The 56823-nt window shown below is 67.6% G+C and carries 52 protein-coding genes (2 of these 52 cut by a window edge); 33 read left to right on the top strand and 19 right to left on the bottom strand.

Annotated features, from left to right (window positions below; all coding sequences use genetic code 11):
* The 4 genes from V6M51_RS12525 to V6M51_RS12510 all read left to right on the top strand — a co-directional run.
* On the top strand, positions 1-211 hold the end of the coding sequence (locus V6M51_RS12525; RefSeq protein ID WP_332767611.1) for a family 20 glycosylhydrolase. It extends 2081 nt beyond the left edge of the window; only the last 211 of its 2292 coding nucleotides appear in the window; the start codon falls outside the window, past its left edge; the stop codon is at positions 209-211.
* A 19-nt stretch (positions 212-230) separates the two neighbouring features.
* Positions 231-2702 carry a phosphoenolpyruvate--protein phosphotransferase gene (gene ptsP / locus V6M51_RS12520; RefSeq protein WP_332767897.1) on the top strand — a complete coding sequence of 824 codons (2472 nt, stop codon included), beginning with the start codon at positions 231-233 and terminating at the stop codon, positions 2700-2702.
* 1 nt (position 2703) lies between these two features.
* Positions 2704-4401, top strand: a complete 1698-nt coding sequence (gene nagE, locus V6M51_RS12515) for an N-acetylglucosamine-specific PTS transporter subunit IIBC (protein ID WP_332767609.1) — start codon at positions 2704-2706, stop codon at positions 4399-4401.
* Between the two features lie 140 nt (positions 4402-4541).
* Complete coding sequence (locus V6M51_RS12510) at positions 4542-5432, top strand: PEPxxWA-CTERM sorting domain-containing protein (protein WP_332767607.1); 891 nt, start codon at positions 4542-4544, stop codon at positions 5430-5432.
* A gap of 34 nt (positions 5433-5466) precedes the next feature.
* Here the strand turns inward: V6M51_RS12510 and V6M51_RS12505 are convergent, their stop codons facing one another.
* Positions 5467-6618 carry an alpha/beta hydrolase family protein gene (locus V6M51_RS12505; RefSeq protein WP_332767606.1) on the bottom strand — a complete coding sequence of 384 codons (1152 nt, stop codon included), beginning with the start codon at positions 6616-6618 and terminating at the stop codon, positions 5467-5469.
* Between the two features lie 89 nt (positions 6619-6707).
* Here V6M51_RS12505 and V6M51_RS12500 point away from each other — a divergent pair, with 89 nt between their 5' ends.
* The 7 genes from V6M51_RS12500 to V6M51_RS12470 all read left to right on the top strand — a co-directional run bounded on the left by V6M51_RS12500 (position 6708) and on the right by V6M51_RS12470 (position 12666).
* Entirely contained in the window at positions 6708-7352 is a 645-nt protein-coding gene (locus V6M51_RS12500; protein ID WP_332767604.1) for a TetR/AcrR family transcriptional regulator, read from the top strand.
* A gap of 18 nt (positions 7353-7370) precedes the next feature.
* Positions 7371-8060, top strand: a complete 690-nt coding sequence (locus V6M51_RS12495; protein WP_332767603.1) for a VOC family protein — start codon at positions 7371-7373, stop codon at positions 8058-8060.
* Positions 8061-8113: 53 nt separating this feature from the next.
* Positions 8114-8794 carry a spermidine synthase gene (locus tag V6M51_RS12490; RefSeq protein WP_332767601.1) on the top strand — a complete coding sequence of 227 codons (681 nt, stop codon included), beginning with the start codon at positions 8114-8116 and terminating at the stop codon, positions 8792-8794.
* Between the two features lie 47 nt (positions 8795-8841).
* The gene (locus V6M51_RS12485; protein WP_332767599.1) at positions 8842-9039 is read left to right on the top strand and encodes a hypothetical protein; all 198 of its coding nucleotides are present in this window, start codon (positions 8842-8844) and stop codon (positions 9037-9039) included.
* Between the two features lie 116 nt (positions 9040-9155).
* The gene (locus V6M51_RS12480; RefSeq protein ID WP_332767597.1) at positions 9156-11516 is read left to right on the top strand and encodes a transketolase; all 2361 of its coding nucleotides are present in this window, start codon (positions 9156-9158) and stop codon (positions 11514-11516) included.
* Positions 11513-12013 carry a gluconokinase gene (locus V6M51_RS12475; protein ID WP_332767595.1) on the top strand — a complete coding sequence of 167 codons (501 nt, stop codon included), beginning with the start codon at positions 11513-11515 and terminating at the stop codon, positions 12011-12013. The genes V6M51_RS12480 and V6M51_RS12475 overlap by 4 nt, the downstream gene beginning before the upstream one ends.
* 140 nt (positions 12014-12153) lie before the next feature.
* Entirely contained in the window at positions 12154-12666 is a 513-nt protein-coding gene (locus V6M51_RS12470; protein WP_332767593.1) for a hypothetical protein, read from the top strand.
* On the opposite strand, the gene tauD is transcribed toward V6M51_RS12470, so the two are convergent.
* Positions 12647-13552 carry a taurine dioxygenase gene (tauD, locus tag V6M51_RS12465; protein ID WP_332767592.1) on the bottom strand — a complete coding sequence of 302 codons (906 nt, stop codon included), beginning with the start codon at positions 13550-13552 and terminating at the stop codon, positions 12647-12649. The genes V6M51_RS12470 and tauD overlap by 20 nt on opposite strands.
* A gap of 35 nt (positions 13553-13587) precedes the next feature.
* Here tauD and V6M51_RS12460 point away from each other — a divergent pair, with 35 nt between their 5' ends.
* Entirely contained in the window at positions 13588-14022 is a 435-nt protein-coding gene (locus tag V6M51_RS12460; protein ID WP_332767590.1) for an NIPSNAP family protein, read from the top strand.
* A gap of 116 nt (positions 14023-14138) precedes the next feature.
* Here V6M51_RS12460 and V6M51_RS12455 read toward each other — a convergent pair whose 3' ends face one another.
* On the bottom strand, positions 14139-14735 hold the full coding sequence (locus V6M51_RS12455) for a mobile mystery protein B (protein ID WP_332767588.1): 597 nt from the start codon (positions 14733-14735) through the stop codon (positions 14139-14141).
* Positions 14732-15199: a mobile mystery protein A gene (locus tag V6M51_RS12450; protein WP_332767587.1), complete on the bottom strand. Its 468-nt coding sequence runs from the start codon at positions 15197-15199 to the stop codon at positions 14732-14734. The genes V6M51_RS12455 and V6M51_RS12450 overlap by 4 nt, the downstream gene beginning before the upstream one ends.
* Before the next feature lie 298 nt (positions 15200-15497).
* On the opposite strand from V6M51_RS12450, the gene V6M51_RS12445 reads away from it, so the two are divergent.
* Both V6M51_RS12445 and V6M51_RS12440 read left to right on the top strand, forming a co-directional pair.
* Positions 15498-16028, top strand: coding sequence for a hypothetical protein (locus tag V6M51_RS12445; RefSeq protein ID WP_332767585.1), 531 nt, complete (start codon positions 15498-15500; stop codon positions 16026-16028).
* Positions 16025-17056 (top strand): relaxase/mobilization nuclease domain-containing protein, encoded by a 1032-nt coding sequence (locus V6M51_RS12440; protein WP_332767583.1) that lies wholly within the window; start codon positions 16025-16027, stop codon positions 17054-17056. The genes V6M51_RS12445 and V6M51_RS12440 overlap by 4 nt, the downstream gene beginning before the upstream one ends.
* Before the next feature lie 70 nt (positions 17057-17126).
* Here V6M51_RS12440 and V6M51_RS12435 read toward each other — a convergent pair whose 3' ends face one another.
* Positions 17127-18443: a type IV secretory system conjugative DNA transfer family protein gene (locus V6M51_RS12435; RefSeq protein ID WP_332767581.1), complete on the bottom strand. Its 1317-nt coding sequence runs from the start codon at positions 18441-18443 to the stop codon at positions 17127-17129.
* On the opposite strand from V6M51_RS12435, the gene V6M51_RS12430 reads away from it, so the two are divergent.
* Complete coding sequence (locus V6M51_RS12430) at positions 18406-18657, top strand: helix-turn-helix domain-containing protein (protein WP_332767580.1); 252 nt, start codon at positions 18406-18408, stop codon at positions 18655-18657. The two genes, V6M51_RS12435 and V6M51_RS12430, sit on opposite strands and share 38 nt — an antisense overlap.
* A gap of 174 nt (positions 18658-18831) precedes the next feature.
* On the opposite strand, the gene V6M51_RS12425 is transcribed toward V6M51_RS12430, so the two are convergent.
* The 4 genes from V6M51_RS12425 to V6M51_RS12410 all read right to left on the bottom strand — a co-directional run bounded on the left by V6M51_RS12425 (position 18832) and on the right by V6M51_RS12410 (position 23369).
* A complete protein-coding gene (locus V6M51_RS12425) occupies positions 18832-20106 on the bottom strand; it encodes an MFS transporter (protein ID WP_332767579.1) in 1275 nt (424 codons plus the stop codon).
* Between the two features lie 223 nt (positions 20107-20329).
* Entirely contained in the window at positions 20330-21034 is a 705-nt protein-coding gene (locus V6M51_RS12420) for a GntR family transcriptional regulator (RefSeq protein WP_332767577.1), read from the bottom strand.
* Positions 21035-21135: 101 nt separating this feature from the next.
* The gene (locus V6M51_RS12415) at positions 21136-21345 is read right to left on the bottom strand and encodes a YbdD/YjiX family protein (RefSeq protein ID WP_332767576.1); all 210 of its coding nucleotides are present in this window, start codon (positions 21343-21345) and stop codon (positions 21136-21138) included.
* The gene (locus V6M51_RS12410; RefSeq protein WP_332767575.1) at positions 21342-23369 is read right to left on the bottom strand and encodes a carbon starvation CstA family protein; all 2028 of its coding nucleotides are present in this window, start codon (positions 23367-23369) and stop codon (positions 21342-21344) included. The genes V6M51_RS12415 and V6M51_RS12410 overlap by 4 nt, the downstream gene beginning before the upstream one ends.
* Positions 23370-23713: 344 nt before the next feature.
* On the opposite strand from V6M51_RS12410, the gene V6M51_RS12405 reads away from it, so the two are divergent.
* From V6M51_RS12405 to V6M51_RS12385, 5 genes are all read left to right on the top strand, one after another.
* Positions 23714-25843 (top strand): TonB-dependent receptor, encoded by a 2130-nt coding sequence (locus tag V6M51_RS12405; protein ID WP_332767573.1) that lies wholly within the window; start codon positions 23714-23716, stop codon positions 25841-25843.
* Between the two features lie 52 nt (positions 25844-25895).
* A complete protein-coding gene (locus V6M51_RS12400; protein ID WP_332767571.1) occupies positions 25896-27086 on the top strand; it encodes a fumarylacetoacetate hydrolase family protein in 1191 nt (396 codons plus the stop codon).
* Between the two features lie 31 nt (positions 27087-27117).
* On the top strand, positions 27118-28710 hold the full coding sequence (locus tag V6M51_RS12395) for an AMP-binding protein (protein WP_332767569.1): 1593 nt from the start codon (positions 27118-27120) through the stop codon (positions 28708-28710).
* A gap of 96 nt (positions 28711-28806) precedes the next feature.
* Positions 28807-28968: a type II toxin-antitoxin system RelE/ParE family toxin gene (locus tag V6M51_RS12390; RefSeq protein ID WP_332767896.1), complete on the top strand. Its 162-nt coding sequence runs from the start codon at positions 28807-28809 to the stop codon at positions 28966-28968.
* 362 nt (positions 28969-29330) lie between these two features.
* Positions 29331-30470 (top strand): acyltransferase family protein, encoded by a 1140-nt coding sequence (locus V6M51_RS12385; protein ID WP_332767567.1) that lies wholly within the window; start codon positions 29331-29333, stop codon positions 30468-30470.
* A gap of 104 nt (positions 30471-30574) precedes the next feature.
* Here V6M51_RS12385 and V6M51_RS12380 read toward each other — a convergent pair whose 3' ends face one another.
* Positions 30575-30994, bottom strand: coding sequence for a DUF805 domain-containing protein (locus V6M51_RS12380; protein WP_332767565.1), 420 nt, complete (start codon positions 30992-30994; stop codon positions 30575-30577).
* A gap of 489 nt (positions 30995-31483) precedes the next feature.
* On the opposite strand from V6M51_RS12380, the gene V6M51_RS12375 reads away from it, so the two are divergent.
* The 5 genes from V6M51_RS12375 (at position 31484) to V6M51_RS12355 (ending at position 37609) form a co-directional block, all read left to right on the top strand.
* Positions 31484-32161: an XRE family transcriptional regulator gene (locus V6M51_RS12375; protein ID WP_332767564.1), complete on the top strand. Its 678-nt coding sequence runs from the start codon at positions 31484-31486 to the stop codon at positions 32159-32161.
* 94 nt (positions 32162-32255) lie between these two features.
* Positions 32256-33716: a recombinase family protein gene (locus V6M51_RS12370; RefSeq protein ID WP_332767563.1), complete on the top strand. Its 1461-nt coding sequence runs from the start codon at positions 32256-32258 to the stop codon at positions 33714-33716.
* 100 nt (positions 33717-33816) lie between these two features.
* A complete protein-coding gene (locus V6M51_RS12365; RefSeq protein ID WP_332767561.1) occupies positions 33817-34101 on the top strand; it encodes a hypothetical protein in 285 nt (94 codons plus the stop codon).
* 72 nt (positions 34102-34173) lie between these two features.
* Positions 34174-35373, top strand: coding sequence for an MFS transporter (locus tag V6M51_RS12360; protein WP_332767560.1), 1200 nt, complete (start codon positions 34174-34176; stop codon positions 35371-35373).
* Between the two features lie 538 nt (positions 35374-35911).
* Complete coding sequence (locus V6M51_RS12355; protein WP_332767558.1) at positions 35912-37609, top strand: glycosyltransferase family 4 protein; 1698 nt, start codon at positions 35912-35914, stop codon at positions 37607-37609.
* Positions 37610-37651: 42 nt separating this feature from the next.
* On the opposite strand, the gene V6M51_RS12350 is transcribed toward V6M51_RS12355, so the two are convergent.
* From V6M51_RS12350 to V6M51_RS12335, 4 genes are all read right to left on the bottom strand, one after another.
* A complete protein-coding gene (locus tag V6M51_RS12350) occupies positions 37652-38812 on the bottom strand; it encodes a glycosyltransferase family 4 protein (protein ID WP_332767556.1) in 1161 nt (386 codons plus the stop codon).
* 74 nt (positions 38813-38886) lie between these two features.
* Positions 38887-40764 carry a hypothetical protein gene (locus V6M51_RS12345; RefSeq protein ID WP_332767555.1) on the bottom strand — a complete coding sequence of 626 codons (1878 nt, stop codon included), beginning with the start codon at positions 40762-40764 and terminating at the stop codon, positions 38887-38889.
* Between the two features lie 29 nt (positions 40765-40793).
* Complete coding sequence (locus tag V6M51_RS12340) at positions 40794-41549, bottom strand: ABC transporter ATP-binding protein (protein WP_332767553.1); 756 nt, start codon at positions 41547-41549, stop codon at positions 40794-40796.
* Positions 41546-42379: an ABC transporter permease gene (locus tag V6M51_RS12335; protein WP_332767551.1), complete on the bottom strand. Its 834-nt coding sequence runs from the start codon at positions 42377-42379 to the stop codon at positions 41546-41548. Before V6M51_RS12335 ends, V6M51_RS12340 begins: the two co-directional genes overlap by 4 nt.
* A gap of 270 nt (positions 42380-42649) precedes the next feature.
* Between V6M51_RS12335 and V6M51_RS12330 the strand changes: the two genes are divergently transcribed.
* Complete coding sequence (locus V6M51_RS12330) at positions 42650-42967, top strand: type II toxin-antitoxin system RelE/ParE family toxin (protein ID WP_332767549.1); 318 nt, start codon at positions 42650-42652, stop codon at positions 42965-42967.
* Complete coding sequence (locus V6M51_RS12325) at positions 42964-43353, top strand: helix-turn-helix domain-containing protein (protein WP_332767547.1); 390 nt, start codon at positions 42964-42966, stop codon at positions 43351-43353. Before V6M51_RS12330 ends, V6M51_RS12325 begins: the two co-directional genes overlap by 4 nt.
* Positions 43354-43602: 249 nt before the next feature.
* Here the strand turns inward: V6M51_RS12325 and V6M51_RS12320 are convergent, their stop codons facing one another.
* Both V6M51_RS12320 and V6M51_RS12315 read right to left on the bottom strand, forming a co-directional pair.
* Positions 43603-44328, bottom strand: coding sequence for a class I SAM-dependent methyltransferase (locus V6M51_RS12320; RefSeq protein WP_332767546.1), 726 nt, complete (start codon positions 44326-44328; stop codon positions 43603-43605).
* Between the two features lie 27 nt (positions 44329-44355).
* Positions 44356-45411 carry a GHMP family kinase ATP-binding protein gene (locus tag V6M51_RS12315; RefSeq protein ID WP_332767544.1) on the bottom strand — a complete coding sequence of 352 codons (1056 nt, stop codon included), beginning with the start codon at positions 45409-45411 and terminating at the stop codon, positions 44356-44358.
* Positions 45412-45513: 102 nt separating this feature from the next.
* Here V6M51_RS12315 and V6M51_RS12310 point away from each other — a divergent pair, with 102 nt between their 5' ends.
* From V6M51_RS12310 to V6M51_RS12295, 4 genes are all read left to right on the top strand, one after another.
* Positions 45514-46560: a glycosyltransferase family 2 protein gene (locus V6M51_RS12310; protein ID WP_332767542.1), complete on the top strand. Its 1047-nt coding sequence runs from the start codon at positions 45514-45516 to the stop codon at positions 46558-46560.
* A 7-nt stretch (positions 46561-46567) separates the two neighbouring features.
* A complete protein-coding gene (locus V6M51_RS12305; protein ID WP_332767540.1) occupies positions 46568-46930 on the top strand; it encodes an EamA family transporter in 363 nt (120 codons plus the stop codon).
* Between the two features lie 138 nt (positions 46931-47068).
* Positions 47069-48328: a hypothetical protein gene (locus V6M51_RS12300; protein WP_332767539.1), complete on the top strand. Its 1260-nt coding sequence runs from the start codon at positions 47069-47071 to the stop codon at positions 48326-48328.
* 16 nt (positions 48329-48344) lie between these two features.
* Positions 48345-49076, top strand: coding sequence for a hypothetical protein (locus V6M51_RS12295; protein ID WP_332767537.1), 732 nt, complete (start codon positions 48345-48347; stop codon positions 49074-49076).
* Here the strand turns inward: V6M51_RS12295 and V6M51_RS12290 are convergent.
* Genes V6M51_RS12290 through V6M51_RS12280 form a run of 3 tightly spaced genes read right to left on the bottom strand, consistent with a single transcriptional unit; the run spans position 49073 to position 54448 of the window.
* Positions 49073-50203 (bottom strand): glycosyltransferase family 4 protein, encoded by a 1131-nt coding sequence (locus tag V6M51_RS12290; protein ID WP_332767536.1) that lies wholly within the window; start codon positions 50201-50203, stop codon positions 49073-49075. The two genes, V6M51_RS12295 and V6M51_RS12290, sit on opposite strands and share 4 nt — an antisense overlap.
* On the bottom strand, positions 50200-53400 hold the full coding sequence (locus tag V6M51_RS12285; RefSeq protein WP_332767534.1) for a glycoside hydrolase family 99-like domain-containing protein: 3201 nt from the start codon (positions 53398-53400) through the stop codon (positions 50200-50202). The genes V6M51_RS12290 and V6M51_RS12285 overlap by 4 nt, the downstream gene beginning before the upstream one ends.
* A 10-nt stretch (positions 53401-53410) precedes the next feature.
* Complete coding sequence (locus tag V6M51_RS12280) at positions 53411-54448, bottom strand: sulfotransferase family protein (RefSeq protein WP_332767532.1); 1038 nt, start codon at positions 54446-54448, stop codon at positions 53411-53413.
* Between the two features lie 101 nt (positions 54449-54549).
* Here V6M51_RS12280 and V6M51_RS12275 point away from each other — a divergent pair, with 101 nt between their 5' ends.
* The gene (locus V6M51_RS12275) at positions 54550-56484 is read left to right on the top strand and encodes a hypothetical protein (protein ID WP_332767530.1); all 1935 of its coding nucleotides are present in this window, start codon (positions 54550-54552) and stop codon (positions 56482-56484) included.
* Positions 56481-56823 carry the start of a hypothetical protein gene (locus V6M51_RS12270; protein WP_332767529.1) on the top strand. It continues 701 nt past the right edge of the window, so 343 of the gene's 1044 nt are visible here — the first part of the coding sequence; its start codon is at positions 56481-56483; its stop codon lies beyond the right edge, outside the window. The genes V6M51_RS12275 and V6M51_RS12270 overlap by 4 nt, the downstream gene beginning before the upstream one ends.

Below are 56823 nucleotides of genomic sequence, written 5' to 3'. Positions count from 1 at the left end.
GGTTCGCCAGGGTTCCTGCCAGGGGCCGGTGGTCGCGGTCCTGCCGCTGGCGCCGGCGGCGAAGTCGCAGGGCGTCACCGTCCTGACTAGCGAGATCAAGGGGGAGGCCGGTCCGCGCGATCTGTGCTTCACCTTCACCCAGAAGACGGTCGAGCCCATGTGGGCGCTCGACCGCGTCACCCTGGTCGCGGAGGCGCCCCGTGGCCGCTGATCTCGTGCTGCTCTCGCCCATGGCCGGCTGGGCCGCGCCGCTCTCCGAGGTTCCCGATCCGGTCTTCGCCGAGGCCATGCTGGGTGACGGGGTGGCCGTCGAGCCCACTGAAGGCCTGCTCTACGCACCCTGCGACGCGACGGTGATCTCCGTCCACGCCGCGCGCCATGCCGTGACCCTGCGGACCGCCGGCGGGGTGGAGGTCCTGATCCATATCGGACTGGAGACCGTCGCCCTGAACGGCGCGGGCTTCGAGGTCCATGTGGCCGACGGCCAGGCCGTCACCGCCGGCCAGCGTCTGATCGGCTTCGACCTCGACCTGTTGGCGCGGCGGGCCAAGAGCCTGATCTCGCCCATGGTGGTCACCGACCTGGCCGGTCACAGGATGGCCCTGCGCCAGGCCGGCCGCCTGGTCGCGGCGGGCGAGCCGCTGATCGAGCTCACGCGGGGCGAGACGGCGGCCCACGATATCGCGCCCGTCGCCGGACCCACCGTGGAGCGCCGGCTGGTGATCCCGATGATCCACGGGCTGCATGCGCGCCCCGCCGCCCGCGTGGCGGACCTCGCCAAGTCGTTTCCGGCGGAGATCTCGCTGGCCACCGTCAGTCGCCGGGCGAACGCCAAGAGCCCGGTGGGCCTGATGACGCTCGGCCTGCGGCACGGCGACGCCGTCTTGCTCTCCGCGACGGGCGAGCAAGCCCAGGCGTCGGTCGCCGCGATCGCGGCCCTGATCGAGGGCGGCATGGGGGAGGCCGCGCCGATCGCGGTCGCGCCTGAGTCGTCGGAACCTTCGGCGTCCGCCCTGGCCAACCCCGGCCAGCTACGCGGGGTGATGGCCGCCCCGGGCCTGGCGGTGGGCAAGGCGGTGCGGCTGTTCCGCGCCGAGATTTCCGTGGTCGAGGCCGGGGCCGGCGCGACTCATGAGGAGGCCGCCCTGTCGACTGCCCTGGCGCAGGTGCGCGCGCGGATCGCGGTGATGGCCGGCGAGGGCGACAAGGCGCGCCGCTCGATCCTGGGCGCCCACGCGGCCTTCCTTGAGGACCCGGAGCTGACCGGCCAAGCCCGCCGGCGGATCGGCGAGGGCAAGAGCGCCGGTTTCGCCTGGAAGGCGGCGGTCGGCGACTATGTGGGGGCCCTGCGCGGCTTGCGCGATCCCCGGATGGCCGAGCGCGTCGACGACCTGGTCGACCTGGAGCGGCGCGTTCTCCAGGCCCTGGCCGGGGAGGAGGACCGCGCTCCGGACCTGCCGTCCGGATCCATCCTGCTGGCGGAGGAACTGCTTCCTTCGCAGCTCATGGCGCTGGACGCCTCGCGCCTGGCCGGGATCTGCACCGCCAAGGGTGGTCCCACCAGCCACGTAGCCATCCTGGCCGCCGCCATGGGCGTGCCCTGTTTGGTGGCCGCGGGCCCGGCGGTGGCCGCGATCCGTGACGGGACCTGCCTGATCCTCGACGCGGACGCCGGCTCGCTGCAGGTGGCCCCGGCCGCCGCCGCGCTCGAGGCCGCCCAGACCGCGCTCGCCGCCCGCCACCAGCGCCGCGCCGCCGCCCGCGCCATGGCGCGCGAGGACTGCCGCATGGCCGACGGGACGCGGATCGAGGTGTTCGCCAACCTGGGATCGCTGGGCGACGCCCAGGGCGCGCTCGCCGCCGGGGCGGAGGGCTGCGGCCTGCTGCGCACCGAGTTCCTGTTCCTGGAGCGGGAGACCGCCCCCGACGAGGACGAACAGGCCGCCCAGTACCGGGCCATCGCCGAGGCGCTGGAAGGCCGTCCGCTGATCGTGCGGCTGCTGGATGTGGGCGGCGACAAGTCGGCCGCCTACCTGCCCATCGCCGCCGAGGAGAACCCGGCGCTCGGGGTGCGCGGGGTGCGCGTCCTGTTGCGGCGGCCGCAGCTGCTGCGGACACAGCTCCGCGGCATCCTGCGCGGCGCGGCGGGCGCCAAGATCATGGCGCCCATGGTGGCGAGCCTGGCCGAGCTGAAGGCCGTCCGCGCCGCCCTGGACGAGGCCCGCCGCGACGTCGCCTTCGAGGGCCGTGTCGACCTGGGCGTGATGATCGAGACCCCGGCGGCGGCGATGATCGCCGACCAGCTGGCCGGCGAGGCCGATTTCCTCTCAATCGGCACCAACGACCTCACCCAGTACACCTTGGCCATGGACCGGGGGAATCCCGAGCTGGCCGCCGAGGTCGACGCGCTTCACCCGGCCGTCCTGCGCCTGATCGCGGCGGCGGCGGAGGGTGGCCGCAAGCACGCCCTGTGGACCGGGGTCTGCGGCGGCCTGGCCGGGGACGTGGCCGCCGCCCCGATCCTGATCGGCCTGGGGGTCACCGAGCTTTCCATGCCCGGCGCCGCCATAGCCGAGGTCAAGTCCATGATCCGCACCCTGTCGCCCGGCGCCTGCCGCAAGCTCGCCGCCGAGGCGCTGGCTCAGGATTCGCCCCAGGCGGTGCGGGCGCTCTCCAACACCTTCCTCACCGGAGGCGCCTGAGATGGCCTCGCCCCTCGAAAGCCTGCAGTCCCTGGGCCGCGCCCTCATGCTGCCCATCGCCGTCTTGCCGGTCGCGGGCCTTCTGCTGCGTCTCGGTCAGCCGGACTTGCTGAACATCGCCTTCGTGGCCGCCGCCGGCCAGGCGATCTTCGCCAATCTCGGCTTGCTGTTCGCCGCCGGCGTCGCCGTGGGCCTGGCCCGCGACAACAACGGGGCGGCGGGCCTGGCCGGGGTGGTCTGCTTCCTCATCGCCGTGGAGGGCGCACAGACCCTGCTGCATGTTCCGCCCGAGGCCCTGATGGGCATGACCGGGGACGCCGTCGCCCTGGCCACGGCGGCCTTCAAGGAGAAGGCGGTCGCCAAGCTCAGCGTACCGATCGGCATCCTTTCCGGGGTGATCGGCGGGCAGTTCTACAATCGGTTCTCCAACATCAAGCTGCCGGAATACCTGGCCTTCTTCGGCGGTCGGCGGTTCGTGCCCATCGTGGCGGGCCTCGCGGGCCTCGGCCTCGCGGCCCTGGTGGGGTTCAGCTACGAGGCGGTGAACTCCGCGGTGGACGGCGCCAGCCGCGCCATCATCGGCTCGGGCGAGCTCGGCATGTTCGTCTACGGGGTGCTGAACCGCGCCCTGATCGTCACGGGCCTGCACCACATCCTCAACAACATCGCCTGGTTCATCGTCGGCGACTATCACGGCGCCACGGGCGACCTGAACCGGTTCTTCGCCGGCGACCCCAGCGCCGGGGTGTTCATGGCGGGCTTCTTCCCGGTGATGATGTTCGGCCTGCCCGCGGCCTGCCTGGCCATGTACCGCGCCGCCCCGGCCAAGCGGCGCAAGGCGGTGGGTGGGATGCTGGCCTCCATGGCGCTGACCACCTTCCTGACCGGGGTGACCGAGCCGATCGAGTTCACCTTCATGTTCCTGGCGCCGGCGCTCTACGCCCTGCACGCCGTGCTCACCGGGCTGTCATTCATCGTCATGGGGCTGCTGGACGTGAAGCTCGGCTTCGGCTTCTCGGCGGGCTTTTTCGACTACTTCCTGAACTACGGCAAAGCCACCCGGCCGCTGCTGCTGATCCCCGTCGGCCTGGCCTATTTCGCCGTCTATTACGGCCTCTTCCGCTGGGCGATCGTGCGCTTCGATCTGAAGACCCCCGGCCGTGAGGCCGAGGGCGAGGCGGTCGCCGCGCCCATGGCTGGAGCGGGCGGCGGGCGGGGCGGCGACTTCGTGGCCGCGCTGGGCGGGCCTAAGAACCTGGTCGGCGTCGACGCCTGCACCACGCGCCTGCGGCTGATCCTGGCCGATCCCAAGGCGGTGGACGAGGCGGCCCTGAAGCGCTTGGGTTCGCGCGGCATGGTGCGGCCGTCCGAGAAGGCGTTGCAGGTGGTGCTGGGTCCCGTGGCCGACCAGGTGGCGGGCGAGATCCGCGCCGCCGTGGCGCGAGGCCCCGCGACGCCGCCGGCCGAGGCCGCGGATCCCGGTCCGTGGCTGAAGGCCCTGGGCGGTTCGGGCAATGTGCTCATGGCCGGGGCGGCGTCAAACCGTCTGTGGCTGGACCTGGCGGCCAAGGACCTCGTCGACCGGGCGGCCCTGACCGCGCTGGGCGCCCGCGCCATCGTCGATCCCTCGGCGGGAAGCCTGCAGCTCTTGCTGGCCTCCGACGCCGCCGCCCTGGCGGAGGGGATTCGAGGCAGATAGCTCGCGCTCGGCGCCTGTCCCAAGATTCAACCGCAAGGGGAAGGGCGCTTCCCTCGTAGTTAATATTGATTAACGTGGCTGCACGCGGTGGCGGAATTTAGCCACCAGGGGTTCTCATTTTTCAACATTGGGGGGTTCTGATGCAGCTTAGAGTCATGCTTGCCGCTACGACCATGCTGGCGGTCGTCGCGACGGCGGCGCCCGCGGCGGCGACCGTGGTCGAAAACACCGAACTGGGCTCGATCTCGGCCGGTTCGACCACCACCGACTCGACCGGGACCCGGTCGACCAATCCCGCCGCGGTCGGCTTCGGCAGCGAGGCGCCCGCCTACGATCAATGGCAACAGCGCAACGTCCGCGGCAATGGCGTGGTTGGGATCACCACCGACTATGCCGACGCCAACGGCGGCAACGGCTCGATCTATTTCAGCACCGATGGCTCGGGCCCGTCGAAGGCGGACATGGAGTACTACTTCTCCCAACCCGTGCTGCTGACGGACTTCAGCGGCGCCAGCTACGACTGGTTCCGCGACAGCGCCTCGACCATCGGTTCGGCTCCGGCCCCGGCGTTTCGCCTGGCCATGACCAACGCTCAGGGCGGCTTCGGCTACTTCGTCTTCGAGCCCTACCAGCAGTTGCCGGGGACGGTGCCGACCGATTCCTGGCAGACCACCCTGATCGACACGACCACCTCGCTGTTCTGGGCCACCGGCTCGAACTTCGTGATCCCGCCGCCCGGCGGCGTGGGGCCGCACTGCCAGTCCTGCCTGCACAGCCTCTCGGATTGGTCGGCGGCCAACGCCGGCGCCATGGTGATCGGTTTCTCGACCGGCGTGGGCTCCGGCTGGAGTCCCGGGACCTTTGTCGGCGCCGTCGACAATGTGAGCTTCAGCTTCGGACGCTCCACCTCGACCTTCGACTTCGAGGTCTCGGCGGTTCCCGAGCCGGCGACCTGGGCGATGATGATCACGGGCTTCGGCCTGGCGGGCGCGGGGCTCCGCCGCCGCAGGACCGTGGCCCAGGCGGCCTGATCGTCCCGATACGGAAGGGCTGGGCGGGGGCGACCTAGAAGCCGCGTTCGTCCAGCCAGCCGGTCACCGTTGCGGTGGCCTGCGGCAGCAGGTCCGGCCGTTCCATGTAGTAGTGGTCGGCGTCCTGGATATCGACATAGGTCTTATCCGCCGAGGCCAGGGCCGCGAACAGCCGCCGGGCGTGGCTGGGCGTGCAGGCCAGGTCGGCGGTGTTGTTGATGGTCAGGGACGGGCAGGTGACGTTGGCGGCGTTCAGCACCCCGTTGGCCCGGCTCTCGTCATAGCTCCATTGCGACAGCCATGAGCGCAGGGTCGTGAACCGGCCCAGTCCCACGGGTCCGTCATTGGCGATGCGCGGCTCGCCCAGATAGCAGGCGTGGGGCCGGCGGTCGGACGGATCCTGGGTCGGGTCGGTCCAACGCACGTCGCACATGGTGCCGTAGACCACGAAGGGCCGCTCCATGTCGGGATCACCGCCGGCCTTGAGCTCCGCCAGGGTCTGTTTGGCGCGCGCCGTGATGCGGCGGTTGCGGGCGACCTGGGCTTCGCGGAATCGAGCCACGAAGGCGTCGCTATAGGGGGCTTGGTCTGGGCAGTCGGGACTGTAGATGTTCAGGCCCGGATCGCGGTCGAAGGGCCGGTCTTCGTCCAGGATCGACGGATCGAGCCACTCGGTCATGGTCACCGAGCGGCTGACGTGGGCCGCCAGCAGCAGCAGGCCGTCGGCCGGCTGCAGGTTCGCGCCGACGAGGTCCACCGGGTCGCCGGCCGGGGTGGCGGTGATGGTCGGCCGCTGGGCCTGCTCCTGGTAGAACATCGACAGCGACCCGCCCCCGGACCAGCCGCCCAGCACCACCTTTTCGTAGCCGAACCGCTTCTTGAGGTCGGCCACGCAGGCGCCCAGGTCCAGCACGCACTTCTCCAGGATCAGCGCCGTGTCGTTTCCCCGATAGCGGGTGTTGCAATAGATGACGTGGCGGCCGGCGCGGGCCAGGGCGGTCACCAGCGGCAGGAACGAGCCGCCGCCGATCGGGTGGCTGAACAGGATGACGGTCTTGGACTCGCCCGTGTCCGGACGGATGCGCATGCACTCGACGAAGACCTGGCCCTCGGGGCCGCCATAGGTCTCCTTCAGCCGGCTCTTCTCGGCGTAGGAATAGCCGTAGGGCTCGCGGACGATCGCCATCGGTTCCTCCCGGGCTTGCCTGTCGGTGTTGCGGCGAGCTTCTTTTTCTGATTTGAAAGTCAGGAATACTGGCAATGGAGTCAAGGCAGATGTCCGTGGCCGTCGCCCAAGCGCCCGCGAGGAAGGGGCCGCAGACCGCGGCGCGGATCCGCGAGGCGGCGCTGGAGCTGTTCTCGCGCCTGGGCTTCGAGCGGGCCACCATGGCCGAGATCGCCGCCGAGGCCGGCGTTTCCCAGGCGACCTTGCACTATCATTTCGCCGACAAGGACCAGCTCTGGCGCGCGGCCATGCTGCAGCTCCGCGCGGTGATCTCCGAGGAGGAGCGGCTGCTGGAGGCCGCCGCCGACGCGCCTCCGGAGGCCCAGCTGCGCATGGCCATGCGGCTCTTCCTGCGCATCTCCTGGAACCACCCGGCGCTGGGCCGCATCGTGGCGCTGGAAGGCATGGCGGGGGGCGAGCGGCTGGATTGGCTGGACGCCCACCTGATCGGGCCGCGCAATCGCCGCCTCGCCGAGCTCGCCCAGGCCGCAATCGATTCCGGCGCCCTGAAGCCGTTCCCGGCCGCCACCATGATCATCACCCTGCAGGCGGCCGGCGCCGGGGTCATCAACCTGGCGCCCATGATGCGCAAGAGCTTCGGCCTCGACCCGTCGGAACCGGCGGCCCGCGAGGCCCACGAACGCCTGATCATCGACGCCCTGCTGGGCGGCCTGCTCACCCCGCGCACGACATAACCCGACAGGGAGAAACCCATGGCGCAGCACCCGACCGGCATCCACCACCTCGCCTTCATGGCCGGGGACATCAAGAAGCACATCGCCTTCTTCTCGGAGGTCATGGGTTGCCCGCTGGTGGCCCTGTTCGACATGCACGGCGTGCCTGGCGGCCTGCACGCCTTCCTGCGGATGAACGACCACTCCTACTTCTCGATCGTGCAGCTTCCCGACGTGGACAAGATCCCCATCGAGCTGGGCAAGACCCACGCCGGCAACGGCGCCCTGCCCAGCGCGCCGGGCACCCTGCAGCACCTGGCCTTCGGGGTGGACACCGACGCCGACCTGATCGCCATGCGCGACCGCATCCGTAGCCACGGGATCAATGTCATCGGCCCCATCGATCACGGCATGTGCCGCTCGATCTACTTCGCGGGTCCCGACCAGATGACCCTGGAGGTCGCCACCTCGCAGGAAGCCATCGATCCCGAGGCCTGGATCGACCCCACGGTGCTCGCCAAGGCCGGCATCGACGCCGCGGAGGCCGCCCGCTTCCGGGCCCCGGCGGCCTATGCGGGCCCAAGCCCGGTGGCCCAGCCGGCCTATGCCGAGGACAAGCCGCACATGGCCTATCCGAAGGAGGCCTATCTGAGGATGATCGCGGTCCCTGACGAGGTGATCACGGCGTCGGCGTCCTACGCTGATCCGCCGGTGAAGCAGCCGGCCTGAGGCGAGCTCGCGCGTCGGTGTATTTCAGCGGGTGATCAAGGACGCCCCTCACGATGATTCGCTGGACTCACCTCGATACGACGACCGTCCCCGACGACGGCGGCGAACTGCGGCTCATGCAGCGCGGCGCCGAGTTCTCGATCATGTCGAGTGGCATCGAGCTGATGAACAGCCGGCTCAGCGGGTCCGAAAAGGCCTTGGCCACCCTGGCCTGCGAACGCCTCCGCGATCGGCCGAAGTCCCACCTGCTGATCGGCGGCTTCGGCATGGGATTCACCCTGCGTGCGGCACTGGAAAACCTGGGTCCGGAGGCGCGGGTCACGGTGGCCGAGCTGGTTCCGGCGGTGATCGCCTGGGCCCGTGGACCAATGGCCCACATCTCCGGCGAATGCCTGCGGGACCCGCGGCTGACGATCCGCGAGGGCGATGTCGGCGCCCTGATCGGATCGGGCCAGGCGAGCTACGACGCCATCCTGCTCGACGTCGACAACGGCCCCGAGGGCCTGAGCCGCAAGGCCAATGACCGGCTCTATGACCCGGCCGGGCTGACCGCCGCCCGTCGGGCCTTGCGGCCAGGCGGCGTGTTGGCCGTCTGGTCGTCGGCGCCGAACGCGGCCTTCACCCAGCGGCTCCGCCGGGCGGGTTTCGCGGTCGAGGAGGTGCGCGTCCGGGCCACCGGTGGGACCCGCGGCGCGCGCCACGTCATCTGGCTGGCCACGGCGCCGGGCGGCTGACCCACGACAGACGTCGCGCTTGGGCCGCGCCGCGCGTAGGATGGGCCATGGCATACAGGATTTCGGCCCGCCATCCCGGCCGCGTGGTGACATACACGGTCGATACGGAAGAGGCGGCCCTCGCCAAGTGGGAGGAGCTGACCGCTGATGGCGTGCCCTTCGAGATGACCGATTCCGCCGGGGCCATCGTCGACGACATCGACCTCGAGGACCGCATCGACGCGCGCGGCGAGCCCGAGGCCTGAACGCCGGCCCGCCAAGGCAGAATCTGCCCCGAACTGAGGGGCGCGACGGCTGTCTTTGCAAATTTCTCCGCATGGGGTCGTGATAGGCCAGCGGGGTCGCAAGGGAACCGCCGTCCATGTCTCGCGCCAGTCTGAAGACCGCGCCTACCGCCGACCGCACGGTCGAGCATCTGAACCGGCTGGACGAGCGGCTGCGCTGGCTGTCGACCTGGACGATCCACAACGCCAACCACCTGAGGAACAGCAGAGACGGGCTGAAGGTGGGTGGCCACCAGGCCTCCTGCGCCTCGATGACCACCATCCTGGCGACGCTTTATTTCCATGCCCTGCGACCGCAGGACCGGGTGGCGGTGAAGCCGCACGCCAGCCCGGTGTTCCACGCGATCCAATACCTGCTGGGCCGCCAGTCCCGCGACCAGCTGGAGCGGTTCCGCGCCTATGGCGGCGCCCAGTCCTATCCCTCGCGGACCAAGGACCATGACGATGTCGACTTCTCCACGGGCTCGGTCGGCCTCGGCGTGGCGGTCACCGCCTTCGCCTCCCTGACCCAGGACTATCTGAAGGCCCACGGCTGGCTGGACCCGGCGCGCGAGGGCCGAATGGTGGCGACCCTGGGCGACGCCGAGCTGGACGAGGGCAATATCTACGAGTGCCTGATCGAGGCCTATAAGCACGACATCAAGAACGCCTGGTGGATCGTCGACTACAACCGCCAGAGCCTGGACGCGACCACCGCCGACCGCATGTTCGACCGGTTCGACGACATCTTCGCCACCTTCGGCTGGCGGGTGCTGAACCTCAAGCACGGCAAGGCCCAGCTCGCCGCCTTCGCCCGGCCGGGCGGGGAGCACCTGCGGACCTGGATCGACGCCTGTCCCAACGCCGACTATGCGGCGCTGACCTACCAGGGCGACTGGCGCGAGCGGCTGATGCGCGACATCGGCGAGCGGCCTCACGTGAAGGCGCTGCTGGACAGCTATGACGAGCCGGGGCTGGCGGCCCTGATGACCGGCCTGGGAGGTCACTGCGTCGAGACCCTGCTGGAGGCCTATGCGCAGGCCTCGGCCGATGACACGCCCACCCTGTTCATCGCCTACACCATCAAGGGCTTCGGCCTGCCCCTGGCCGGCCACAAGGACAACCATGCCGGCCTGATGACCCCCAACCAGGTGGAGGCCCTGCGTCAGGCCCTGGGCGTGCCGGAAGGCGAGGAATGGGAGCCCTATGCCGGTGTGCCGACGCAGGAGGCCGACGCGCTTCGCGCCTTCGTCGAGGCCTCGCCCTTCGCCCAGCCCGCTGACCGGAGGCCGGTCGCGCCGGTCGTCCCCATTCCCACCCGGTCCGAGTTCCCGTCGCCGGACGGCAAGGAGCAGTCGACCCAGGCCGCCTTCGGGCGGATCCTGCTGGACCTGTCGAAGCTGGATCATCCCATCGCCGGCCGGCTGGTGACCACCTCGCCCGACGTGACGGTCTCGACCAATCTCGGCGGCTTCGTGAACCACCGTGGCCTGTTCCGCCGCCGTGAGACCCGCGACGTGTTCCGCGACGCCAAGATCCCCTCGACCCAGAAATGGATCGGCGGGCGCGCGGGCCAGCATATCGAGCTGGGCATCGCCGAGAACAACCTGTTCCTCAACCTGGCGGCGCTTGGCCTGGCGGGCGCGATCTGGGGCGAGCGGCTGCTGCCCATCGGCACGGTCTATGACCCGTTCATCGCCCGCGGCCTCGATGCGCTCAACTATGCCTGCTACCAAGACGCCCGCTTCATGCTGGTGGCCACGCCCTCCGGCTTGACCCTCGGTCCCGAGGGCGGGGCGCACCAGTCGATCCACTCCCCGGTGATCGGCATCGGCCAGCCCAAGCTCACCTATTTCGAACCGGCCTTCGTCGACGAACTGGCCGAGGTCATGCGCTGGTCCTTCGAGCACATGCAGGCCGATGACGGCGGCTCTGTCTATCTGCGCCTGACCACGCGGTCCTTCCCGCAGGTCGAGCGCCAGGACGACGCCTGGCGCGACGAGGCGCTCAAGGGCGCCTACTGGCTGCGCAAGCCGGGCGCGGACGCCGAGGCCGCCATCGTCTTCTGCGGCGCGGTGGCCCCCGAGGTGCTGGAGGCCGCCGACCAACTGGCCGAGGACTTCGGCGGGATCGGGGTGCTGAACGTGGTCTCGCCGGGCCTGCTGCACCGTGACTGGATGGGCTCGCAGCGCGCCCGTTGGGGCGGCGAGGCGCCGCGCCGGAGCCATGCGGCCAAGCTGCTCGCCGAACTCGCCCCCGGCGCGGGCCTGGTCACGGTGATCGATGGTTCTCCCGGCGCGCTCTCCTGGCTGGGCGGGGTGCTGGGCCAGCGAGTCAGTCCGCTCGGCCTGGATGAGTTTGGCCAGGTGGGCGACCTCACCGACCTCTACCGCCGCTACCGCCTGGACGCCCAGGCCATCGTCGAGGCCTGCGCCGGCCTGTTCCTCCACGACGCATGAGGACGCTCATCGTCCTCATGGGGGTGGCCGGCAGCGGCAAGTCCACCATCGGCCGGGCGGCGGCCGAGCGTTTGGGCTTGCCGTTCGTTGAGGCCGACGATTTTCACCTCGAGGCCAATCGCGAGAAGATGGCCGCGGGCCAGCCGCTTACCGATGCGGACCGCCGGCCGTGGATCGAGGCCCTCACGGCGGCCCTGGCGGGGTCCGATGGGTCAATGATGATCCTCGCCTGCTCGGCGCTCACCCCTAGCGTGCGTGCCTGGCTGGAGGCGGGGTTCGACGGCGCCGTGCGCTACATCCTGCTGTCCGGCGAGCCCGAGCTGATCGGCGCGCGCCTGGCCGGCCGCCATGGCCACTTCGCCGGGAAAAGCCTGCTGGCGAGCCAGTTTGCGGCCCTGACGCCGCCCGACGACGCCTGGCTGGTGGACGTCGCGCGCCCAGTCGAAACGGTGGTGGACGAGGTCTGCGCGCGGATCGTGGAATTCGCGCCACATTAGAAATTTGAAATGTCAGGCAACCTTGGCGTAACCCCTCGACGCTACTATGTGGGGCTCTGCCCAAGGATTTTTGACGCGGGGAGGCGTCAATTCTGTCTCGGGCTCCGTAGCTAAGACTGAAAATCCCCGGAGTCCTCCCCGTGTTCCGAAACCTCGTCCTCGCAAGCCTGTTGGTCCTGGCCGCCGCCTGCAGCCAGCCCGCTCGCAATGTTCCGCTCACCCAGGTCGCCGCCGCCGCGCCGAGCGCCGCCCAGGTGGTCCAGGACGTTCGCGGCATCGTCGAACCCTGCGAACAGGCCATGAACCGGGCCGGCGGTCATATCGATCAGTTGGCGGTCTCCGCCTCGCCCCAGGCTGGCGCTCGCGCCGCGGTGGGCGCGACCAAGGCCGCCTGCCTCACCGCGTTCGGCGCGCTGCAGAAGACCCACGCGCCCGGCGCCGTCCGCGACGCCTGCCTGAGCGCGGTCTATACGCGCGAGACCCTGGCCGACACCGCCATCCAGATGTTGGACGGCAAGGCCGGCGCGCTCGCCGTCACCACCCTGCGCTACAAGGCCGACGACCAGAGCGCCGCCAGTCAGGCCTGCGCTTCGGCCCTGGCGAGCCTTGGCGGTCGTGAGTTCGCCATGGTGGCTACTCCGCGGCAGCCCTGACTCCGGCCGGCATGCGTGAGCGGTGATAGGGCCGGTCGCCCAGCACCGTGGCGCGGTTCATGATACGGCGGTGGGGCAGGTAGTCGTTGACCGCATAGTGTTGGGTCACCCGGTTGTCCCAGAACGCCACCGCGTTCTCGCTCCAGCGCCAGCGAACCAGGAATTCCGGCTTCTGGATGTGCTCGAATAGCATGTTGAGGATGGCGTCGCTTTCCTTGCGGCGCAGGCCCTTGATGCGGTCGGTGAAGCCGAAATTGACGAACAGCCCGTCCTCGCCGGTCTCCGGATGGGTGCGGATCACCGGGTGCAGCACCGGCGGGTGCTCGGCCAGCGCCTTGGCGTGCCTGTCTTCGCCCGCGCCCTTGGCGACGATCCCCCGCTGCGGGAAGCCGCGGGCGAAGTCGTGGACCGCGTCCAGGCCGGACAGAAACTCCCGGAACGTGGGCGACAGGGCCTCATAGGCCGCCTTCATGTTCGACCAGATGGTGTCGCCCCCCGAGGGCGGCAGATGCTTGGCGTAGAGGATCGAGGCCATGGGCGGGGTCTCGATGAAGGTGACGTCGGTGTGCCAGCTGTCGTTGTCGGTCGGGTTGTCCTTGTGGTTGTCCAGGATGAACAGCTCCGGAGCCTCGGGCACGCCCGGATAGAGCGGATGGGTGTGCAGAGCCCCGAACCGGGCGGCGAAGTCCCGGTGCTGGACCGGGCTCATCTGCTGGCCCTCGAAGAAGATCACCTGGTGCTTCAGCAGGGCGCCGCGGATCTCGGCGAGCTGTTCGTCGTCCAGGCGTTGGGCGAGGTCGCAGCCTTCGATCACGGCCCCGATGGTAGGCGTCAGCGGCTTGATGGCGAACTTGGGCATGGTCTTGGCTCCGAGAGGCTCCGCCATCTAAGCCCCTCAGGTCTGGCGGGCCAAGGGCGGGCTTGATCTGCTCGGCGCAGCCGCCATCCCTCGGGTTCAACGAGGTCAAGGAAACCCCGGATGTCTTCAAGCTCCCTGCGCGGCGCGCTCGCCGCGGCGTATTCGCGCTCACCGCCTGGACCGCGCCCGCGAGCGCCGCGCCCGTCCACCAGCTACGGATCTACGCTGTCGCCGCGGGGCAGGAGGCCGCCTTCCACGCCCGGGTCCGAGACCACGCGGCCCGCATCATGAAACGCCATGACTTCAAGATCCAGGCCATGTGGGAGGCCAAGGCGGGATCCAAGACCGAGTTCGTCTACCTGCTCGAGTGGCCCGACCGCGAGGTCATGGCCGAGCGTTGGGCCGGGTTCATGGCCGACAAGGAATGGTCGGACATCAAGGCCAAGAGCCGCGAGGAGCATGGTCCGGTGATGGGCGCGATCCAGACCGGACCCTGATCATGACGCCCTATTCGCCGAACCTGCGCCTACCCGGACCGGCACAGGCTCACCCTGGCGATTTCGGGGATTCCTAACAAAACGATGCGGTGAGCTCTCCGTGCCCATCTTCGTGTCTAGCTACGAGCAAAGGCAAGGAGAGGCCCGATATCGTGCATGTCCGCTGCCCGAAGCGCCGCCACATACAGGCGGCGGGTTTCCGCCGCCTCGACGAGAATTGCTCTCCCCCACGTAAAGCGCTCTTGGCCGAGCTGCACGGCAAGCAGGTCCGAAGCGAGCCGGGAAAGACGACCATTCCCGTTTGGGAAGGGATGAATCACCACCAGCCGGTGGTGGAACCGCACGGCGATCTCATCTGGCGGAAAGGTTTGATTTTCGGCCCAGTAGCGCACGTCATCGAGAAGTTGGCGCAATTCGGCTTCGATAAGCCAGTAATCCACGCCAATGCGTCGATTCACTTCACCGCTGAATGCGCCGGCCCAGCGCCAGACCTTGCCCAGCATGCGCTTGTGCAGCGAGACCAGGAGGCCGTGATCGAGGACGTCGCGCTTGCGACGAAAAGCCCATGTGTCGGCTTCCAGGATATTGAGTTGCTCCGCCTCGTTCAGCTCCGCCCGGTTGGTGATGTAGGTCGGAATTAGCCCCTCACGTTCAGCCGGCGTCAGTGGGGTTGCCGCGCCATCCCCTTGCGCGTCTGCGAGCCAGTCGGTCATCGTTGGTCCCAAAGGCGACGCGGCGCATGGAGCAGTTCGTTGACCAGGCTCGTGCGGGCCGCGGCGAGATCCCGTGGATCAAGGGCCTGATCCTCAAGGCGCATCGAGTGGTGCGCGCGGGCGATCTGCTCGTCGGCGATCCGCGCCGCTCGATCACGAAGAAGGTCGTCGATGGGCTCGTTGGGCACGAGGGCGTAGACAAGGGTGCAGTCAAGCGCCTCGGCGGCTTGCCGCAATGATTTGAGGGTGATCGCGTCATTGGCTTCGGCCTGTTCCAGCGCGGTGATGCGGGATTGAACGACACCAAGCCGCGCAGCCATTTGCACCGCTGTCATCCCGAAGGCGTCTCGTATGGCGCGCACCCAGCCCTTCGGGGGACGGGCCGCGTCGATGCCCCTCCAGGCGCTCAGGCGGCGCTCAAGGTGCTTGCGTGCTAGGACGGATCGGTCAGCTTGAGTTCCCATGAATTAAAAATCATTTATATGTGATATATTGTCAAGTATAATATCATAGGTAGGTGATATTTTCAGATTGATTCACTATACATTAGTGATGAGAAAAGCATCTGGTATACACTTATAGGTGATATTTTATAAGAAGAAATATCACCTATAAGTAGACAGAAGCTGTGGTGTCGCTCGCTGCAAGGCGGAGTTGGACATCTGCGAGTGACGCGCCCGAACCCGTAGACCTACGGTGTCTGAAAAGGCGCGAAACAAGGCCACCCTGTGGACCGTTTAGGTCACAATCGGTGGTATCGCCTTGCCCCTCCTGAAGGTGAACGTGACTGCGGAGGTCGCCAGGGCGGTCGACGCGAGCGCGCGAATTGACGGAGGCCGCGCGGGTTTCCTCCGCCGCCTCGTCGAGGAGGCCGTGGCAGGGAGGCCGCCGCCGCCGCCGGCAAGGCCGGCCACCTCACGGCCGCCCGACGACCGGACGGTCAAGGTGCGGACTTACCTAACGCCCTCGGACGCCGCCTGGATTGAGGAGGAGGCCTTCGCCATGGGCCTGCATCGCTCAAGCTGGATCGCCGCCGTGGTGCATCGACGAGCCTCAGGCGGCCCGCGTTTTTCTCGCGAGGGCGAACTCTCGATCATCAGGAGCCACTCCGAGCTGCGGCGGATAGGCGTCACCCTGTCTCAAATTGCGCGGCAGTTGGAAGAACTCGGATCAGCACAGGCGAGCGATCAGGCCGCCCGGGTCGAGCGACTGGCGCAGGAGGTTCGCGATCACATGAGCGGTCTGCGAGCAGGTCTCGAAGGTAATCTGGCCTATTGGCAGGGGAGAGAATGACCGAAATCCGTCCGATCCGCGGGTTTGAGGACATCTGGCGTCCGGTCGCCAACCATCGGGCTTTCGCCAAGGACGCGATCATTGCGACGGGATCGCCGATCGCCACCAAGGCGAGGCTTGCGCGCATCGTCGTGCGCGCGCCTGAAGTCGTGGTGAAGGTGACCGGCGCCACGCGCGGCGCAAAAGGGTTGAAGGCTCATCTGGACTATATCTCCCGTCGAGGCGACCTGCCGCTGGAGGGGCGGGGCGGCGAGGTCCTGGTGAGCCGCCAGGCGCAGCAGGAGCTGGCGGCGGACTGGGCTTGGGGGGCTGATGTCGATGGTCGGCGGCAGGAGCGCACGCCGCTCTCGCGTTCTCTCGTCGTCTCGATGCCTGAAGGTGTGAGCCCAGACGAGGTCTTCGCCGCCGCTCGCGAGTTTGTCGCAGCCTCCTTCGGGCAGAAGTTTGACTACGTCTTGGCTCCGCATCTCGATGTGGGCCACCCGCACGTCCACGTGGCCGTCCGCGCCCTCGGCGATTCGGGAGAGCGGTTGAACCCGTCCAAGGCGGACCTGGATCAATGGCGACAGACCTTCGCCGAGGCTCTGAGAGTCCGCGGCGTCGAGGCCGAGGCCACGCCGCGGCGGGCGCGGGGCGTGGTCATCAAGTCCGAACGGACGACGGTGCGCATGATGCGTGAGCGCCATGAGCTGGGGCTCGGCGACGAACCCAGGGTCCTGGCCGCCGCGCGCGAACAGGCGGCAAGGGCGGCGTCCGAGCCCCCGCACGATGCTGACCCCTGGAATGTCCAACTGCGGGAACGCTGGATGACCACGCGAGCGGCCTATGGGCTGGCGGCGAAACTTTTGGCCAAGTCCCCAGATCCCGCCGATCAGGCGCTGTCGCTGAAGGTGGCGAGCTTCGCGCTATCCATGCCGGCGCCGGAGAACCGTTTCCACCTGTTGGCGAAGGAGCTTCGCGAAGCCCGCGCCAGAGGCCCCGCCAATCGTGAACACCAGATCGCCCGCGATGAGGGACATGAGCGCTGAGGGGAGGGCGAAGGCCTGGAGCGTCGTTGGAACGCAGCCTGCGAGCTGACATGGACAGCTCAATCGCTGCTTAATCCAACGGCGTCCCAAGGGATTGGGCGAAGGCGGAATGATCAATGCGATCTTCGGCCAGGTTGTCTTCGGTCTGCTCAAGGCGGGAAGGCGGATTGACCATCCCTAGCGGTCGGGCCGGTATGGACGGTGGGGGCAGGACGCGACGGCGAAACGCGTTGGCGCTGTAGTAACGCAGCTTGCGGGCGCGGACCGGCGGCATGCCCGCGCGAAGGATGAGCGCCTGCTTGTCGGGAAGCGTGATCAGCTCCTGCGGCAGCATCAGGGCCCGACGCGCCGTGGACTCGGTGACGGTGCGTCGGCCCGCGGCTAGGCCTAACGGGCGCGATCGAGACGAGCTTTTCAGATCATAGTAGCCGAGGCGTTCGCTCAAGGCCCGAGCGACTTCGATTTCCTTTGGCGCGAAGAGAATCTCGACGCCGCAGTTTCCAATGATCTCGTCGGCGAGATCGCGCCCGTGAGCGCCGCGTAGCTGAGAGGGGCTTTGCAGAACCGCCAGAAGCCGGATTCCGTAGCCTGCCAGGAAAGAGAAGCCGTGGGCGATGACGCCCGTGTGCCCTAGGCGCGCGAACTCGTCGAGCAGGACAAGCACTTGCGGACGTCCTTCCCCGCTTACCGGAACGGATCGGGTGTTGAGGTCCACAAAAAGCTGAAGCAGGAGATTATAGAGCGGCGCCACACGGACGAGATTGTCCGGCGTCGTCGCGAGGTAGAGCGAGGTCGGCCCGGTCCTCATTTGACACAGATCGAAATCCGAAACGGAGGTGGCCTGATCCACGCGCGGGTTCAGCCAGAGCCCGAGGCGTGCCGTTGCGGTCTGCTTGACTGAGGTGAAGGTCTTCTCGCTTGCGCCGCAGAAGTCCGAGAGCGCGCTGACGCAGCCCGATGAGAGTGGGTGTTCGCTCCGCGAGCGCGCCTCTATCTCCCGTGGGAAGCGTGTTCGTGGGTCGTCATTGGTCAGGTTGCGGTAGATCTCCCCGAACGTGAACGGGAGCCCTTCGGTCTCGGCGATGTAGGCGCCCACGCCGATAAAGGCTGTTCGCGCGGCCTCCGACCAGAACGGATCGGCCCGCTCGGTCACAGGAAACAGCATGGCCGCGATCTTTTGCAGTTCATCAAGCACGGCGATGGGATCCTGACGCGGAATATGGGCCAACGGGTTGAACCGGGCGGTGGCGCCGTCCGGGGCTAGCGGATCAAACAGCAGCACCTCCTGGCCGTGGGCCGCGCGGAAGCCGGCGCTGGCGACCCAGTTCTCGCGCTTGACGTCGAGAACGATGACGCTGTCAGCCCAGGTCAGGAGATTGGGGATCACGACGCCTACGCCCTTGCGGGTGGTCGTCGGCCACAACATTCGGCGCGAGCGTGAGAGGCTAGGTTTGCCTCAGGATGAGCTTGCGCACCGCGCTGGGATCCACGTGACCTACCTGTCTGGCGTCGAGAATGGACACCGAAACATCACGCTGAACGTCCTTGAGAAGATCGCGCATGCGCTCGGCGTGACGGAGGTCGCGCTCGTCAATCGCTAGCGGCCGCTTGGGCGTTCTGCTGCCTCCATGCGGGGAGTCGAACCGTCGGCTTGGGGCTCAACCGAGACTTTGGAAAGGTCCGCTTTCCGGCAGAGCTCGTTCTTGCAAGCTCCCAAGAAGCGGACCCGCCGGGCGATGTTCAGCCGCGCCCACGGATCGCGCAGCTGACCCCATCTAGATCGCCAACCGAGGTTTGGGGATGGCCGTAAGGAGCATCGTGGCCCCTCCCAGGCTGGCGGCGCAGAGGATCAGCGCCAGCCGGTAGTCCCCGGTAAAGTCGAAGAGGTAACCGGTGACTGTTGGGCCCAGGGACGCACCCACAAGGAATATGGCGTAGAGCGCGCCATAGGCCGCGCCGTATCGCCTGAGGGGAAAGTGGCGGGCGGCGAGGTAGGCCATGAGGTCGATCTCGGCGCCGACCCCGAGGCCGGCGGCGATGGCTGCGGCCAGGGCCAGGTCGGCGCCGCCGATCAACAACAGAAGCATGGCCACCGCCACCGACAGGAACAGGACCGCGGCGAGGGCCTCGGCGCGAACGCGATCGAGAAGGAAGCCCGCGACGATCCGACCGACGATCACAGCCGCTCCGATCGTCCCGGCCAGCGCGCCGGCGCGCGCCGGGGTCATGCCGGCGTCGGTGAGCATCGGCACGAAGTGGATGATCACGGTCATGATCGCTGACGCGGCGAGGAAAAAGATGGCCGAGAGCACGAGGAAGGCCCGGTCGCGGAGGAGGGGTGTCTCTCTGCCCGACGACAGGTCGGCCGGTTGGTGCGCCAGGGGCGCGGCGGCGGACGGACCGACGCTGAGACGTGCAACCAAGACGAGCGTTAGGACGACAACGAGGCCCGCGGCGACGACCGCCGCGAGGATCATGTAGCCGCCGCGCCATCCAAGCTCGAGGATGTAGGGCGTGAGGAACATGGGAACGAGGGCCGCGCCGACACCGCTGCCGGATATGGCGAGACCGAGGGCCAGTCCGCGGTGCGCCCGAAAGGCGCCCACCACGGCCCGCGTGAAAGGCAGAGGGGTCGTGCCGGCGCCTAAGAGCGCCAGCAGTCCCATGAGCAGCAAGTAGGACGTGAATCCCTGCGTCGCGAAGGCGATGAGAAACAAGCCGGCGGACAGTCCAGCCATCGAAGGCAGGACGACGTTCCAGGTTCCATAGCGGTCGACCAGGCGGCCGACCAAGGGGGCCAGCAGGGCGGTAAGGACCGTAGTCAGCAACGGGCCGAGCCCGACGTCTCCGCGACCCCAACCGAACTCCTCGGCGATCGGCTTCATGAAGAGCCCGGTGGAATAGAAGAAGGTGCTGCTGAGTCCTGCGGCGATGCCCACGAAGGCGACGAGCACAACCGACCAGCCCGCGCCGAACTCATGGCGCGCCGCGGAGGGTGCGGCGGTTCGCAGGTGCGGCGGCGTGGGGGAGCGCGCGGAACTGATGGTCATGAGGCCTCGATAGGCAGGGCGAGCCGGGAGCGCGCGAAAGGTAGAATCGACATAAGCTGATAATATCGATATTTACGATGTACAACGATATATTGTGATTGGCGCAAGACCCGCGCGGTTGAACGGCGTGTCCAGAGAGAGGGAAGCCCTCTCTGCCCCGCAGCACGTGCTCGATCAGGGGAATGTCGGCGGGACGCCGGCGATCGCGGCGTCCACCTCAGAGTCAGTCGGTGAGCACCGCCGACCCAAGCGCCGCTCCGGCGCCGTAGATCATGTTAAGCGTAATGGAGTTGTGCGCCGCCAAGCGCGCGCAGGCTGCGTCGGCGTCTCGACTGAGGGCGAGCTCGGCCAGCTCCCGGTGTTCGTCATAGACGTTCGGGCTCACATCCCGCACCCGAAGCATGAGGTTGCGATATCGCTGCGCCTGATCGTGCAATTCGTTGTTGAGGGCGATGAGCCTCGACGACCCGCAGGCGGCGATGAGGGCGGTATGGAAGTCGCGGTTAAGGTCCTCGAAGGCCGCGACGCGGGCCTCGATCGTATCTGGCGGCGAGCGCGAAAAGTGCTTCTGCCGCTGAAGCGCCGCGGCGATCCCGGCCTCCCAGTCAGCGCCTCCGGCGGCGATGGCGTCACGCAGCGCGCCGGTCTCTATGACCGTGCGCGCCGCGATCAGGTCGCGCAGATCGGCCTCGCTGACTGCGGCGACCCGGAAACCCCGTTGGACCATCCCGACGACCATGCCCCGGCCCGCGAGGCCGGTGAGCGCCTCTCTGACCGGGGTCGGGCCAATGCCTAGCCGCGCTGACAAGGCCTTGATCGCCAGGCGCGAACCCGGCGCGAGCTCGCCCCGGATGATGGCGGAGGATATGCCTTCGGCGGCTCTCGTGGAGAGGGTCTGAGGCTCGGTATCGTCAGCGGTGTCGGACATGAGGCCTTATGGACGCCGGTAGCTGTCGCGGGGCCCAGCCCGCCCGTTCCTGCGCCGGTACTGGCTATCCATATTCGGGATCATTGTCGATATTCCGGCGGCTAGCAGCAGCGGAACCCGCCTTGGTCGCCACGGTATCTGGCGTCCTGCCGATCTCGGAAGAACTCGGCGGAGGTCATGGGCGGCGCGTTTGGGTGGCTCCGGGCGACATGGGCGCAATAGGCCTGGTAGTCCGGGACCCCGACCATGAGGCGCGCGCCCTCGCACACGCATCGTGCGAAGGCTCGAAACGGAGAGGGCGTGTTGCTCATCGCAGTTCGGTCCGCATCATTGGGGTTCCGCCCAACTCTTGGGGCGGTGTGCGAAGGGCGCGTCTGCAACTTGCCGTTCCGCAAGCGAGCATCGCGAGGACCACGCCCATGAAGAGGGCGCAAAGGGCGGCGTCGATCCGGTCATTCATGATGATCGCACCCATCTCCTCGAGGCTCTGGGCGGGCGCGAGAATCCGTCCCGCGCGGCGGGCGGCCGCGAACCGATCGGCGTGGGCGAGGAACCCCAAGGCGGGATCGGAAGAGAACAGCTTCAGCCAGCCCGCCGTCATGGTGCAGATGACAAGCCAGGCCGCCGGCAGCACCGTCACCCACGCATAACGCCGCCGCTTCATCTTGAAGAGCACCGCCGTGGCCAGGATCAGCGCCACCGCCGCCAGCATCTGATTGGCGATGCCGAACAGGGGCCAGAGGGTGTTCACCCCGCCCAGGGGATCGGTCACCCCCTGGTGAAGAAAGAACCCCCATGCGCCGACGCACAGCCCCGTGGCGATCAGGTTGTTCGTCCAGGACCGGGTGTCGCGGAAACGCGGCGCAAACACGCCCAGCAGGTCCTGCAGCATGAATCGGCCCGCCCGGGTTCCCGCATCCACCGCGGTCAGGATGAACAGGGCCTCGAATAGGATGGCGAAATGATACCAGAAGGCCATCGCCGTCGGGCCGCCGAGCACGTGAGAGAAGATCTGCGCCATGCCGACTGCCAGGGTCGGCGCACCCCCGGCCCTTGAGATGATCGTGCTCTCGCCGACCGCCGCCGTGATCGCCGAAAGGGATTGAGCGGTGACGGGAAAGCCCATTGCGGTCACCGCCGCGGCGGCGCTTTCCGGCGTGGTTCCGATCACCGCGGCGGGGCTGTTCATGGCGAAATAGACGCCGGGGTCCAGGATCGCGGCAGCGACCAAGGCCATGACCGCCACGAAGGACTCGGCCAGCATGGCGCCGAAACCGATGAAGCGGGCGTCGGCCTCACTGGACAGCAGCTTGGGTGTCGTGCCCGACGAGATCAGGGCGTGAAAGCCCGAGACCGCGCCACAGGCGATGGTGATGAACAGAAAGGGGAAGAGCGAGCCTGCCCAGACCGGACCGCCGCCGCCCGCGAACGAGGTAACCGCGGGCATCTTCAGCTCGGGCCGCATCAGGACGATCCCGATGGCCAGGGCCAGGATCGCGCCGATCTTCAGGAAGGTGGACAGATAGTCGCGGGGCGCAAGCAAGAGCCAGATCGGCAGGACGGCGGCGAGGAAGCCGTAGCCGATCAGGATCCAGCAGAGCTGGACCGCGGAGAGGGCGAATATCTCGGCGAGCATGGGCGAGGCGGCGACCCGCTGACCAAGGACGATCGCCAGGATCAGCATGAGAACGCCGAACACGGAGACCTCGGCGACGCGGCCTGGACGCAAGTAGCGCATGTACACGCCCATGATCAGCGCGATCGGCACGGTCGCGGCGACCGTGAAGGCGCCCCACGGACTCTGGGCGAGGGCTTTCACCACGATGAGCGCCAGCACCGCCAGGATGATCACCATGATCATGAACACCCCGACCAGGGCGATCACGCCGGCGACCGCGCCCATCTCCTCGCGGATCAGCTCTCCAAGCGAGCGGCCGCCGCGCCGGGTGGAGATGAACAGCACGATGAAGTCTTGCACCGCGCCCGCCAGGACCACGCCCGCCAGAATCCACAACAGTCCAGGCAGGTAGCCCATCTGCGCGGCGAGCACCGGACCGACCAGCGGACCGGCGCCGGCGATGGCCGCGAAGTGATGGCCGAAGAGCACGTTGCGATGGGTCGGCACATAGTCGAGCCCGTCGTTCTGCACGACCGCGGGGGTCGGACGGGCGGGGTCGAGACCGAGCACCCGCCTGGCGATGTAGAGGCTGTAATAGCGATAGGCGATCAGGTGGGTCGAGATCGCGGCGGCCAGGATCCACAGGGCGTTGATCTGCTCGCCGCGGCCCGCGGCGATGACCGCGAGGGCTCCCGCGCCGACGAACGCCAAGATCATCCAAACCCCATGGGCGCGTAGCATTTCCCGACCTCTTCATGATGCTCGACGAAGGGCTGCCCCGCCGGACTTGAGGCGCGAACCTACCGCCAGTTACGCTTCATAAAAACGGTAAAAGAAGAAAATATCGATTTTATGTTGACGCCGTCGGACGCTCCGGTCATTTACGGCGTATCGCGTCCCGCCGATCAGATCGGCTGAGCCGTCCCAACGCATAGTCGCCGCAGGACGTCGTGGGCACGCGTCGAAACATAACGAAGATCAGGGAAGTGATGTCCTCTCCCTGACACTGATTGGGGAAAGCCATGAACTGGAAGAGATCATCGCTTGTGGCGGGCGCTGCCATGTCGATACTTTCGGATGTCGCCTGGGCGCAGGATGAGAGCGCAGTTGTCGAGGAAGTCATCGTCACGGCGCAACGCCGGGCTGAAACCCTTCAGGATGTCCCGCTCGCGGTAAGCGCGGTGTCGGGGTCGGATCTGCAGAGGCGTGGCCTTGTCGACATGCGCGACGTCCTGGCCCTGACGCCGGGGGCGACCTTCACCTTCATCAACGCCGCTGAACCGGTGCTGTCGGTGCGGGGCATCTCCTCGGGCGGGGAGGGGGCGGCCTCGGATTCCGGCGTCCTGATGATGGTCGATGGCGAGGTCATCTCGCGCGACTTCCTGCGCGGCGCGCCGATGTTCGATGTCGAGCGGGTGGAGGTGCTTCGGGGACCGCAGGGCACCACATATGGCCGCAACGCGACGGGCGGGGTCTTGCACGTCATCAATCGCCGGCCGGCCGCATCGCCAAGCGGCGACGCGGCCCTGGAGATCGGCGACTTCGGCGCATTTACGCTGAACGCCGGCGGGGATCTTGTCCTGGACGACCAGACCTCCGCGCGCCTGGCGATCCACTACAACAGCCGCGATGGGTACAGCACCGACGTCGCCACGGGACGTGACGTGGACCACCGCCAGGCCCTGGCCGGCCGCCTGACCTTCGAACGGCGGTTCGGCGACGACGCCTCGACGACCCTTCGCCTGCACGCCAGCCGCGAGCGCCACGGCGACACCGGACCCTGGAAGTCCTACGACCCGACCCTGCCGCTGCTGGGACCGCCGTTCCGGCCAGACTATGTCGAGCCGAGCACCGATCCGTATCGGATCGTCACGACGCCGGGCGGCAGCTTCTTCGACCGCGACGTCTGGGGCCTGTCCAATGAGCTGATCCTGCCGTTCGGCTGGGCGAAGCTGACGTCGCTGACCGCCTTCCGACGTGGGGACAACCACTTCTTCCAGGGCTCGCCCATCGGCTTCAACATCGTCGATGTCAGGAACGCCGCCGACGTCTTCTCCCAGGAGCTGCGCCTCGACGGCGAGCTGCTGGGGGACCGGCTCTACTGGGTGGCCGGCGCCTTCTATCTCGAGGAGGACGTCGCCTTCGGTTATGACCGCGTCGGCTCGGCCAGCACGACCTTCGGACCGACGACGCAGAGCCTGCGCCAGACCAGCAGCGCCCGAGGCTACGGTCTCTTCGGGGAAGCGGTGTGGCGGATGACGCCTGCCCTCAAGCTGACCCTGGGCGGCCGGTTTTCCCGCGACGAGAAGGACTTCTGGGTCGACAACCGCGCCAACGGTCCGTTCGCCCCCTTCTTCGTGGAAGATCCGTCCCAGCCTCTGACCGCTTCCGTCAGCGACAGTTGGGAGCAGCCGACAGGACGCCTGTCGCTGGAATACCGGTTCAACGAGGACGTCATGGCCTATGGGACGGTGTCGCAGGGCTACAAATCCGGCGGGTTCAATCCGGAACCCTCGAACCTGATCGCCGCCACCACGTCGTTCGACGAGGAGAAGGTGACCAATTTCGAGGCGGGTGTCCGCACGCAACTCCTGGACGACCGCCTCCGGCTCAACGTGACGGCGTTCGACATGCGCTACACCGATATCCAGACGGGATCGTTCACCGCGGGCGGGGTGGAGGTCATCGCCAACATGGGCAAGGCCACGATCCGCGGCGTCGAGATCGAGGCCGTGGCGCGGCCCAATCGTTACGTGAACCTGTCGGCGGCCTACTCAGCCTACGACGGGACCTATGACGAGTTCGTCGACGAGGATGGAAACGATCTGTCCGGCGCCTCGCTCGCGAAGATGCCGGACTGGACCTTCTCGGCCTCGGCGGTCCTCACGAGCCCAACCATCGCCGACGCCGGCGCGGCTCAGCTCCGCATCGACTACGTGACCCGGAGCGACGTGGCCCACGACGCGCCGGCCGACGAGCGGTTCGGCATTCGTCCAGGCAAGGACCTGATCGACCTGCGGCTGGGCTGGATTCCCGACCAGGGGGACTGGGAAGCCGCGATCTTCGTTCGCAATGTCCTGGACGAGGCGGAGATCCAATACGTCGGACCGCAGGTGATCCTGTCACAGCGGCCGGTGATCTACGGGCCTCCGCGCACCTGGGGCGTCAGCCTCTCCTATCGCTTCGAATAGCCATCCGGCTCGTCCGCGCCAGGCGGGCGAGCCCTTCGATCCGGGAAATCTCATGACGTCCATGTCCAAGTCGGGGGCGATCGTCCTCGCCCTGCTGCTGAGCGGCTGCGCCAAGGAGCCGCGATGGAATGCGGTCAGCGCCGAAGCCGAGCCGATCCGTCCGGGGCTCGCGCCGCCGGCCCAGGCGCTCACCTTCGCCCAGGTCCGGAACGCGGACGGGCGGATCGCGACCCTTCTCGTCTCACGGTTCGAGGGAGAGGCGATCGAGGCCATCGACCTGACCGGCTTGGGCGCGCCGCTCGACAGCGACGTGTTCGACGCCTCCGCCGCCGTGGGCGAGGCGCGCCTCACCTCGGCGCTCCGCCAGACAGGGCTGGCGCGCACCTACGCGATCGGCGAGCTGCTCCCGTCGGCCGCAGCGGTCGATCGCCACCTGGCCTCTGGGACCAACTTTCCCGAGCATGCCGAGGAGACGGCGAGCTCCAAGGTGTTCAACTTCCCAAAGTTCGGCCACCCCACCCCGGCGATCACCACTGTACGCCTCAACCCCGGCGTCCTTCTCGACTACGAGGTGGAGATCTGCGCGCGCTTCGACCGCGATCTCCGCTCGGCGGCGGATTTCGACGCGGCCCGAAAAGGGTTCTTCCTGTGTGGCGACTTCACCGACCGCGCGACGCTGGTGCGGCTCGTCGATCGAGATGACATAGGGTCGGGGCAGGGGTTCAGCGACGCCAAGAGCGGACCTGACTTCTTCCCGACCGGACCGTTCGTGGTGATCCCCCACGACTGGAAGCAATTCGTCGCTCAGGAGCGGATCGTCACCCGAGTGAACAGCGAGTTGCGGCAGGACGCCCGCGGCGGCGAGATGATCCTGGATTTCCGCGCCCTGGTGGAAAAGGCGATCACGGGTGGCGGAGGCGGGCGCTATCGCTATCAGGGCGCGCCGGCCACCCTCCTGGAAGGCGGCGTGATAGCGCGAGGGTCCACCTTAATGTCGGGAACCTCGGAGGGCGTCATCTTCATGCCGCCGACCCGCGGGGACATCGCAGCCGGGGTCGCCCGCTACGTCTTCTCGGGCGCCATGTTCCGCGGCGAACCGTCCTTCGCCACGGTGGGCGAGAGCTTCATCCAAAGCGAGATGAAGAGCGGGCGCTACCTCGAGGCCGGCGACCGGGTCGAGCACGCCTCGTCCTCGATGGGCGCCGTGAGCGTCACCGTGGTGACGGGCGGCGGCCCGGCATGACGCTTCAAAAGCCCTGTGCAGACCGCGCCGGATGACCGCCGCCTTGTCGCCCTATGAGGGCATGAACGTCCGCAGCCTGGTGCAGACCCAGGCGCTCAGCCGGCCCGACCACCCCGCCATCATCTGGGAACCCTTCTCGGGAGAGGCGCGGGCCTGGACCTATGGCGAACTGAACGCCGATCTCGCCGCCTTCGCCGCCGGTCTGGCCAAGCGCGGCGTGCGCGCCGGCCAGCGCGTGCTGATCCACCTGGACAACTGCCCCGAGTTGGTGATCGCCTGGCTGGGCTGCGCCTATCTGGGGGCGGTGGCTGTGACGACCAACACCCGATCCAGTCGTGAGGAACTGGCCTATTTCGCCGGGCATAGCCAGGTGGTGGGCGCGATCACCCAACCCGCCTACGCCGAGATCGTCGCGGCCGCGGCGACCGAGCTGAAGTGGCTGACGATAACGTCGACGGACGCCGGGGAGGCGCCAGCCTGGACGCCGGGAGGCTCGGAAAGTTTCGCTGCCTTGCTGGGCGCCGCCGACGACCTTCCGCCGATGCCCGCCGACCCGTGGGCGAGTTTCGCGATCCAGTACACCTCGGGCACCACCTCGCGTCCGAAGGCCGTGTTGTGGACCCACGGCAACGCGCTCTGGGGCGGGCAGGCGAGCGCCGAGCACGAGGGGTTGCGGCCCGACGATGTGCACCTGGTGACCCTGCCCCTCTATCACACCAATGCGCAGAGCTATTCCCTGCTGGCCTCGCTATGGGTCGGGGCGACCGTGGTCATCCAGCCGAGGTTTTCGGCCTCGCGGTTCTGGGATGTCTCGCTACGGCGGCGATGCACCTGGACCTCGATGATCCCGTTCTGCAACCGCGCGCTCATGGCCCAGCCGAGCCCCGATTGGCACCACTACCGCCTATGGGGCAACGCCATCTCGTCCCCGCCGACCGACGCGGTGTTCGGTGTGAAGACGATCGGCTGGTGGGGCATGACCGAGACCGTCACCCACGGCCTGGTGGCCAGCGCCAACCTGCCGAACCCCACGCGGTCCATCGGGCGGCCGGCCCGCGGGTACGACGTCAAGGTGGTCGACGATGGCGGCCGGCCTGTCGGGGCGGGCGAGTCCGGCGATCTGCTGATCCAGGGCCGTCGCGGCGTCTCGCTCTTCGCCGGCTATGCGGGCGATCCCGCCGCGACGGCCGCCGCCTTCGACGCGGAAGGCTCTTTCCTGACGGGCGACCGTGTCTATCGCGATGCATCGGGCGCGATGTTCTTCGCGGACCGAAGCAAGGACATGCTCAAGGTCGGCGGCGAGAACGTCGCCGCCTCGGAGATCGAGCGGGTGGTCGGCGCGGTGCCGGGCGTGCGGGAAGTCGCCGTCGTCGCGGCGCGTGACCCCATGCTGGACGAGGTGCCGGTCGCCTTCGTCATCCCGACCGCCGAGGCGTCGGCTTCGCATCTCATCGCCGCCATAAACGCGGCCTGCGTACATTCCCTGGCGACCTTCAAACAGCCACGCCAGGTGCGCCTCGTCGAGGCGCTGCCCCGCTCGACCCTCGAGAAGGTCGCCAAGGCCCGTCTGCGTGAATTGCTGAGCGCTGAGGCGGCGGCGAATTCCTCGGGGGCGCCAGCATGATCATCAACCGCATGATCGTGCTGCGCGAACGTCCAACGGGTCTTCCCGATGACGCGACCTTCGCGCTCATGGAGCAGCCGGTAGGCCCGCGCTGATCTGCTGGCCATCATCGATTACATCTCCGATGACAATCCGGACGCAGCCCAGAAACTGAAGGATGACATCGAAGCCAAGGCGGCGAAGCTTCCCGAACACCCCAAGCTCTACCGTCTTGGCCGTGTCGCCGGCACGCGCGAGATGGTCGTGCGATCGAACTAGGTCGTCGTCTATGCTGATGGCCCCGAAGCAGTGACGATTTCGCGCGTGCTTCACGCCGCCCAGAAATGGCCACCAGCATAGGTCGGGCTGAGTGCCGCCTGGAACGTGAGGGATTTTCCAGCGTGAACGTCCGCTTGCAGCCCTGACGCCAAGGTCTGCATGTGGCGCCGACCGGTCATCCGCAGATCAATCAAAGACCCGCCAGATCGCGGCGATATCTCTTATCCACGGAGGGCCATGACCGGCGGCACCGCCAATTCATGGCAACTCGCCGTACCGACTTGGAGGTGTGGCGCGCGACAATTTCTATTCCAAGAGGTCGAATCCACCGCTAGGTTGTCTTTCACTCCCGGGGGTTGATCGTGCTGGATTCTTCAGGTGTGCATCCGCGCCGACCGCATCTTCCAGGCGTGGAATCCCTTCGCGGCCATGCGGCCTTTGCAATTGTCATCTTCCACGTCATCCACATCGCCCAGACGCCGATCCCCCAGGCGCTGGAGTTCATGAAGTGGTTCTTCGGGTTCGGCGTGCCGCTATTCTTCGTGGTGAGCGCGTTCAGCCTAGCCTACGGCTATGACGGCAAGCTGTCTCGCGCGGACCAAGTCGGGGAGTTCTACCTGCGTCGCGTGCTGAGGATCGCCCCGCTTTACTATCTCGCGATCCTGGCGCAGATGGCGGCGATCGCGGCCACGGGATACGACCAGCCGTCCTGGACGATGGGCGCCCTCTCTTTCGCGTTCGTGTTCAATCTCCATCCACCAGCGGTCGACGGCATCGCCCCGGCGTCGTGGTCGATCGGGGTCGAGATGCTGTTCTATGCTGTGTTCCCGTTCCTGCTGGCCCTGGCGAAGACTCTGCCCAGGGCGGTGCTCGTCACGGCCGCGTTAGCGGCCCTGGCCGTGGCCTTCGCCGTCATCGCCACGGATTTGAAGTTGAACCCGGCCTTCGTGAGCCATGGTCTCCTATTCAACCTGCCCTATTTTGGCTTCGGCCTGATCGCCTATCACCTCTACCGCGTGACGCCCACGCGGTGGGGTGGGGCGCTTGTCGTCGTGGGTCTGGCGGGTATCGTGGGCCTCTATGCCGTCGCGAAATTTCACGGCGCGACCTTCGCTGCTCTCGTGCCAAACACTCTCTACCAGGCTGCGTGGGGAGTTCCGTTCGGCTTGCTTTGCCTCGGCATGGCGCTGCGCCCGCCGCGCCTCATGTCGAATCCGATCACCCAATTCCTTGGGAAGATCAGCTTCGGCGTCTATCTGGCCCACCCCCATGTCATTTCCGGCCTGATGACGCTCGGGATCTACGATCGGATTCTTCAAACGCCTGGCGGGTCGGGAATGAGCTTCCCGCTGGCGGTCCTAGCGACTTGCGCCGTCGTGATCCCGCTCGCGTGGCTCCTCTATGAACATGTCGAGGCTCCTGGCATCCGGTTTGGCCGGCGCCTGGTCGCCCGATTGGGCTTGGGCCACCCCAACGGTGCTCAACGATCGGCGTCGGCGTAGCGCGCATCGGACCTTGACCGTCGCCTACAGCCTCTACCTGACCACATTCCGGCATCGGAGGCCTCACATCCTGGCCAAGGGTGAACACCCCTTGGCGACCAGACCTAGGCCGCGACCAAGCCCTCGCGACCTTTGGGGTCCGGCCCGAACCGGTTGTCGCCCGCTGTCCCGTCCAGCAGCATGAAGATCAGCAGGACGAGGGCGCCCAAGAACGGGATAAGGGCGATCAGCACCCACCAGCCCGACCGGTTGGTGTCGTGCAGCCGCCGGACGCTGACCGCGAGCGACGGAATGAACAGGCCGAGCATCACCACGCAGAAGACCAGCATCAGCAGGCCAGCGACCGGATTGGCGCCCGCGGTGGGATCGCCCGCCATCATCGGGCCCGCGCCCAGAATGCCCATCAGGGTGTAGAAGACGATCTCGATCCCGATGATCAACAGGAAGAACATCCAGTATTCCTTCCGCCGCGCGCGTCCGGAAAACTGCGCGTACTTGCGGATTGGCTCAAACATCATGTCCATGATCGCCCTCCCAGGCCTGATCCCCTGAGCGGACGCTAACAGAACGCCGTTCGATGGCAACTTGGGCGCGAAACGCCGCGGGTACGTTGCAGGCTCGAGCTGTCAGCGGAACATGCGGTCTCTAAGTCCAAGAGTGCGACGCCGTGCGTTGGACTTGACCGTTCACGCCAGCCCGACACCCTCTGGCGGGCCAAGTCCGGTAGCAGAGCGTCGCCGAAGCCTGAAATGGCGGCTCCTCACGGGGTCTGCGTCCGTTTCTGACTAGGTCAGTAGATATCTGGCCAGAACAGTCGCAAGCACGGCGACGACCACAAAGGGGATCGCGATCCACGCCGCGCCGGTCGCTTCGGCCTGAAACCAGCTGCCGAGCCGCACGGAAAGGGAGGACTTCGGGGATGACGGCTTTGGCTTCGAGGGCGTGGACATGAGCCGACTGTATGAAAGATACAGTCGACTTGCAACGGAAAATGTATGTTATATACAGGGCGGATGGACAAAGAGAGTCGCGCGCGCCGCCTCAAGGAAGCCCGACAGGCCAGGGGCTTCAAGACGGCCATCGCCGCGGCGGACGCCTTCGGCTGGAACCGCAACACCTATGCCTCAAATGAGAATGGCAACGCGCCCTTCTCCTATCGGCGCGCCAAGGCCTATGCCGAGGCGTTCGGCGTCGACGCTGTACGACTCTATGAGGGCCGCGAGGCCGAGGAGCTGGCGGCCAGGTCTTCGCCGGCACCCTTGCATCCCGACGGCGTCCTCGTACCGGTGATCGGTCTGGTCGGGGCCGATCCCGAGGGCCGGGTCCTGTTCGCCACGGGTCAGGCGGCGGGCGATCTCGTTCCCATTCCCCCTGGGGGGTCGGAGAAGACCGTGGCCCTGCAGGTGGTGGGCGGCTCGATGCGCGGCCTCGCCGATGACGGCTCGCTGGTCTATTTCGAGGATCAGAGGACCCCGCCCAGTCCGGACATGCTGGGCCACGTGGTGGTGGTCGAAACCGATGGCGACGAAGTGCTGGTGAAGCGGATCTTCCAGGCCCAGACGCCCGGGCGGTACGACCTGGAAAGCCTCGACGCGCCTACGCGGCGCAACTGCAAGATTCGCTGGGCCGCCCACATCACCGCGATCATTCCGCCGCATCAGGCGCGTCGCATCATCAGATCCGGCGCCTGATCGCCGATCAGGAAACACAACTCGCGCGCGAGCAATTGACAGGCCGCCATGGGCGCCTGTGTAAGCCGTTTCCCACCTCTTCTAGCGTCCGGCTTTGGTCTTGAGTGCGAAACCCGTTCCTAAGCGCGCGAAGACGCGCGCTGCGCAATACCTGCGCATGTCGACTGAACATCAGCGCTACTCGACGGAACGCCAGGCTGCGGCGATCGCGCGCTATGCCGCCAAGCATCGCCACGAGATCGTACGCACCTACACCGACAGCGGAATCAGCGGCCTCACGCTGAGCCATCGCAAGGCGCTGCAGGCCCTGCTGGCCGACGTCGTCGGCGGCGAGCCCGGATTTGACGTGATCCTCGTCTACGACGTCAGCCGCTGGGGTCGGTTCCAGAACCCCGACCAGAGCGCCCACTATGAGTTCCTGTGCCAGGAGGCAGGCGTTTCGGTGGAATATTGCGAGGAACCCTTCACCAATGACGGCAGCATGGGCTCGATGATTCTGAAGAGCCTGAAACGAGTCATGGCCGCCCAGGACAGTCGAGACTTTTCGATCGTCGTGTCCGCCGCGCAGAAGGCCGGCGCCCGGAAGGGATTCTGGCAAGGCGGGCCGCCGGGATATGGCCTGCGCCGACAGATGGTCGACGAACATGGCCGGGCCGGCCTGATCCTGCAGGCCGGCGAAGCCAAGGCGATCCAGAGCCATCGCGTCATCCTCGTCCCGGGGCCACCAGAGGAGGTCGAGGTGGTTCGCAGGATCTACTGGCTGTTTGCGGTGACAGGCATGAAGCGCAACGCTATCGCGCGCGCCTTGAACGAGGACGGCGTCACCGCGGAACTGGGACGGCCGTGGACGTTCGAGCGTGTCCACGAAGTCCTGACCAACGAGAAGTACGTCGGCAATCTGATCTCCAGCCGGTGGAAGACGGAACTCGGCGGCAGGCGTCGGCATGCGCCGAAATCGGATTGGGTGCGCACGCCCGGAGCGTTCGAACCCGTGGTCGAACGCCACCTGTTCGAACGGGCTCAGGAAGCGCTCGCCCAGCGCGCCGCCCGAATGAAGCCCGAAGCGATGCTGGACGCCCTGCGCGAGCTGCTTGAAGAGCACGGCGGCCTCTCCAAGCACATCATCGATCACGCGCCCGGCGTGCCAAGCGCCCACTCCTATGTGAAACGGTTCGGCAGCCTGCGCGGCGCCTATAACCTCATCGGCTATACGACGCGGCGCATCGTACGCCGGACCGTGCGGATCTGGTCGGACGAGGACCTGCTGCGGCGACTGTCGCGTATCCTTCACGAGCACGGCGAGTTGAGCGGCTACCTCATTGACCAGGACCCAACCGGTCCGTGCGCCGACACCTACATCGACCGGTTCGGCTCCCTACGGCAGGCCTATGCGCGCGTCGGCTATGTCCGCGTCTCGATCAAGGAGCGCGCCTCGCCGGTCGGGCGCGCGCGCGCCGAGGCGCTTAGACTCCGGGCGCAACGTGACGCGACCTCCAACCAGACCGGCTTGAACGCGATTCCTGGAGCCACGCCTGAGGACGAAGGCGCTGGTTAGCCTGGCGCGCCGAAGGCCGCCTTCGTTGCTCAACTCGAGGCAACCCAGCATGCAGCGGCCCGCATCAATGTCGGCCGTTCTCCCGGCGCCCAGAGGAATCATGCGATCCTGGCGCATGCCCAGCCCGCCCGGATTGCCTGAGTTCGACCTTCCGATGATCTTCGGGGACAAGATGGCGGGGCTTGGATTCCAGTCTGGTGTCTTCCGCCTGGCCTTCTCGGCCAATGTCGCCGACACCGCCGGCCAGGAACAGCTGGTGCAGTCGGGCTACTTGATCCTGACCCCCGACTGCATGCTCGAACTGCGCAGCCAACTCGACCAGTTGATCGGCGAGCTGGAACGCCGCGGCCTGATGAACCTCAAGCCCGACAAGCTGGACGGCTAGCGTGCACATCTCCGCTGGCGCGGAGCATCCCGGCCTTGTCTGATGCGCCCGCGTGAGGGGCGGGGAATCAGCATGACCGCGAAGGCCATCGGGCGACTGGGCCCGGGATTCATCGTCGCCATCTGTTTCAGCATCGCGGCGCTGGAGGGCTACGACATCCAGGCCTTCGGGGTGGCGGCGCCGCGCATGGCGCCGGACCTGGGGCTCGGCCCCAGCCAGCTCGGCCTGGCCGGTAGCGCGGCCATGCTGGGCCTCGCCATCGGCGCGCTCACCGGCGGCTGGGCGGCGGACCTGTTCGGCCGCCGACCGGTGCTGACCGTGTCGGTGGCCCTGTTCGGGATCTTCTCGGTGGTGACGGCCATGTCCCAGAGCTACGAGATGCTGGTGCTGGCGAGGCTCGCCACCGGCCTCGGCTTCGGCGGCGCCATGCCCAACATGATGGCCATCGCCACCGAGATCAGCCCGCCGAACCGGCGCGCGATCACCACCACCAGCATGTTCTGCGGCCTGCCGGCCGGTGGCTCGGCGGTGGCGCTCCTGGCCCAGTTCGGCGGCGAGGTTGTGGATTGGCGGACCATCTTCCTGATCGGCGGCGCCTTGCCGCTGCTGTTGGCCCCCGTGGTGTTCTTCTTCCTGCCCGAGACCCGGCCCGCCTCGGCCCAGCATGTCGACCGGCGGGTGATCCATGGTCTGTTCGGCGGGAAGCGGGCGCTGGCCACATCGCTGATCTGGCTAGCCTTCGCCCTCGACCTGCTGGTCACCTATCTGCTGCTCAACTGGCTGCCGACCCTGATGGTGGCCAAGGGGTTCACGCCGCAGGACGGCGCTCAGGCCTCGTTCTGGATGAACATCTGCAGCGTCGTGGGCGCCTTGATTCTGGGCTGGATCGCCGACCGCACCGGCTATCGCGGGCTGCTGGTGGCGGTCTTCGCCGGCCTGGCCGTGGCCCTCTACGGCCTGTCGCAGTTCACCAGCATCGGCATGCTGTACGCTGCGGCGGGGGCCGCGGGGTTCGCCGTGGTAGGCGGGCTCTACATCCTCTATGCGCTCGCCCCGACCTACTATCCCGAAGGCGTGCGCGCGGCGGGATCCGGCGCGGCCATCGCCTTCGGACGGATGGGCTCCATCGCCGGCCCGTTGATCGCGGGCGAGCTGCGCGCCGTGGGCTTCGGCCCCGACCAGGTGCTGCTCACCCTGGTCCCGGCCGCTGTGGTCACGGCGCTTGGGGTCTTCGCCTTGACCACCTTCTGCGAACCCTACGCGCTGGACTGACCTTCGGCCGCCCTAGCATGGCCTCCAGCCGGCTCGCACTGGGAGCCAGCTTGCGTCGACGTCATTGGCCTGGGTCTCGCATGGCAAGACAAGGGCAGGGCGCGCGACCCGGTCAACCAGGTCCGATGGGCTTGCCCTTGATCAAGGCGACGAGGCGATCCTCCTGCCAGACTTCGATGTCTCGGCCACGGCCCACGACCGACTGCCCATATTCGCATGCCCGGGTGTCATCCGAACTCTCAAATACATAGAGCGGCTTCACGCGTTTGGGGCGGCCGCTCAGGATAAGGCGATACATGGGCATGTGAGAAGGTCGTGCTTCGTTTGGCGCTGGATCGAGTCATGAGGAAGCGGACGGCAAACCGCAAGGTTTTGCGGGGCGCGGCGGGATTTGAGAGACCATGATTCATGGCGCGCCTTGCCGGATCGCTCGACATGCGACACGAGAGCGGATCAGACGCGGGCCATGTCCCGGGCCGCATCGCGGGCAGGGCTCGGACGCAGGCCTGGGAACGCAACCAGTAGCGCGTGAGGAACCTTGAAACGGCTAGCCCTCTACCACCCAAGTGGCGGCTCAGGTCGAACCCACAATCCTTTCGGCAAGGATGTCGCCAACCTCGAGCTGTTCAGGGCGATCCTGCGGCATGGCAATTTTGACCAGATCGACTTCCTGACCGTCCCAGGCCTCTCGGCCGAGGAGATCGTCGAGACACTGACCCCCGGAGAGGTGGTTGGCGCAAGGATCAGGGCGACGCACCTGCTGGACCAGGCGCCGGCCCGGGCGTCAGGGGGCCTGCTACGCGGACATCCTGAGCTTGCCGATCTCGCCTGGCTGCGACGTGGCGGCGGGATGGAGACGGCCTACAGTCTGCTTGGGGTCGTCCACACCATCGGGCCGCCCGCCATGCGTCAGCTCATTTCGGCCGCTGCGATCTCACCGGTGCAGCCATGGGACGCGATCATCTGCACCTCGCCGTCGGTCCAGACGGCGTTGGACACCATGTTCACGGAGTGGACGGACTATCTCGGTGAGCGGTACGGTGGCTCCAGGGTCGTGCGGCCACAGTTGCCCCTCATTCCACTCGGCGTCGACGTGACGGCCATGGCGCGGCTGGCCGACCGGCCGGCCGAGAGGCAAACCATTCGGGAGGAGCTCGGCGCGGGCCCGGATGATGTGATCATCCTTTGGGTCGGCCGCCTGTCCTTCTTCGAGAAGGCGTTTCCCCAGCCGATGTTCCGGGCCGTGGAGGAGGCTGCCAGGGAGACCGGCGCGAAGGTTCATTTCGCGATGGTGGGCTGGTTCCCTGAGGAGCCCCGTGATCGCGAAGCCTATCTTGAAGCGGCCCGGGCCTATGCGCCCTCGGTCGCAGTCCACTTCATCGACGGCAACGATCGCGAGCGGCTCGGCGCCATGTGGGCGGGCGCGGACATCTTCCTGTCGCTGGTCGACAACATCCAAGAGACCTTTGGCATCACGCCGATCGAGGCGATGGCCGCAGGCTTGCCAGTGGTGGTCAGCGATTGGGACGGCTATCGCCATACCGTGGCCGATGGCGAGACGGGATTCCTCATTCCAACCCTCGGCGGTCTGCCGGGGGCTGGCCGAGGTCTGATCGCTCAGCACGTCACCGGGCTATTGAGTTATCAAACCTATGTCGGTGTCGTGGCCCAGCATACTGCTGTCGACGTCGCCGCGGCCGCCCAGCGGCTTTCGCAACTCATCGCCTCGCCTTCGCTTCGCGCGAGCATGGGGGCGTCAGGCCGCGCGCGCATGCGAGGAATGTTCGACTGGCCGGTGGTCGTGCGGGAACTTGACGGACTGTTGGAGGAGTTGGCGCAAATTCGACGTGCCTCGAGCGCCGAGCCAAGCCGCCATGCACACAACCCGGTCAAGAAGGATCCTTACGAGAGCTTCTCGAATTTCCCGACCGAGGTCGCCCAAGCCCGAACCCGGTTGAGCGTGCGCGAGGGCAGCGGCCTGAAGGACCTGGAGCGGACGAAGGCCGTATGGCTCGACCGGTTCGGCCAGGGCTGGCGCGCGACATACGAAGAGTGCGAGCGAGCTCTCGGGCTGGTGGCGCAGGCTGGCAGCCCGACCATCGGCGAGGTGGTGGCGCAATTTCCCGCGGCGCGTCGCCAGTCGGTCGTCCTGAGCATCATGTGGCTCTGCAAGCTTGGGATTCTGGGCTGGCGCGCCCCGATGCGGGCCGAGGACGGAGCCCCGTCAAGTGGCTGACCGGTCAGACCCTGCTGATCCCGATCTCTGGCGGGTCGTCGCCTACGCGCGAGCCTGAGCCTTCCGCGCCCGGCTCGCAGCCACCATAGCGGCCTTGCGCAGGTCATTGGGCAGGGTCGCGAACCAGGCCTGGGGCGAGAGTCGTTCGCCCACCCGCCGTCGACCTGCCTGGCGCAGGTGGCTGGCCAGCACGGGATCGGCGCGTAGCCGTACGAGGGCTTGGGCGGCGGCCTCGACGTCTGGGTTGGCCCAGGTCTGACCCTTGTAGATCCTCTGCGGGTCGTCCACCGCCACCGGGGCGCAGGGCACGACCAGGGCGCAGGTCTGGTCCATGAAGTCGGTGTTACCTGACCAGCCCGTGGCGATGACAGGCACCGAGAGCGCCATGGCCTCGGCGATGGTCAGGCCGAAGCCCTCGGCCCGGTGCAACGAAATAAGCACGTCGGCCGAAGCGATGAGGGCCTTTACCCGCGCATAGGGCCAAACGGCGTCCAGCACCTCGACGTTAAGCGGCGCGATGCGGCGCAGTTCGGCCAGAAGTTCGGGGAAGAGGCCGCCGTTCTGGGTCTTGATCACGAGCCGCGCGGTCGTGTCGCCTGGAAAGGCTCGGGCGAAGGCGGCGATCACGCCCTGCGGGTTCTTGCGGGCCATCGATGAGTTGAAGTCAAACAGGGTGACGGCCAGGAACCCTGGCTCGCGCGGCAGGGGCGCCACGTCTCGATAGTCCTCAAGGAAGATCGGGTGCGGCACCACCCGCACCGCCGTCTTGGCCCCGGCGAAGGCGCTGGCCGTATACTCGCTGGGCGCCCAGACCTCGTCCACGAGGGCGGCGCCCTTCAGCCAGGTCTTGGGCGCCTTGGGCAGTTCCCACGCCCAATAACCGAACCGCGGACCCAACACACGCCTGGGTCCCAGATAGGCCATGGCCGCCAGAAGTTCGGGAGGGTTGATGTGGAAGATCCACGGGCCGGGTGCGCGCGCGGCGTCCGCCGCCCCAATCCAGTCAAGCTTCGCCCCCGAGACATCCACGGCCTCCACCGGCACGCCCAAGGCCTGGAAGGCGCGGACGGCGAACCGCGCCGAGGCCGAAATGCCGTAGGACCCACCGAAGTCGCCCACCACCCGGATCGGACCGTCATAGGCTTGGCCCTCGTGGGGTCGGCGGGCCAGGGCGCGGACATAGGCCTCCAGAGCCGGCCTCAAGATAGGTTGCACGGCGAGCCGTACGGGCTCGGGCGTCATTTGCCGCCACAAGCGGCGCGCGTTGCTCAGCAGGCTCATGCCGCCGTGCGCCAGGTGACGCCTTGAGCAAGCAAGGCCACGGCGTCGGCGGGTATCAGATAGGGATGGGCTCGGTGGTGTACTCGCTCGGCCATGGCCGGGGGCGGGGCGGGCGCGCCGCTGGGTGTGCGAAACCGACTCGCCATGGCGTCGAAGACCAGCACCTCGGCCGGAGCGCAACCCTCATGCCAGGTCTCAACGACAAAAAGGTGACTGACGCGCCCAACGGCCTGTTGGCGAGAGAGCGCAGGCGGCTCTCGGCGCACGGTCAGCCGGGCCAGCTCCCAGATCGGGTGGCTGTCGACGGCCGGTGGCAGGGCCGAAAGGTCTATGCCGACCTCCGCAAGCCCTCCGCCGATCAACCAGCGCAGGAAGGCGAACCGCTGCCGGAACGTGAGGAGCGGGAACAGCTTCTGCAGGTCGCCGCGGCTTTCCCAGATCTCCAGGAACAGCCGCGTGAACGGAAGCCCGCGGGCGAGTTCCGGCACGGGGGCGTCGAAGCGGCGTCGCAGCGCCGCGCTGAGTTCGCCGGGCCAGCCCGCGCGATCGGCCAGCCCATAGGCCGCCAGGCGCAGCCCCGCCTTGGTCGTTTCACCCTTCACATAGCGCGCCGCGTGCAGCGGCAGGTCGGGGTCCCGCAACGCGTCGAGCGGGATCAGCCGGCCGGAGAACCGGCCGTCCAGCGACTCCGGCCCCAGCAGCCAGGCCTTCAGCCCCTCCGGGTCGGAGGCGAAGCGGTCGCGCAGGTCCTTGCGACCCGCCAACAGGGCGTCGATGGCGGGTGTCGCCGGCCCAGCCATCAGCCAGGCGGCCAGTTCGCCCGAAGGCGCCAGCCAGGGACCCTCCGGCGGCGGGACCGGTTCGCGAACGCCCTTGCCGGGCTCGACGGAGAGCCAAGCCTCGGCCTTGGCAGTCAGGCCGCCGCCGAAGTCCTCGCCCATCCGGGCTGCGGCCAGCAGCCGGCGGCGCTGGGCCGTGGTGGCGAGCTGGCCCGACGGGAAGGCGCGGTGGCCGTAGGGGACCTGAGCGGCCTGCTGATGACCGTTACGCCGCAGGACGGCCGCGTAGTCGGCGAGGAGCCCCGCTAGCGGCGAGTCCGCCGCCACGGCGATCCGATCCTGGTGCTTGGAGAGCAGGCCGGGATGGGCGGGATCGAAGCCGGAGAAGTGGAAAAAGCCCAGCGACTGGCCATCGACGGCCCAGCCGGTCTGAGTCTGGGCAAGCTCCCGCCCTTCCAGGTTCCAGTAGGCCAGGTTGAGGGTCGGCGTGCGCAGCAAGGCCAGGTCGCTCACCAGGCCAGGCGCGAGGTCCATCCACTTCTGGTCGGTGAACAGGCCGGCAGCGGGATCGACCCGGCAGTCGAACCGGCACTTCTCCGCCCACCAGGCCAGCAGGGCGTCGATCTGTGGCTCGGCGCGGGCGGCCATGAAGCCGAGGTTGTAGGCGCCCGAGGTCAGGATGACGTGGTCGTTGGGATTGGCTTCGCCCGGCAGAGGGCGCGTCATGTGTGGGGTCAGGACCAGGGGCGCGCGCGTTAGGCCCTCGCGCACCTCTTCAAGCGGCCGATAGACCCAGATGTCCGGATCCAGATAGGCGCCCGAGGTCACGCCGTCCTCGGCGAGCAGGGCGCGGAAGGCATGCGGCTTGACTGCGGTGTTGAGCTCGAGCGCGTCGTAGTAGGCGCACATAACGCCGTAGTCGGGAACCAGGGTCGCCGCGTCGATCACTCGGATCTTCGGATCGGCGAAGGCGATGGGACCGTCGGTGGTCACGACCACGCGGGCCGCTTTGGGCTCGGCGACCGCCAGGCTCTCCATCAGGCTCGCCGCCTGGGCCGCGTAGTTGCGCGACACGATGGTGAAGATGACGTCCACAGGCGCGGCTCCGGGCTGTCGACGATCTATCAGGCGGCGGCCAGCAGTTCGTCCAGCTTCTTGATGCTGGTCACGGGCGAGGCGACGCCGCTTTCGATTCGCATGACCTTGTTGCAGTAGAGCCTGATCAGGTCGAGATCGTGTGAGGCCAGCACCAGGATGCCGGCCCGTTCCATCAGGCCCAGCAACCGCTTGTGGGCGATCTTCTGGAATTCGGCGTCACCCACGGCGATCCATTCGTCCATCAGGATCACGTCGGCCTCCACGGCCGTGGAGACGGCGAAGGCCAGGCGCGCCTGCATGCCGGCGGAATAGGTCTTCAGCGGCATGGCCAGGAAGGGACCAAGGCCGGTGAAGTCGGCGATCTCCTCGAGCTTGTCCTCGATCTCCCGCGCCGTGAGGCCGGCGATGCGGCCGCGCAGGCGGATATTGTCGAGGCCGGTGGCCGACGGGTCGATGCCGAGATTGAGGTCGAGCAGGGCCGCGATCTGGCCATGGACGTCGATGGTGCCCTCATCGGGCTCGTAGGCGCCTGACAGGGCTCGCAGAAGCGTGGTCTTGCCAGAGCCGTTATGGCCGATCAGGCCCAGTCGGTCCCCAGCGCGCAAATGCATGCTGACCTTCGAAAGCGCCGTCACCTCGGTGGCACCGGTCATCGTCCGGCCGAGCTTGCCGCCCACCGTGATGCTGGCCAGCCGCTTCTTCAGCGACTTGGCGTCCACCCCGTAGACAGGGAAGCGCAGGGTGAGGTCGGTGACGCTGATCGAGACCTGAGGACCCTTCATAGGTAGTGCACGATCCGTCGCCGAATGTTGGAGAAGATGGTGAAGGTGGCGCCCCAGCCGACCAAGGCCATGGCGCCCAGCACCAGATAGGTGGTCGCGCCCGGCGCCTGCCCCAGCAGCGGAGCGCGGACGGCCTCCAGCATGTGGTGGAACGGGTTCAGCAGCAGAACCGCATGGTTCACCAGCCGCCCGCCCGGCAGCCAGAACACCGGCGTCATGAACATGGCGAACTGGGTGATCGAGGCGACGATCTGCGGGATGTCGCGGAACCGGGCCGAGGCCATCGCCGTGGCCAGGCAGATCCAGCCCAGGTTGAGCATGACCAGGACCACCCCCACCAGGGCCAGGGGCGCGTTGGCCTCGCGCCAGTGGTCATAGATGATCAGCACGCCCACGATGATCACCAGATGGTGGGCCAGGTTGATGACGTTGCGCAGCACCGTGCGCCAGATGAAGGTCATCATCGGCAGCGAGGTCTGACTCAACATGCCCGAGGCGCCGACGAAGGCGCCGCAGCCCTCGACGATCACATTCGAGATCAGCCCCCAGAACACGATGCCGATGGCGACATAGGGAATGAAGTCGTGGACCGGGATCTTGAACAGGTTGGCGTAGAGGAAGCCGATCCCGCCGACCATCAGGCCCATGGAGAGCGTGATCCAGAACGGACCGAGGATCGAGCCGCGGTATCTGGACACCACATCGTGCCAGGCCAGGGACCAGGCGAGGCCGATCCGCTGGAACGAGCCGCGCAGGTCGGCGAACGCCATGCTGAACTCGTGCATGGGCCCGCGCCGACCGGTGCGCACCATGTGTTGTACGGATTGCATCTCGTCTCCCGACTGACTTCCGGACGCGAAACGTCCGCAAGCCGTCGCGCGGTGGGTAACAGGTCGCTTTTTGCGGCGCAAGCATGGCGGACGCGGCGGAATCGACCGGGAATCAGCGGGTTCGAATCTACAGATCGGGGCGCTGTTTCGCGCCGCAACCCAGGCCGAGACCCGGAGCTGAGATTACGGATACGGGAAGCCCTAACCGCCTCATACGCTAATCGCGTATTATACCATTGACAGGATACGCGATTAGCGTATGTTCGCCGGATGGAAGTCGTTCGCACGGCGGCGTTTGAGCGGGCCGCCAAGAAGCTTGGCGCGTCGACTGAAGAGCTCGACGCCTTGGAGCGAGCCATCGCGGCCGACCCAGACGTTGGTGATGTGATCAAAGGCCTCGGCGGGGCCCGAAAGATACGCTTCGCGATGAAGGGCAAAGGGAAGCGTGGCGGCGGACGGGCGATCTATGTCGTGATCCGAGTTCGTGACGCGGCCTATCTGTTGATCGCCTATTCCAAGGGCGATCAGGTCGAGATTTCCAACACCCAGAGAGCCGCCATTCTAGCCTTCGTGGAGAGCTTCAAATGAAGATCACCGAACAGGATACCGATTTCGGGCGCGAATTGCTGGCCAGCCTGCAAGAGGTTCGTGACCACCTGGACGGCAAGATCGCCCTGCCGACCCGGATCATCGACGCCATGCCGGCGTCGCGGGTGAAGGCCATCCGCAAGGCCGTCGCCAAGAGCCCCAAGGAGTTCGAGCGCCGCTTCGGCGTGCCGGCCCGAACCCTTGAGGGATGGGAGCAAGGCCGCAAGCTGGACATCGCCGGCCGGGTTCTCTTGACCGTGATCGAGAGGGACCCGGACGCGGTGGAGCGCGCGCTGGCAATAGACCCTTTGATCTCGGGCGTTGCGCTTGAAGAGATGGACGCGGCGGTCCTACGGGAGGCGCAGCGGCGCTACACCCGCGAATGACGACTACAATTCGTTAGTCCGATCAGGAAACTCCGCATGACCTGATGCGTGTCCACAGTCGGTGCTTAAGCTTCGACGCAAGGCGATATCTCCCCTCTTGCCTAGCCTGAACCTTCAATCTCCGTAGTCTTTGAATGGCCGGCACGCTGGAAATTATCAAACTAGACATCTAAGTGACCCAATACAGTTGTGTATATACGGTTGGACGGTATCCTAAAGTATAGGGCGGCGTCCGATCGTGGGCAACTGCTAGAGCTCGCCGTCGTCCTCAAACGGCGGCGGGCTGGTCTTCATATGGGCGTGGTCGGCGCGGTACTGGTTGAAGTGCTTGCGCTCGGCGGGGGAGGGCTGGTCGACATCGCGGACCAGGCCGCCATAGGTGAGTTCGCGGGCCGTGCGCTTGCGGACCACGAACTCGATGCCGCACTCGCCGATCGGCGTCAGCGTCTGGTCGAAGCGGGGCAGGTCGTAGCGGAAGGTGGAGTTGAGCAGGGCCACCTTCTCCACGTCGGCGGCGGGGCCGAGGTTCGACAGCAGCTCCAGCACGTTGATCGAGGCCTCGCTCCAGGAGCGGGCCTTGAGCATGGTGAAGGTCCACTTGTGGTCGCGGTTGTGGGTCGAGGGCCAGACGCCCTGTTCGTACAGGTCCTCGTCGGGGACGGTGACGATCAGGAAGCCGCCGGGCTTGATGGCTCCGAACCAGGCCGCCAGGCCCGCGCGCGGATCGACCAGGTGCTCCAGGCAGTGGCTGGAATGAACGAAGTCGAGGCTGTCCTTCTCGACGCCCTCCAGGAACTGCGCGTCGCCGTCCTCCCAATCCCAGACCCGGACGGATTTCAACTCGGGGAAGAACGGCACATAGAGCGACAGCGGGTCGGGCTTGCCGCCGATGTCCAGGCCCTCGCCTACGAACCAGCGGCGGGCGAAGTTGGGGTCGGCCATGCGCCGGACAATGGATTTGGAGAGTTCTTTCACGTCGCGCGTCCTAGCGGGTTTCTCTGGCTACCGCACGTCCCAGGATTCAGCGCCAGTGGGCGTGAACCGGGCGGCCTGGGCCGCGCCGCCGAAGGTGGCCAGCAGGCGCTTGAGCCCTTCGCGGCGGGTGGGGTCAACCAGGAACATCATGAAGCCGCCGCCGCCCGCGCCGCTCACCTTGCCACCGAACACCCCGAAGCTCTTGGCGGCCTCATAGACCTTGTCGATCTGCGGCGAGGAGATGTTGTGGGCGATCTGCTTCTTCGAGCTCCAGCCTGAGTCCAGCAGGGCGCCGAACCGGGCGAGGTCGCCGGCGACCAGAGCGTCGCGCATCTCGAAGGCGCCGGCCTTGAGCGCATGCAGGCTCTCCATGGACTTGGCCTCATGGCTGCGCATCTTGGCGGTCTGCTCGTCGATGATCGCGGCGGACTCGCGACTGACCCCGGTGAAGTAGAGGACCAGAGAGGCCTCAAGCTCCTTCATCACCCGGGCCGGGACCTCGACGGGCTCGACCTCCACCTGCGAACCGGCGGCGAACCGCATCAGGTTGAGGCCGCCGAAGGCCGCGGCGTACTGGTCCTGGGCGCCGCCGGCCAGGGCCAGCTCCCGGCGCTCGATATCGAAAGCGAGCGCCGCGACGGCCTGGGCGTCCATCTCCAGGCCCATGAACCGGCGCATGGCCTCGACCATGGCCACCACCAGGGCCGAGGACGAGCCCAGTCCGGAACCGGGCGGGCAGTCGGCGGAGGTGATCAGGGTCAGGGGGATGGCCCGGCCGCCGGCATGGTCGGCCATGAAGCGGTTGTAGACGCCCTTGAGCAGCCGCAACGGCTCATCGGTGGGCAGAGGGGCGCTCGCCCTGGCCTGCCAGTCGATCTCGCCGTCGGCGGCGACCAGCCGGACCTGGTCGTCCTTGCGAGCCTGGATGGTCACATGGGCGAAGAGGTCGATGGCGGCGTTCAGCACCACCCCGCCGTGCTCGTCGCAATACGGCGCCACGTCGGTTCCGCCGCCGCCGAAGCCTAGTCGAAGGGGGGCGCGGGCGCGCACCAGTTCGTGACGCATCGTCGTCGGTCGGTCCAAGCTTCGTATCCGGGGTCCTGGCCGGGGTAGTCGCGCGCGGCATGCTTTGCAACCACGAACGGCCCGTGTAAGCCAGCCGCTTGTGGCGGTGATCCCCATTCGATGCAGCCGACCGAAACATTCCAGCCGCCCTTCGCCGGCCCATTCACGGGCTCGCTCGACTCCGCCCTGCTGGACGCCCGGATCTGGCTGGTCGTGCCTTGCTACAAGGTCCGCGACCACATCCTGAAGGTCATCGCCAAGTCGCCGTCCTGGGTCGAGGGCATCGTCTGCGTGGACGACGCCTGCCCCGAAGGCACGGCCGACTTCCTGGAATCGCAACCTCTCGATCCCCGCGTGGTGGTGATCCGGCTGGCGGAGAACCAGGGCGTGGGCGGGGCGGTGATCGCCGGTTACGCCGAGGCCGAACGGCGCGGCGGGCGGATCCTGGTCAAGGTCGACGGCGACGACCAGATGGACCTGACCTATCTCTCCCAGCTGGTGGCGCCGATCCTCCTGGGCGAGGCCGACTACGCCAAGGGCAACCGCTTCACCTCGATCAGCCACCTGACCGCCATGCCGCGGGTGCGCATCTTCGGAAATGCGGCGCTCAGCTTCGCGGCCAAGGTCTCCACCGGCTACTGGAACGTCTTCGACCCCACCAACGGCTTCACCGCCATCGAGGCCAGCGTCGCCAAGCGGGTGATCGAGAAGCGCATCTCGCGCCGATTCTTCTTCGAGACCGACCTTCTCTACCACCTGGGCACCCTCCGCGCGGTGGTTCGCGACGTGCCGATCCCCGCCCGCTACAGGGACGAGGTCTCCAACCTGCGGATCGGCGCCATCGTCGGACCCTTCGCACTCAAGCACCTGAAGAACTTCACCCTGCGGATTCTCGGCCAGTACTTCGTGCGCGACTTCAACGTCGCCACGCTGGAAATGCTGATCGGCGCGGGGTTCCTGAGCTTCGGCGCCGGCTACGGCCTGCACTGGCTGGCGGTGCGCGATCCGGGCCAGGCGGCCTCGGCCGGCGTGGTCATGACCGCGGCCCTACCGGTGATCATCGGGGTGCAACTGCTGCTGCAGGCTATGAACTTCGACGTCATCAACGTGCCGAGCCGGCCGATCCACCCTTATCTGCGCACGCTCGAGCGCATCGCCAGCGAGTAGCCCCTCCATGGGATGGACCAACGCCTTACTGTGCTCGCTGGTGGCCGTGGCCCTGCCCATCGGCCAGGTGATGTTCAAGTGGGCGGCGCTCTACAGCGTGCGACTCGAGGGACCGTTCGTCTGGCGGGTGCTCCAGAACTGGCCGCTGATGGGCGCCTTCGCCTGGTACGGCGGTACGGCCCTGCTCTGGTTCTATGTGCTGACGCGGGTGCCCCTGTCGGCCGCCTACGTCTTCTCGCTGATCGGCTCAGCCCTTGTGCCGGTTGCCGCTTGGGTGATCTTCAAGGAGCCGCTCTCGTGGCCCATGGCCATCGGGTACGCCTTGATGCTGGCGGGCTTCCTCGTCATCGTCAGCCAGGTGCGAGCCTAGTTGAGGGTGTCGGGTGGGGGTGCGTCGGTGGAAGTTCGAGATCGAGCGGCGGTGGCGGCATATCGCATCGTTCTCCTAGGCGGACTTCTCATCACGCTCGCGGCTAGCCTGCCCGGTCACATGTCGGTGGACTCCATCATGGAGCTCCATGAGGGGAAGTTCGGTGTCCGCGAGACGTTCGGCCCGGCGGTCTACTCCAAGATCCTCGGCCTATTTGACGAGGTGCTGCCCGGGACCGCGCTCTATGTCACGTCAAGCGCCCTCATACTGTTTGGCGCGTTGGCGTCGCTGACCGATTTACGGGGCCGCGCGACCTGGTCGGCCACGGCGTTGGCGGCCGTGCTCGTGCTTTCCCCGACCCTGCTGCTTTACCAAGGGATTGTCTGGAAGGATGTGCTCTTCGGCAACCTCACGGTGGCGGCCTTCGTCCTGCTAGCCCATGCCGAGCTCGCCAGAGGGGATCCGGCGCGGCGCTGGGCGACCTTGGTCGCGGCGGGCGTTGCCTTGGCGGTCGCGATGTCGGTACGTCAGAACGGGTTGATACTGGTTCTTGCCGCGGCGGCGGCCGTGGGCTGGCAAGAACGGTCAAAGGGTTGGGCCGCTGGGCTAGCATGGGGCGGCGTCAGCCTTGTCGCCGTTGTAGCGCTAGCGCAGACGCTGAACGTCTTGGCCCAGCCGGTCAGGGCTGGTCCTGACAAGGCGTTTGAGAGCGGCCTGCGGATTGTCCAGCACTACGACATCGTGGGGATCTTGGCTCACGCGCCCGAGGCCAGGCTGGCCGTTGTCGCCAGGACGCGACCGGAAGCCGCTCGTGTGATCGAGACGGAGGGCCGAAGAGTATATTCCTCGGAGCGCATCGATAGTTTTGATCAGAGTCCGCAGCTTGCACCGGCTCTGTGGAAAACCTCCAAAGAGGATATGCGAGCTCAATGGTTGGAGCTCGTTTCGAACCATAGTGGCGCCTATTTCGCGCACCGCTGGGAGGCGTTTGTCTGGGTGTTGATCAACCCGCAGCTGGAACGATGTGTCCCAATCCACGTGGGGGTCGATGGCCCCGCATCGCATCTCGTGGCCCTTGGCATCCCAGCGGGACAAAGCCGCGCCAACGTGGCCATCGCGAACTACGCGACCTGGTGGTACGTGACGCCGTTCTACTCGCACCTGGCTCTCGCCGCGGCGGCCCTGATCGTCGCCGGCTTCCTGGTCTTCCGTCGCGAGGGCGCCGACATGGTGATCGCCGCGCTGATGCTGGGAGCCTTGGCTTTTGCCGGGAGCTTCTTCCTGATCTCCATCGCCTGTGACTACAGATATCTTTACGCCCTCGATCTGGCGGCGGTGGCGGGGCTTCTCTATCTGGCCTTGGACCCGCCGGTCGTTCGCTTCGCGCGGGGGCCGTGACGGGCGGAGCCTGCGCATGAAGTCGATCCTGATCGCGATGCTCTCGACGGCTGCGGCTGTCCTGGGCGGTTGCGATGAGCCCGCGCCCTGGGCCAAGCTCGCAAATGTACCCCCGGAAGCACAGGGGCCCGCCAATCCACGCGCCCAGAATGTGACCTGGAACGAGGCTGCGGGCGCCTTCGAGATCGGCGGCAAGGCGCTCAAGGCCGGACGCCTCTGGACCTTCGACGGCTCCACGGAGGGCTTCGTCCTGGCCGGCGGCTTCGTGCTCCCGGCCGCGCCCACCGGGCTCGCGGTGCGCAATGTCGATTTCGACCCGATGCTGCGCTCGCCCAAGGGGCTGGAGCTTGACGGAGACCGCTACTCCCTGGTGCTGGTGCGCCTGACCCGCCATCGGCCCGGTGCGGCCTGGGACGGGGCGATCTTCTATTCCACCGCCAACCACGGCGAGTCGGGCGACTTCCGGTCCAAGCCGGTGGAGGGCGCGGCTCCCGGCGTCAACGAGACGGTGGTGCTGGTCTACGACATGGCCCACCCGAAGAAGGGCGGCGCTGACTGGACCAACTCGCTCATCGACAGCCTCCGGATCGATACCGACGACCAGGCCGGCGGGACCTTCACCATCCACCAGATCGCGGTGACCGAAAATCCGGGACCCGCGGCCCTGGGCGTCACGCCGCCGGCCCCGGTCGAGGTGAAGGATGAGGCGAAGGCCAAGGACGAGCTTCCCGAGGCGCCGAAGACCTAGTCGCCGGCCAACTCTTCCAGCCGCGCGGCGTAGCACAGGCCGATGGCGCGGGCGCTGAAATGGGTGCGGATGTGGCGTCGGGCGCGGGCGCCGAGCGCGCGGGCCTCGGCCGGATCGTCCACCAGCCCGGCCAGGAGCTGCACGGCGTGGTCGACGCTGGGGTCGGCCCAGACCTGGCCCTCGCCGAACAGATAGGCCCCCTCGGCCACCGGAATCAGTTTGTAGTCGACCAGCCGGCTGGTCTGCGGGGTCATGTAGTCGAGATTGCCGGAATAGGCGGTGGCCACCGCGGCGCGGCCCATGATCATCGCCTCGGCCGGCCCCCGCCCGAAGCCCTCGGACCGGTGCAGGGAGACGAAGGCGTCGGCGCAGCGCACCAGGTTCTTGATCTCATTGTCCGATAGCTGCCGGGTGATCGACTGCGCACGCGAGCCCAAAGCCGCGAGCCTGGCCTCCAGCGCCCGGCGGCCCGGATTGTCATCCTTGCCGCCCTTGTACTTGACGACCACATGCAGCGACGCGTCCGGCCGCAGGGCGACGAGCTTCTCGAAAGCCTCCAGCATGGCGAAGGGATTCTTCCGCTCGGCGTAGGAGGAGAAGTCGAAGAAGAACAGGCAGACGAAGGCGTTCTCTGGAATGCCGAAATGCCGCCGTCCCAGGAAGGCCGACACCGTCATCTCCACGGCCAGGGGCATGTGGACCACCGGCCGGTCCACGGCCCCGGCGATGCACTCGCGGATGAATTCCGACGGCGCCCAGACCTCGTCGAACCGCTCCAGGATACGCGCCCAGGGCTCGGGATATTTCGCCAGCTCCCAGGCCGGGTAGATGATGTTGTAGGCGCTCTGGAAGGCGGGGCCCGAGCCGATGTGCTCCAGCACCCCCATGGCTTGCTCGACCTCGTCGGCGTTGATGCAGAAGAGGTTGGTCTTCTCCGACAGGGCGGTGACGACATCGCCGCCGAACTCCCGCTCGAAGTCCGGGTCCTTGCCGCGGTCCATGCCGTAGACATCCAGCAGGCCGGCCTTCACCCCGACCGCCTTCAGCGCCCGCTGGGCCGAGCGGACATGCTCGGCCATGCCGATGGCCGAGAACGGATGTCCGACCAGGACGAGGTCGCCGCTCATGACTTGTCCACCAGGTCGGCGTCGTAGGCGTTCTTCACCGCCTCCAGCCAGCCGTGGCCGAACCGCTGGTCGGGCTCCAGGTGCGCGCCCTCGGCCCATTCGTTCCAGGCGTTGATGAAGACGATCCGTTCGTCGCCGAAGTTCTGGCGACGCGTCTCCTCGAACATGGCCTCGAGCCAGGCCTGGAAAGCGCCGGGCGTGGCGTGCTGGTAGGACCAGCCGCCGTCCTGGCGCCGGGCGGTGTTGTCCCAGGAGGGCATCACGCCGCGGAACCGGGTGTGAGCCGGCGGCGGGGTGTCCAGATAGCGCCGCACCATGGCCCGGTAGTCGTTCACCCGGCCCTCGAAGCGCGGATTGTACAGCGGCCCCGGCGGATGGATCAGGGCGCCCGCGCCCGAGGGCGGGAACTCCACCGAGGCGTCGAAGCCAAGGCTGGTCGGGTCGGTCTTGCCACCGGCGTTCTCGAAGCTCTCGACGAAGGCCAGGTAGATCTCGCCGATCCCGACCTTGCGGCAGTGGTCGCGCCAGGCCTTGGTCCAGGCCCTGGCGTCTGGCAGCAGGCCGGGCCGGTAGATCAGCACGAGCGGCTTGCCGCCGATCCGGATGTAGTTGGGCCGGATGAGATAGGGCGCCATCTCGGCGATCAGGGCTTCGGCGTCGCCCTTCGCATAGGTCTGGGCCAGCAGCACGTCACGCGCCTCGCCGTCCCAGGTCCGGGTCCAGTTCTCGTTGGCCCAGCACAGGCAGAAGGGGAAGTCGTCCGGCTTGCTGTCGAGCAGGGGCTCCAGCGGTTTTTCCAGCACCCGGCGACCGCCGGTGAACCAGTAGAAATAGTGGCAGAAGCCGCTCACCCCGTAGCGCTGGGCGAGTTCGGCCTGGCGCTGCAGGGTCTGAGGATCCGACAGGTCGTAGAAGCCGAGGTCAGCAGGCAGGTGGGGCTGATAGTGCCCGCGATAGTTCGGCAGGGCCCGAGTGACATTGGTCCACTCGGTGAAGCCCGCGCCCCACCACCGGTCGTTCTCCGGGATGGCGTGGAACTGCGGCAGGTGGAAGGCGATGGTCCGCACCGCGTTCAGCGCCTCCAGCCGCTCGCCCCAGCGTTCGACGAAGGCCTGCTGGTTGCGGGTGGCCAGACGGTGCTTGTAGCCGGCGTCGATGGAGTTGGCGGTGACGCTCAGGTGGTGGACGATCTCGGCGGTCGGCTCGTAGATCACCCGCAGGCCGCGCTCGCGCAGCCGGAAGCAGAGGTCGGCGTCCTCGCAATAGGCCGGCGCGAAGGCGAGGTCGAAGCCGCCCAGCTCGGCGAACACCTTGCGCCGCACCATCAGGCAGGCGCCAGAAGCGTAGTCGACCTCGCGCCGCACGTTCCAGCGGGCCAGGTCCGGGTCCTCGAACAGGCCGATCATCTCGGCGGCGCCGTCGACACCGATCCGCGCCCCGGCCTCCTGCAGCCGGCCGTCGGGGAACAGCATCTTCGGCGCCGTGGCGCCGACGTCCTTCTCCTCGGCGAAGGGGGCGAGCAGGGCGGCCAGCCAGCCGGGGCGCACCTGGACGTCGTTGTTCAGGAAGACCACGAACTCGCCCCTGGCCTTGTCCGCGGCCTTGTTGCAGGTGCGGATGAAGCCGAGGTTCTCGGCGTTGGTGATCAGCTTGAGGCCCGCGACCCTGGCCAGGATCGCGCTGGTGGCGTCTGACGACGCGTCGTCGATGACGATCACCTCGGCGCGCTCCAGTCCGCCGGCCGTCTGCAGGGCCGCCAGGCATTCGAGCGTGAAGGTCAGGTTGTTGTAGGCCGGGATGACGATGGAGACCTTGGGGCGCGACACGGCCTCGAAGGCCAGTTCGGCCGCCGCCTTCTCCACATCCCGCTCGGCCACCGAGATCAGCCTGGGCCTCTTGGCCTTCACCTTGGCGACGGCGCGTTCCTTGGCCCGGCGTCGGTCCAGGGTCATGTCGCGATAGGCCTGGATGTCGTAGGCGCCGGCGTCGCGCATGCGGCCGGAGCTGCGGAGTTGCTCGAACAGGCCGTCGTCGCCCAGGGCGCGGCGGCCGACGGCGCCCGGCTCGGGCTTCGGGGCCCGCGACAGGGCCCAGTGCAGCAGGCCCGCCACCGGCGTCTCGGCCGCCTCGGGATGCTCGATCAGATAGTTCGCCTCGTTGAAGTCGGCAGCCGGGGAGACGCCCTCGAAGGCGCCCTCCATCAGATAGTGGATCACCGGATGTTGGTCCGACGGCGCGGTGGGGTTCTGCTCCAGATAGAAGGCCACGTCGAAATGGGCGGACGGGTTACGCCGCTGCTCGGCCCCGTAGTCGAGGAAGTGGGAGAGGGCGTTGGAGCCCAGTGGGGCGGCGTCGCGATAATGCTCGGCGTACCAGACCGCCTCGAACAGCGGGTGGGGGCTGCGACCCTCGACCGCGCCGCTAGTCACATAGTGCAGCAGGGGGGCCAGGCCGCGGTCGGCGACATCGGGATTCTGGGCCAGGTACCAGTCGCCCGCGAACAGCGGGTGGGGGTCATAGCCACGCCGCCAGCCCTCGCGCAGATAGTGGATCAGCGGGTTCTCGCCGGAGTCGGCCACCTCCTCGGCCTGGCCGACGTAGTAGCGCAGGTCGAACAGGGGATGGGGGTCGAAGCCCTCCACCGCCCCGCGATGAATGAAGTGCTGCAGGGCGCTTAAGCCCGTGGCCGCCACCTTCACGGCATGGCGGCCGCGATAGTCCTTGAGGTCGAACAGCGGGTGTGGGTCGCGGCCCTCGCGGTCGCCGGCCACCAGGTAATGGGCCAGGGGCGCCCAGCGGGTGCCCATCAGGTCGGGGTTCTTCTCCAGGTACCAGGTCTGGTCGAACAGGGCCTTGGGGAAGGTCGCCGAATCGGGACCGGCCCTCACATAGTCCACCAAGCCCTTCACCGGCCCGCCTTCGCGGCCGAGATTGCGGTCGACCCGCAGGTCCCAGAGACCGGAGCGGGCGATCAGGGCCGCGCGGCCGGGCCACTTGGCCCGCGCCAGCATCAGGTCGAACTTCTGCTCGGTGGCGCCCTTCTCGGCCAGGCCCACCCGGCGGGCGGCGGCCTTGCGGAATCGGTTCCAGCGATCCTCGGCCACCACGCGTCGCGCCTTGTGCAGGGCGCGACGCTTGGCCAGCAGGGCGTCTGCGGCGGCGGGGTCGGGCTTTGGTTTTGTCGGTCGTCTGGCCAAGGCAGGGGCTCTAGCGGCCCGCGATCATGGTGTCGACCATGGCTTCGATCGTGGAGAGCTCCGACCGCAATCGCGCGACCTGGCCTTCCAGGGTGGAGATGTAGCGCAGGTCCATGGCCCGCAGGCCTCGCGCCTCAACCAGATCTGCCCGGGCAAGGTCCAGCGCCCGCGCGGCGGGTGAGACAAATACCCCCATCTGCGCCTTCATGTCGGCGACTTCGACGGCCACCTGGTCGAGCGCCTCGGAATCGCGCGGCGCGTCGCGAGCCGCAGCTTCAAACCAGTCGTAGGCCCGCTGGGCCAGAGGGCCTACGAGTGGAATGGCGCTAAGGTCGCCGCCCCCAGCGTCGTGGCGCAGGTCGGTGGTCAGGAAGGCGTCGATCTCGCTGGCGGCGCGCTCGCTGAGGCGGGGAAGTGCTGCGCCGTGCGCCGCCTCGATCCGTGTGACCTCCGCCCGCCAGTCGGCCAGCAGGCGGTCGTACCCGACGAATGCGCGCGGCATGTCGCGGGAATAGAGTTCGGCCGCCAACATGTAGGTGACCCACAGCAGGACCGACTTCTCGACCGGAAAGCCGTCACGCCGCATGAGCGATTTGGCCACTGACAGAGGATGGCGCACGGGCATCACCGCGCGGGCCGGCATGTTGCGGGCCTTCAACGTGGCGCGCCACAGCGGCGCCAAGACCGAGACGCGGGGATCCTTCAGCAGCGGAAACCAAGCCTCCCCGAACTCGGCGTCATAGAGCGCCAGCGCCTTGGCGGCCCACTCGGCCTCCTGCGGCCCTGGCAGCGGCTGGTAGGGGAAGGCGAAGACGTCGTCCCAGGCGCCGCCGCCGGCGCGCAGCCGCTCGTCGTTGAACACGGCGATCTTCCAGGGCTCGAAGTAGCCCTTGGCGTTGTGCTCATCGCCCGGCATCACGTTCTGCGGCAGTTCGGCGCCGGCCAGCGCGAGGAGCTGGGTCACCGCCGAGGTGCCGGAACGGTGCATGCCCAGGACGAGGTACGCCGCGCGATCGGCCTTCGATTTTCCGACTGTCGGTCTCGCCATGACGTTCGAGTTGTCCAGGTTCGCTGGCACCCGCTGTATGACTGCCCGCTGCGCCCGGCAAGTGCGGGTTCGGTTGATCGGCGAAGCCAACTGATGCAGAGGTGGGCCGCTTCGCCAGGGACAATCCGCGCATGGCCGCCGAGGCCCTCTCCGATCCAGGCTTTCGGTTGCTCCGGCTCGGCCTGGACGCCAACTTCTATCGCGAGGCCCATCCCGACCTGTTCGAAATGGACATGGATCCGGCGCGACACTACGCGGCGCTGGGCTGGCGTGAGGGGCGCGATCCGGCGGCTTGGTTCTCCACAGAGGACTACCTGCGCCAAAACGGTGATGTGGCGGCCGGCGGCGAGAACCCCTTCGTCCACTACCTGTCCCAGGGGCGGCGAGAAGGCCGCGAAGCCGTCCGATCACGACGCGCCGACGTGTGGCTCCGCGATCGACGCCTGGCGCGCGAAGGCGGAGGCCAGCAGCGCATCGGAACGGCCGAGCGCGCGGTGGTGGCCGCAGAATTCGACGAGGCCTTCTATCTCGGCCAGAACCCCGACGTCGCGCTCTCCAACATCAACGCGTTGAGCCACTTCCTCGAGGTCGGTTGGCGCGAGGGACGCGATCCGAACGCCGGCTTCTCGGTCAGTCGCTATCTCGAGCTCAATCCAGACGTCGGGGCCGCCGGCGTGCAGCCCTTCCTCCACTACCTGCAGGAGGGCCGCGCCGAAGGACGATCCCATCGCGACGAGCGCGGCTTTCGCTACGACGTGATCAGCCGCCTGAAACCCTTGCAGCAACGGGTCGAGGCGTTCGACTACTGGTCCCGGCAGGTCGAGCCTGGCGAGGCGCGGGACTTGGCGGCGGGCTTCGACCGCGCCCGGACCGGGCTTGCGGACCTGCACATCACCTTCAGCCACGACGACTACACAGCCAACACCGGCGGGCTGCAGCTCTGTGTGCAGCGCGAGGCCGCCGGGATCGCGGCCCTGGGTTACGACCACCTGCACCTGCATCCCTCGCGCAGTTGGCCGGTGGTGCGCACGGGTGCGGGCGAGGCCGCGGTGGGAGTGATGCTGAACGGCGCGCCGCTTGGGCACTTTGCCCAAGCAACGATCCTGGCGGAACTGAACCTCGCCCTAGCCGATGTCTCACCGCGCGCCCGCAGTTTCGCAATTCACAGCATGCTCGGCCATTCGGCCCGAGACGTCGTCGACGTGGTGCGCACGGCGGGCATGAACGCCGGCTATTTCTGGGTCCACGATTTCGCCGCCCTCTGCGCTGGAGTTCATCTGCTCCGCAACGACGTGGAGGACTGCGGCGCCCCGGCCCTTGGCAGCCCGGCTTGCGGGATCTGCGTCTACGGCCCCGGCCGCGGCCTGCACGTCTCCGAGCACGGACGGCTATTCAGCTATCTGGACCTCACGGTCGTCGCCCCGTCGCAAAACGCCCTGGACACTTGGCGGCGCTCGGGCCTGGACGCGCGCCAGGAGCTGGTCATCCCGCACGCTCGCCTGATGCCGAGCGGGGCCCGATCTCAACCACGCAAGCCAGGGCCGTTCCGGTTCGCCTTTCCGGGGGGCGCGTCGATCCACAAGGGCTGGCCAATCTTCCGCGACCTCGCCCTGCGATTTGCGGACGATCCCCGCTACGAGTTCTTCCATCTCGCCGAGAAGACCGTCGGGGGCTTGCCGATCTCGCACCACCCCGTCTCGGTGACCGCCGAGAAACCGCTGGCCATGCGTGACACCCTGCATCGCCTGGACGTCGACGCGGCCATGGTCTGGTCGATCTGCCGGGAGACCTTCTCGTTCACCGCCTACGAGGCGGTGGCGGCGGGTGCGGCGGTGGTGACCGGCCCCGACAGCGGCAATGTCCAGGCCTTCACCCGCGAGGACGAGTACGGCTTGGTGCTCGCCGACGAGGCCGCCCTTATCGCCGCGTTCGAATCCGGCGACATCCTGCGCCTGTCGCGGGACGTCCGGTCGCCGATTATCCAGGACCTGGGGTTCAGCGCCCTGACCGCCGATCTCCTGAGGGCCAACGCGTGAAGGTCACCTGCTACTCCAGCTTCACCTTCTCGTACCTGAACCGGGCGCGCGTCCTCTATTCGACCCTGCGCCGCTTCCATCCGGATTGGGAGTTGGTCGCCCTGGTCACCGACCGGCCGCCGGCAGGCTTCCGCTTTGACCCGGCCTCCGAGCCCTTCGACCGGCTGGTCTATGCCGACGACCTGGCCATCCCCGACTTCAAGGCCTGGCTATTCAAGCACGACCTGGTCGAGGCCTGCACGGCGGTGAAGGGCCCCTTCCTGCACCAGGCCCTGGGGTCCGGCGCCGACGCGGTGATCTATCTCGATCCGGACACCGCCCTGTTCTCCAGCCTCGATC

The organism is Phenylobacterium sp., assembly GCF_036677185.1.
Taxonomy (GTDB): Bacteria; Pseudomonadota; Alphaproteobacteria; order Caulobacterales; family Caulobacteraceae; genus Phenylobacterium.
This window is presented reverse-complemented; position numbering and strand designations above follow the sequence as displayed.

Excerpts from the sequence above, each read along its gene's own strand:
- ptsP (WP_332767897.1), top strand. The coding sequence starts at position 231 with ATGGCCGGCTGGGCCGCGCCGCTCTCCGAGGTTCCCGATCCGGTCTTC.
- nagE (WP_332767609.1), top strand. The coding sequence starts at position 2,704 with ATGGCCTCGCCCCTCGAAAGCCTGCAGTCCCTGGGCCGCGCCCTCATG.
- V6M51_RS12510 (WP_332767607.1), top strand. The coding sequence starts at position 4,542 with ATGCAGCTTAGAGTCATGCTTGCCGCTACGACCATGCTGGCGGTCGTC.
- V6M51_RS12505 (WP_332767606.1), bottom strand. The coding sequence starts at position 6,618 with ATGGCGATCGTCCGCGAGCCCTACGGCTATTCCTACGCCGAGAAGAGC.
- V6M51_RS12500 (WP_332767604.1), top strand. The coding sequence starts at position 6,708 with ATGTCCGTGGCCGTCGCCCAAGCGCCCGCGAGGAAGGGGCCGCAGACC.
- V6M51_RS12495 (WP_332767603.1), top strand. The coding sequence starts at position 7,371 with ATGGCGCAGCACCCGACCGGCATCCACCACCTCGCCTTCATGGCCGGG.
- V6M51_RS12490 (WP_332767601.1), top strand. The coding sequence starts at position 8,114 with ATGATTCGCTGGACTCACCTCGATACGACGACCGTCCCCGACGACGGC.
- V6M51_RS12485 (WP_332767599.1), top strand. The coding sequence starts at position 8,842 with ATGGCATACAGGATTTCGGCCCGCCATCCCGGCCGCGTGGTGACATAC.
- V6M51_RS12480 (WP_332767597.1), top strand. The coding sequence starts at position 9,156 with ATGTCTCGCGCCAGTCTGAAGACCGCGCCTACCGCCGACCGCACGGTC.
- V6M51_RS12475 (WP_332767595.1), top strand. The coding sequence starts at position 11,513 with ATGAGGACGCTCATCGTCCTCATGGGGGTGGCCGGCAGCGGCAAGTCC.
- tauD (WP_332767592.1), bottom strand. The coding sequence starts at position 13,552 with ATGGCGGAGCCTCTCGGAGCCAAGACCATGCCCAAGTTCGCCATCAAG.
- V6M51_RS12455 (WP_332767588.1), bottom strand. The coding sequence starts at position 14,735 with ATGACCGACTGGCTCGCAGACGCGCAAGGGGATGGCGCGGCAACCCCA.
- V6M51_RS12450 (WP_332767587.1), bottom strand. The coding sequence starts at position 15,199 with ATGGGAACTCAAGCTGACCGATCCGTCCTAGCACGCAAGCACCTTGAG.
- V6M51_RS12440 (WP_332767583.1), top strand. The coding sequence starts at position 16,025 with ATGACCGAAATCCGTCCGATCCGCGGGTTTGAGGACATCTGGCGTCCG.
- V6M51_RS12430 (WP_332767580.1), top strand. The coding sequence starts at position 18,406 with ATGACGCTGTCAGCCCAGGTCAGGAGATTGGGGATCACGACGCCTACG.
- V6M51_RS12425 (WP_332767579.1), bottom strand. The coding sequence starts at position 20,106 with ATGACCATCAGTTCCGCGCGCTCCCCCACGCCGCCGCACCTGCGAACC.
- V6M51_RS12420 (WP_332767577.1), bottom strand. The coding sequence starts at position 21,034 with ATGTCCGACACCGCTGACGATACCGAGCCTCAGACCCTCTCCACGAGA.
- V6M51_RS12415 (WP_332767576.1), bottom strand. The coding sequence starts at position 21,345 with ATGAGCAACACGCCCTCTCCGTTTCGAGCCTTCGCACGATGCGTGTGC.
- V6M51_RS12410 (WP_332767575.1), bottom strand. The coding sequence starts at position 23,369 with ATGATCTTGGCGTTCGTCGGCGCGGGAGCCCTCGCGGTCATCGCCGCG.
- V6M51_RS12405 (WP_332767573.1), top strand. The coding sequence starts at position 23,714 with ATGTCGATACTTTCGGATGTCGCCTGGGCGCAGGATGAGAGCGCAGTT.
- V6M51_RS12400 (WP_332767571.1), top strand. The coding sequence starts at position 25,896 with ATGACGTCCATGTCCAAGTCGGGGGCGATCGTCCTCGCCCTGCTGCTG.
- V6M51_RS12395 (WP_332767569.1), top strand. The coding sequence starts at position 27,118 with ATGACCGCCGCCTTGTCGCCCTATGAGGGCATGAACGTCCGCAGCCTG.
- V6M51_RS12380 (WP_332767565.1), bottom strand. The coding sequence starts at position 30,994 with ATGGACATGATGTTTGAGCCAATCCGCAAGTACGCGCAGTTTTCCGGA.
- V6M51_RS12375 (WP_332767564.1), top strand. The coding sequence starts at position 31,484 with ATGGACAAAGAGAGTCGCGCGCGCCGCCTCAAGGAAGCCCGACAGGCC.
- V6M51_RS12365 (WP_332767561.1), top strand. The coding sequence starts at position 33,817 with ATGCGATCCTGGCGCATGCCCAGCCCGCCCGGATTGCCTGAGTTCGAC.
- V6M51_RS12360 (WP_332767560.1), top strand. The coding sequence starts at position 34,174 with ATGACCGCGAAGGCCATCGGGCGACTGGGCCCGGGATTCATCGTCGCC.
- V6M51_RS12340 (WP_332767553.1), bottom strand. The coding sequence starts at position 41,549 with ATGAAGGGTCCTCAGGTCTCGATCAGCGTCACCGACCTCACCCTGCGC.
- V6M51_RS12335 (WP_332767551.1), bottom strand. The coding sequence starts at position 42,379 with ATGCAATCCGTACAACACATGGTGCGCACCGGTCGGCGCGGGCCCATG.
- V6M51_RS12330 (WP_332767549.1), top strand. The coding sequence starts at position 42,650 with ATGGAAGTCGTTCGCACGGCGGCGTTTGAGCGGGCCGCCAAGAAGCTT.
- V6M51_RS12325 (WP_332767547.1), top strand. The coding sequence starts at position 42,964 with ATGAAGATCACCGAACAGGATACCGATTTCGGGCGCGAATTGCTGGCC.
- V6M51_RS12310 (WP_332767542.1), top strand. The coding sequence starts at position 45,514 with ATGCAGCCGACCGAAACATTCCAGCCGCCCTTCGCCGGCCCATTCACG.
- V6M51_RS12305 (WP_332767540.1), top strand. The coding sequence starts at position 46,568 with ATGGGATGGACCAACGCCTTACTGTGCTCGCTGGTGGCCGTGGCCCTG.
- V6M51_RS12300 (WP_332767539.1), top strand. The coding sequence starts at position 47,069 with ATGGAGCTCCATGAGGGGAAGTTCGGTGTCCGCGAGACGTTCGGCCCG.
- V6M51_RS12295 (WP_332767537.1), top strand. The coding sequence starts at position 48,345 with ATGAAGTCGATCCTGATCGCGATGCTCTCGACGGCTGCGGCTGTCCTG.
- V6M51_RS12290 (WP_332767536.1), bottom strand. The coding sequence starts at position 50,203 with ATGAGCGGCGACCTCGTCCTGGTCGGACATCCGTTCTCGGCCATCGGC.
- V6M51_RS12280 (WP_332767532.1), bottom strand. The coding sequence starts at position 54,448 with ATGGCGAGACCGACAGTCGGAAAATCGAAGGCCGATCGCGCGGCGTAC.